Here is a 41181-nt window from a genome sequence, read left to right on the forward strand (position 1 = left end):
ATAAAATAACCCTTGGAACAAGGGAGTTAGCTCGGCTGTCTTAGGACGAATTCGTTAGCTACCAAAAGTAACGACTAACCGAGAAGCCCCCACTTCAAACAGTCCGTTAGGGCGTTAAGTGGCGGGTAGTTCACCTGCTAAATCGTAAAAAAGGAGTTCTAATAGATATGGAGATGAGAAACTTACAAAAACTAATTGAAGACAAGAAAGTAGAATTAATTAAACTTGTAGATAAATATGGATTTAGACATCAGCAGGTGCTAAGTTTAAGTCAAGATATAGATAAGTTGATAAATCATATTATTTATATAAGTCACAAATATAAGTAGAACCCTACATTTATAATTGCCGTTTAATGAGAATTACTTTGGAATATTTTAACATTGAAATGGCTACAAAATAGTAGAGATAGGGTTCAGAAAGCGTACAAGAAGTATGTTAGTTTATTGAAAAAATCCCTACAGGGGGCGTAGGGAAAGTCTAAGGGTATTGAAGAATTGTCGATTCTAAAAGTAAAGGACTTCTTGAAATATAATAAGTTCAACATGAAATTCGTTGAAACTGTATATAATAATTTAAAATTATCGCTTCTAAAGCACCGACATTTAAAGCTAGAAAAGAATTAAAAGAATCTGTGAAATAATTATACATAGCAAAAAAGGGTCTGATATTCATATCAGATCCTTTTTTCATTATTAGTTTAGTATAATTGCTCATCGTAGCTACTTAACAAGGGTTTAGAAACTAAACATTTTTCAGGTACTACAATCTTAACCTTATAATTTTCTTAGTTTTTGGTATTCACTTTCCCAGCTTAACGGACATGGGGCACTATATCATCAAAAGAAAATTAGATGTTTTTAGTATTAAATAAAATTAGTAGCAATACTATCTAGGTTCTTTAAGAAAACCAAATGAGAGAGCAACATTTCAAAGGGTATCTTGTGATATAACTAAGTAGAATTTTAAGCAAGGGGATGATGAGATGAATAAATTAAAGGGGAAAATTGCATTAGTAACAGGGGCTAGTAGAGGAATAGGCCGAAGCATTGCCTTAAATTTGGCACAGGCTGGTGCGTTAGTCGTTGTTCACTATAGTAAAAGAAAAGAAGAAGCAGAAAGTGTAGTGGATAAAATTAAACAAGATGGAGGTTCCGCATTTGCGATTAGTGCAGACTTAAGTACTTTTAACGGTATTAATAATTTGTATTCAATGATGGATCAATCTCTTCAAAAATATATAGGCGATACTACATTTGATATCCTTGTAAATAACGCTGGAATTGGGCAGATTTTAACGTTAGAGGAATCTACAGAGGAGTCTTTTGATGAGGTTATGAATATTAATGTGAAAGCTCCATTTTTCATTATTCAAAAGGCTTTACCACGTTTAAAAGATGGAGGCCGGATTATCAATATTTCGTCTTTTGTCACACGGGTAGCCTCCCCAAGTGTTTTTGCCTACAGTATATCTAAGGGGGCAATTAATACACTCACTCATACTTTAGCACAACAACTTGGTGCCCGTGGTATTACAGTAAATGCAATTCTCCCGGGTATAATTAATACAGAAATGAACGCTGAGACATTGGGGAATAGAGATGGACAAAAATATGCCGCAGGTTTATCGACATTTAATAGGTGGGGAGAACCTAATGATATAGCTGATATTGTAGGTTTTCTTTCTTCATCAGACAGTCGTTGGATAACTGGTGAGTTAATCGATGCAAGTGGTGGATCTTATTTATAATGCTAGAGGAAAAGCCGAATTAAATAGAGTTGGATTTGCACCTCTATTCTTTATTTGTTAAAACACCGAACTACACACCATTTATTAGCTCTTACAAAAAACAGCTTGAAATAAGGAAAAATGTATTAGGTCAATCAAAATAGAGAAGCAATTATGCTGTAGTAGGATTAGTAGTAAGTGTAAATAGTAAAAGTGCAATGAATATGCACAATTTCATATGTAAATAGGTACTGTTTGTTAACTCTTTCATAGAGAAGGGAAGGTATGAATTTAGTATGATAGAATCAATTTGTATTAAATATAAAGGGATGAGTATATGCTAAAAAGAATGATTTTAGGAGTTTCATCATTAGTAGTGGGAGCAACAGTTGGCTTAGCGACTGATGTATCCGCAGCACCTGCACCACCATTAACATCATTAAATGTGGTAAAAGTTGAATCTCAATTAGGCGGGGTTGAATTTATCATTTTAGCCAAGAAGACTCCTTCCTCAAGGAACGCGAAGTGAGTAGGTGGGAGATGAATTAGCTTTGAACAAGGGATCGCAAGGAGCCATCTTAATTGTTCGACATACAGAAAGTGTTACTTCACTATCTATCGAATGTACGTTTGGTATATAATAGTCATATACCGTAATGGAGGTGAATCAAATGATAATTAATAAAGCCTATAAGTTTCGTATCTATCCAAATCAAGCACAAGCAATTCTAATTAACAAAACGATAGGTTGTTCTCGCTTTGTATTCAATCATTTCCTATCCCTATGGGATCACGCATACAAAGAAACTGGGAAAGGTTTAACATATGGTACATGCTCTGCCAAACTTCCTACCATGAAGAAAGAGTTTGTTTGGCTCAAAGAAGTGGATAGTATTGCGATTCAGTCGTCTGTTCGCAACCTTGCGGATGCGTATACACGCTTTTTCAAAAAACAAAACAGCGCACCTCGCTTTAAATCTAAGAAGAACAACGTACAATCTTATACCACAAAACAAACAAATGAAAACATTGCCGTTGTAGGGAACAAAATAAAATTACCAAAACTAGGCCTTGTTCGATTTGCCAAAAGTCGCGAAGTAGAGGGGCGTATTGTAAATGCTACAGTTAGACGGAACCCTTCTGGTAGATATTTTGTGTCATTATTAGTTGAAACAGAAGTACAAGAACTTCCGAAAACAAGTTCTTACATTGGAATAGATGTGGGACTAAAAGATTTCGCTATTTTGTCAGATGGAACACACTATGAAAATCCGAAGTTTTTTCGATCATTAGAAGAGAAGTTGGCGAAAGCACAGCGTGTGCTTTCTAGAAGAATGAAAGGATCCTCTCGCTGGAATAAACAACGAGTAAAGGTAGCTAGAATTCATGAATACATATCAAATACTAGAAAAGATTACTTGGACAAAATTTCAACTGAAATCATCAAAAACCACGATGTTATTGGTATAGAGGATTTGCAAGTATCGAATATGTTAAAGAATCATAAGTTAGCAAAAGCAATTAGTGAGGTATCTTGGTCGCAATTTCGATCCATGTTAGAATACAAAGCAAACTGGTATGGCAAACAAGTTATTGTCGTATCGAAAACATTTGCTTCCAGCCAATTATGTTCTTGTTGTGGATATCAAAATAAAGACGTTAAAAATCTAAACCTACGTAAATGGGACTGTCCTTCTTGTCGTACACACCATGATAGGGATATTAACGCAAGTATCAATCTAAAGAATGAAGCGATAAGGCTTCTAACCGCAAGGACTGCGGGGTTAGCCTAATCAATTAGAGTTCGATAGAACTCTTTACTTAGGAATCCCTCACTTCTAAACGAAGTGAAAGTGGGGGTAGTTCAAACAAATGAAATGGGATATGGTAGAAATCCAATTGCTCAAATGAGTGGTCAAAAACTAAAAAAAGTAGATTCTAAGATGATTGATATAAATGGGGATAGAACAGTGGAGGGATGGGAATATAAATGGGATGCTTCAGGACAGCAAAATGGGCAATTTAAATATCAAAATATATCTACAAATGCACCTTGGAATACATTATCTACGTCATTAAATATTAAATAAACTAACAGAAGAATGCGATGTTATTTTTTTATGTTTGTTATATATGTAATGTTTAGATACCTAAAGGAGTCTACGTTTTTAAGTAGGCTCTTTCTAAATAATGATAAGATATCAGCGAATTGATAAACTATTTTGTCTAATTGGCAAACCAAAGTTTACATAACATTTTTCTAGTAAACAATTCTGGGTTTAATAGTGTAATCAATAACGAAAAGAAATCTTTTATAAAATCAATTAAGTTATTTAGTGGGTCTTTCATCATAAATATCTAAAACTACATATTTATGAAATTTTATAAAATTTTCACTTTATATTTAGTCCTAAATCATACGATTTTAATACAAAATACTATAATTTGATTAATAATAGCAGTGTAAAAAACATTAAATATATTTAGATTTTAGAGCTAATGTTACTTTATTACATAATTTGTTTAAAGGGATATATAGGGTTATTATTCAATGTAACTAAAATAATTTAAAAGGAGATAGGAAGTTATGTTTAAAGTAAAAACAAGGGGAAAAATAAAAAGAATTGTTATGGTTTCAACGGCTTGTACCATGTTGTCAATGTATGGAGCACCAATTTCTAGTACAGAGGCAGCAACCCGATCGCATGCCCCATCAGTTTATGTAACACCACAAAATACTGCTGCTTCAGATATTATTAGCATAGACTGGTCACCAGTCCAAACAGCACCTTATACGTATTGGGCTGTGCATAACTGGAATCAGGGAGGGGAGGGTGGTGGTTATGCGGGCTTCCAACAACAAAGTGGTTTTGATCAATTCGGTAAACGTACCCTTCACTTTGCACTTTGGGATCCAATAGCATCAAACCAAGCAATAAAAGCTGAATATTTATCGCCGACTTCAGAAGCCAGTAGATTTGGTGGAGAAGGAACAGGTCTAAAGGTACAAACAACTTATAATTGGAAAGATAGTGAATGGTATCGAATGACTCTACGTTCTTGGCAAGAAGATGGCCATACAAAGTTTGGCCAGTGGATAAAAGATAATACATTAAATCAATGGAAGTTAGTTGCTATTATGGATCATCCAGTTGCGAATGTTGCATTTAACTATGGTTTATCGATGTTTCAAGAGGACTGGGCTGGTAATGGACAAGATGTAAGAGAAGCACGTCTTAAAAATGGATACAGCAGAAAAGTTTCAGATAAACAATGGAATTCTTGGAATAATCAGCGTATCTCTGGGCAACATGATACGTCCTATCAATACGATGGAGGAGCAACTTCAGAATATCTATGGGTTAGGGCAGGAGGAAATACTCAATCAACTATTGGTACTGGAAAAACTTTTAATATAAATCAGCCTAGTCAACCAGAAATGGGAAATTTAGATTTTGATATCCAAAATACTCGCTTTGAAGCTGGAAAATTAAATGTTTCATGGAAATTGAAAGAACAAAGTACTCCACAGTTTAAAGGGAAAATTGAAATCTATGACAATGAAAAGTTAATGGGACAACCTTTAAAAGTAATTGATAATATTAAGTCCTACCAAACTGAGGTAAGTCAAACTATGCAATTGCCTCAAACAGCTTTTGCTAAAATTACATTAACAGATATATTTGATCGAACTGTAGAGAAAAAAGTAGGAATTACAAATGGAAATTCTGATATTTTAGTAGGGAATCGATTTGCATGGTCCCTAAAAGGAATTAGTGATTTTGAGTTTGCAAAAATCAATTTCAATAAGTCGACAGAAGAAATGCAAATTGACTTAAAAGCAGGCGTACCGCATCATTATTTTAATGAAACGTATGCGAGTATTAAAGTACAAAATGCATCAGGAAAGGTAGTATATAATAATGACTTTTATGGAAACAAACAACAAAATGCTGAATCGCAAAAAGTTCCAGTCAAAGTAGGAGATTATATTGAATTAACACATCTTGAAGGTGTACATAGAGCGAATTTCACAAATTTAGACAACAGTAAACAAGAAAGCTTTGGAAAAAAAGCAATGTATGAAGTCACACAAGAAGGCTTGAAGAAAGTAGAAAAAATGCCAGAAGCAACAATTTTAGACGGAAATCAATTTACATGGTCCCTAAAAGGATATAGTGATCGAGAAATTGCAAAGATGGATTATAATAAAGCGGCAGAAGAGCTGAAAATCAAATTAGAAGCTGGTGTACCGCATTCTTACTTCAATAGCACATATGCAAGTATTAAAGTCCAGAACTCGTCTGGTAGCGTTATGTACAATAAGGAAATCATAGGAAATAGACAACAAAATGCTGAAACCCAAACAGTACCCGTAAAAGTGGGAGATTACATTGAATTAACTCATATAGAAGGAGACGCTGTAAAGGAAAAAACACGCGCAACATTAATGAATCTTGAAAATAATAAAAATGAAACTATTGGAAAGACAGCAAGATACCAGGTTACAAAAGAGGGCTTAAAGAAAGTAGAAAAAATGCCAGAGACAACAATTCTAGATGGAAAACAATTTGCATGGTCATTAAAAGGATATAGTGATCGAGAAATTGCAAAAGTAGATTATAATCAAACAGCAGAAGAGCTGAAAATCAAATTAGAAGCTGGCGTACCGCATTCTTATTTCAATAGTACATATGCAAGTATTAAAGTCCAGAACTCGTCTGGTAGCGTTATGTACAATAAAGAAATAATGGGAAATAGACAACAAAATGCTGAAACCCAAACAGTACCTATAAAAGTGGGAGATTATATAGAATTTACTCATATAGAAGGGGATGAAGCTAAGGAAAAAACAAGAGCGACTTTAACTAACCTTGAGAATGGAAAACAGGAATATATAGGAAAGAAAAGAACATATCAGGTTACATCTACAGGATTAATAAGACAATAAATGTATAAAAAAGTTGGGGGAATCCTCAACTTTTTTGTCATTTTAGCCAAGAAGACTCCTTCCAAAAGGAACGCGAATTGAGTAGGTGAAGATGAATTGGTTTCGAGCAAGAGATGAAAGGAAGCTATCTTAATTGTTTGACATACATAAACAGTTACTCCATTGCCTTTCAAGTATATGTTTATTGTATAACAGACCCATGCCGAAATGGAGCTGAAATGAAGGATAATTAATAAAATTATAGAAGAACAGATACCAATGGGCAGAAAAGGTGTACGAACAAAAGAAGACAGGTGCACCCATTGGGAATAAAAATATGTGGGTAATTTGGATAATAAGAACCAAAATGAGGAAACAAGAATGTCGCGGGTCGTGACGCTCCCACAGAATAGAATGATTAAATTGAATAATTTAAGAAGCGTAGAAAGGTTTAATTTCTACGCTTCTTCTAAATTTGTTATATAAGATTTTACAGCTTGCAATAAGAATTCTTCCTGCCCCATACCAGCACCGGCTGCCATCTGAACTACTTTTTGCTTGAATTGATGATCTACATGAAAAGTTAATGGCTCTACATTACTTTTAAAGTAAATACCTTCTACATGTGGAAGGATCGTGCCAGATTTCATATGAGAATGTAAGTACTTAATCTCCTCTTGAAACTGCAATGGATCTACTTGTAATACGAAAGGCTTAATTTCTAATCTAATAGTATCTGATGAAATACTCAATCGCATATTTGTGACACCTAGCTCCTTATAAAATAAGTTTATTAAATTATAAGTAATGGAATTAAATAATTGAGGTTTTTTAAATGAAAAAGATAAATACCCTCGTTTAGTAATTACCGCTTTTTTATTGAAAGGTTCAAAGGAGTAATCATGTTCCTTATAAGTGGATAGAGGGAAAATTTCTTCGTCCTCTGTAAGAATCTTGCCGTCTCCTCCATTAATCTCTATTACCCTAGCGGTTTTTCCAGTGTGTAGATGTTTTAATAATTGATATAAATATATATCTTCATCTTGAATCTTAGTAATAAATGTTTTTCGCTCTTTCGTTTTAGTTTTTTCATAATCAAGCATAAAAATCTCTAGCTCTTCCTCATCGATAATATATACTTGTTTTCCTCGTTTTTCTACCATTGTTGCGGGTAATTTTCCAGATTTGATGTATGTAAAGATAGTAGATGGTGCTACATTAAGAATTTCAGCTACTTCTTTCGTGCTAAGGCCTTTAACCTCATTTTTATTTTTTAAACGTTCAATATCCTCTAAATAGAAAATCTTACTACCGAATTGCTTCCAGTTATCTTTATATACACATTCTATTAATCCATCTTTTTCTTTTTTTAAAATTGTTTGTACCGTTACTCCTAATAAGTCGGCTGCTTCTTTTGTCGTTACAGTAGGTTTTGTAATGAACAATAAATCTTGTGTCATGAAAGGACACCTCCATAACTATCGTTTGTTAATATTTTAGGTATGTATATATCATATCAGAATCTGATTTATATTTAAAATAAGAAATAGATTTTGTTAAATATCATATTCATTGATATGGTTTGAAAACCTTTTTCATTAAATTTATATGTAAATGAATTTTCATAGTTATTTTTATTATAAAATCACTATTAATTTTAAGTAGTTAACTATTAAATAGTATCTATTTGCTAATAAATTATAAAAAAATATAATTATAAGTAAATGAAGAAGAATGTAGCGTTCTTACAGAAATAAAATGAATTATCATTTGTATAATTAATAGAAGTAAAATAAAATAATAATTATAGGTAATAAAGAGAATTATATTCATAATCTTCTATAGGAGAGGTGAATTCGAAATATGAATAAAAAAAATGTAAAAGAAAATTTATTAATTATAAACAATCAAAGTGAGTATATGGATACATATATAGAGAATATAAAAGATATCATTCCATATCTATATAACAACAGTTATGTAGATATGGTGGAAGATAAGATGGAGGTTGCAGAAAAAGAAGGAAAGGGTAAATATACGTATTTAAGTGACATAGAAGTCATTTATCATTTCGTACATTTACAAAAAGATATGGATGAGAAGAAGAATAGAAAAGAGGATACGAAAAAGAGCTATATCTCAGAAATCTTATCATTTTGTCAGTGCATGGTGCAGCATGCAGAAGAATTTGAATTGGATGGGGAAGAGGTAAAGCAAAAGGACTCTTTATTGAAAACATTGCAACCTTGGCATATTCGTAAATACAATTCGTGGTTGAAACGGGTAGAGAACGGTAGGAATGGTGACACGTATGCAGTCGCGACACTTGCAAAGAAAACAGTGCTCATACGTTCTTTTCTAAAACATCTACATGTATTTTCTTATATTGAAAAGCCTCTTCATGAAGAACTACAGCGCGCAAATGTGAATGAGCAGGATCGGCCAAATCGGGACCTATCCTATGATGAGGTTATGAAAATTTTAGGATTTTATAAAGAAAGAGGACATTTAGTAAACTATACAATTTTACTGGCTCTAGCAAGTACTGGTGCAAGAATTCAAGAATTGTGCACCGCGAGAGTGAAAGATTTACATTATGACGGAAAGTACTGGTTAAAAGTCACTGGAAAAGGGGATAAAGTGCGTGAACTTTTTATTTCGGAACATTTATATCAATGTATTTGTGAAATGAGGCTAAGAAGAGGATGCCAAACAGTATTGGATAAAGGGGATGAGAGTCCGGTATTTATAAATCAAAGAGGAAATACTTATAACTCTAAAACATTATCGAATCAAGTAACAGATATGATAAAAAAGACAAACTTAGAGTTTCTACTGTATCGTGAAAATCCAGTAACGGCGCATACATTCCGTCATGCTTTTGCAATTATGGCAGTAGAGCAAGGTAATGCAGATCTATATCATTTAATGCAAACACTTGGCCATGAAAATATTCAAACAACTAAAATTTATTTAGAAAAGCATATGAAGCGTAAAAACAACGTTGGATCTACTTTCGCTGATATGCTGGCTTAAATTTTATGTAGTATATAGAGGTGTTTAATTATGTATTTTTTACATAATTAAACAATGTATATGTTTGTTTATTTATTGTGAAGAAATATATAATTAGGGGAATAAATAAAAATAACGAAATTCATTTTATACAGAAAAAACCAGGATGATTTTAAAAAGTTATCCTGATTTTTCTTAAATACACATAATTATTCATATTTCATAAAGTTAATTTGAGCTAATTATAAGTTAGCAGAATTTATATCTATTCCAATCTTGATAGTGTTAATAACATTATATAGTTTGTAGAATTAGTTTATAGAGATTATGAAACTATTTTTCATTAGGTGTATCTAATTGATGATTGATTACAGTGCTGGACTTTTTATTCATAAGTATATAGATCCCACCTATGAATGATAAGATTACTGGATAGAAAATCGCCCAACCACTAAATGAGTATACAAAAATACATATAACTAACGATAGGAAGGCCATCCACCAACCTATATCTTGAACTTTTAATAACTTAAGAGCAGCTAGCATTGTAAAAATATACGAGGTAATAAAAATTACACTAGGGCCTTTTAGAAGCATCTCTAAATTGGGTCGTGCTATACCATAAAAAATTAAAATACAACTAAAAATTCCGCCTAAAACTAGTAAAACCCTTGTTGGAGTTTGGAATTTAGAATGTAATTTAGCAAAGAAGGAAGGGAAATGTCCTTCTCTAGCCTGAGCGTAAATCATTCTTGAAAAACCTGCAATGTTAGCATGTACAGCACTAAACGAAATGAAAATTGCTAAAATAGTGGTTATATATGTACCTATTGGTCCAAATCCTTTTGATATTAGAATGCTAAGGGAAGCTATCTGGTTCTTATAACCATATGAGTGAGTCCCTATTGTTACAAAAGATATTGCAATGTACATAATTGAGATGCAAATTGCCCCTAAAAATAGACTAATGGAAATATCTTTAGCAGGTCTTTTAAACTCTTCAGCTAATGGGGTTATCATCTCCCATCCTACAAATGAGAAAAAGATAATTACAGAAGAAGCTCCAACAGAAGACCATCCGTTTGGTACAAAAGGTGTAAAAGAACTTAATTTTACATAGGGGATAGAAACGACAACAGCCACAATTATTAGAAGTGAAATTACACAAATGACAAACACACTCACTTTTGATGATAACTCAATTCCTTTAATATGTAAGAGTAAAGAAGTAATCAAAATTACTGCCGCGATGCCTATAACTCCTGCATTACTTATTGGAAAAACATAGTCAATATATTGGGCACCTGTTAAAGCGATAATAGGTACTCCAATAGGAATAGATCCTAACATAATCCACCCTAGGATGGCACTCGTATTTACATTAAATGCCATTTGAACATAAGCTGTAATTCCTCCTGCGCTAGGAATCATTTTAGCAAGACGCGCCAGAGTTGCGACAATGGGAAAAGCTAATATAGACATGATAACCCAAGATAAAAGCGAAGCTGGTCCAGCGCTATTTGCAGTAATTGAGGGTAATATAAGAATTCCACAACCCAACACAGCTCCTATGGTTAATGCAATCCCTTGTACCCAAGTAATTGAACGTTTCAATGATTGTTGTGTCAAGATATTCAGCCTCTCTTTCGTTAATTGATATCAATTATATAAAGTTTTAAAAAAAGATAACATGCTATAATTTATGTATTAATTATAATTTTCTTAAAAAATTTAAGAATTATTAATTGTATTCTTAATTAATCAAGGGGAGATACATTAATGGATCAAACAGATTTAAAGATTCTTTCACATCTTCAGGAAAATGCACGTTTAAGTATGGTTGAAATAGGAAAGCTGGTAGGTTTGAGTTCCCCTTCTGTTACAGAGCGGGTCAGAAGACTAGAGGAACAGGGTGTCATTATAAGTTATCGTACGATTGTTAATCCGAAAGAATTAAAAAAACATATTACCGCGTTTGTTTTAATGGAACCAAGAGATTGCAACAAATATAAAAAATTTGCAATGGAACATCCAGATGTAGTCGAATGCCATCGTATTGCCGGTTTATATAGTTATTTAACAAAGGTAGTGACAGAATCAGTACATACACTCGAAGACTATATTAATTTGTGCTTAGAGTATGGAAAGCCTACAACCTTAATAGTGCTTTCTTCTCCAGTAGAACATAAATCACTTTTTACAGAGAGTGAAAAATCTTAATTACATATGAAAGATTATTCTAAATAAAAAGCGTAAATAAGTATTTACTCTAAAATGCACTAGTAGATAAAAATAAATAGCCGTGAAGTATTCATGAAAGGCATTAATATTAGTTGCTATTATGAGGGATATACTGAATATGATATAGAGGATTTATAAATAAAAATGGGCTGAAATAGCCCTTTTTATTTTCGTTTTGAAGAGGATTTTTCATATAAAAACAGCATAAAAAGGAGCCTACTAGGAATCCCCTTTTTATTTGGAACGTATCCTTTATGTTATAAGGTTCATACAAAAAGTTCCTTTTTTCTGATAATTAATATTTATACTGATTATGTGATTAATATACGTGAGAGTTTTATATTTCATTAATGTATTCCTTTTCATCTGCATGAATTATTTATTGCAACAGGTTTCCCGTTCAAAATAAGATATCCTAACTAAGGACAATGTAAGTATCTTTATAATGATTTTCCAATATAATCAATGTGTTTATGAAAGGAACTCTGTGTTATTTTTGCTTTTTTACTAACTAATACAGCTTCAAACAAAGGACACAATTGCTATATACTAAGTGTAATTTATTACCCATTCAAAATTCTGTCTATTCAATCTTTCTAAAAATAAAAAAAGATTAAACTTATAAATATACAAGTTATAATGAGGGCGTCGAGACATAATTCAATACCTCTAGAGAAAATAACAAACCTCGTTTGGGTTTGAAAATTCTAAAGAACTTGCTAGAAATTTTTAAAGATTTGATATATTGATATGATTACTATACGGAGTGTAGTGAATCAGAAGGGAAGTTTATTAAACCCAATAAAGAAAGCGCTATCAAACAAATTTTATTTTAAATTGGTCATTCCAATAAATTAGATTCAACTGTAATTAAAAATAATAAATTATGGGGGTGTTTATATGAACATGAATGTAGCATCTATTAAAGAAAAAAAGATTGTTAAATATAAAAGTTGTTTTGATGTGATTGGGCCCATAATGATAGGTCCTTCAAGTTCACATACTGCAGGTGCTTTGGCTATCGGAACAGTTGCTAATAGATTATTTCAAGGTCTTCCCAAAAAAGTTGTGGTAAAGTATTATGAATCATTTGCTGAAACCCATAAAGGTCATGGAACTGATTTTGCAATTATTGCTGGTATATTAGGCTTTGCTGCCGATGACAGCAAAGTGCCAGATGCTATTAAGATAGCAGAGTCTAAGGGAATTGACATTACCTTTATTGAAAAATCGGGTAATAGTCCTGCCGGTCATCCAAATACGGCAGATGTATATGTAGAGGATGAAAGTCGAAGTATTAGAACGATGGGTATTTCGGTCGGTGGTGGGTTGATTGAAGTCAAACATGTTGAAATTGATGGTTTTAGCTTAGATTTGCAGGGGCCATTGCCAGTTGTTATTGCGATTTCGGAAAGAGCTGACTTTGAATTTGTTTTACGCAGGATCTTTAAACAATATGATGTGGAAATTAACAGCTTTCATAGTTTGGAAGATAAAACAAGATATTTATATGCATTCGATTTGGATTCGATATTACCTGGTACTGTTCAGAAGGCATTAGGAGATTTAAGCAATATAGCTAACCTTATTATTCTTTAGTTACATTAAGGAGTGAAAAATATGTATATGTCCATAAAAGAGATTGTGGATGCAGCTAATAAAAGCCAAAAGCCAATTTATGAATTAGCAATCGAACAGGAAATCAAACAAACTAAAACTTCTTATGAAGAAGTTTGGAGTAAAATGGAACGAAATTTAACGACTATGCAACATGCAATAAATAAAAGTATTGAAGGCGACGGTGTATTTTCTCCAACTGGGTTAACCGGAGGGGATGCTGTAAAACTTAAAAACTATCGAGAAAATAGGAAAACTCTTTCTGGAGATTTGATGGTGTTAGGGATTCAAAGTGCTATCGGTGTTAATGAAGTAAATGCTGCATTAGGAGCTATTTGTGCAACTCCAACAGCAGGTGCGAGTGGGACGATTCCGGGAGTCCTATTTAGTATTAAAGATACGTTGCAGTTAAATCATGAAGATATGATTCATTTTCTATTCACTTCAGCGTTATTTGGAACGATAGTCGCAAACAACGCTTGCATTTCAGGAGCGTATGGAGGATGTCAAGCTGAAGTAGGAAGTGCCTCAGCGATGGCGGCTGCAGCTGCGGTAGAAGCTGCGGGTGGAACCCCACAGCAATCTTCTGAAGCTTTTTCAATTGCATTACAAAATTTACTCGGTTTAGTTTGTGATCCGGTCGCTGGTTTGGTAGAAATTCCTTGTGTAAAGAGAAACGCCATTGGAACGGCAAATGCTTTAGCAGCAGCAGACATCGCATTAGCCGGCGTAAACAATATCATCAATGCTGACGAAGTTATTGAAGCAATGTATAGGGTTGGAAGACAGATGCCTCGTGAGTTAAGAGAGACAGGTTTAGGCGGAATTGCGGCTACACCTACAGGGATTGCCATTAAAAATAAAATCTTTGGGGAGAAACAATCAAATCAATAAACAACTATCGATAGCATTGTGAAATATTTAACAATATGTACTCTATTGTTTGCCTAAGGATGTCTGTATGTTGGGGGAATTATCAATAAAATATACTACTATATAATTAAAATATTTTGTAAGTGGTAACAAACGCTTAGGGTTGCAGCTTCGCTATTGATTAATTTAGAAGAGGGATATTCGTTGTGATGCACTATATAAGCAATTCATTTTTCAAGAACAGTCTATATTTCTATACCTTAAATAGAGAATTAAGAATAGCACATGAGGAGGAATTATTACATGAATGGGAATACTGCAAAAAACATAGAATTTCAAGCTGATAATACTGCAGTAAAAGATGAGAAATATCTAGACCCTAAAAAGTGGCATAAACAGGATACTACCTGGGCATTGAGCCTTTTTGGAACAGCAATTGGAGCAGGGGTACTCTTTTTACCGATTAATGCAGGTTCAGGTGGTTTATTATCATTGCTGTTAATTACCATACTTGCCTATCCTGTTATGTATTATTCACATAGGGCGCTTGCTAAAATGATTTACGCTTCGAACTCTGCCGATGAGGGGATTACAGGTACTATAAGAGAGTATTTTGGAAATAAGGCAAGTATCATTTTTAACATTGTATATTTCGTCTCCATTTATACGATCGTGCTGATGTACTCGGTCGCACTTACAAATACCGCTAGTAGTTTTATCGTGCATCAATTGCACATGCCGGAGCCTCCAAGGGCCATTTTATCACTTGTCTTAGTACTCGGTCTTATCGCTATACTAAATTTTGGTCAAGATATAACTGTAAAGATCATGAGCATGCTAGTGTATCCTTTTATAGCTTCTCTACTTTTTATTGCAATATCTTTGATTCCACAGTGGAATACGTCAATGCTTAGTTTTTCAAGTGTTTCTACTGCCTCAACAGGAACAGGATATTTAGGAACGATATGGATGATACTTCCAATCATCGTATTCTCGTTTAATCATTCACCTATGATTTCATCATTTGTTGTGAAGCAGAGAGCTAGTTATGGAATAGACGCTACTGATGCCAAGTGTGCTCAAATACAAAAAGTTTGTTATATCATGACATTCGCTGTTGTTATGTTCTTTGTTTGGAGCAGTACTTTAAGTTTGACTCCAGATGATCTTAAGGTGGCAAAAGAACAGAACTTGTCAATCCTATCATATCTTGCTAATGAGCTTAATTCGCCAGTAATCACTATTGCAGCTCCTATGATTGCATTTGTGGCTATTACAAAGTCTTTCCTTGGCCATTATATAGGAGCGTATGAGGTAATGCGTGACATGATTATCAAGTCCGGTAAAAAACGTGGGAAAGATATAGGAGAAAAAACAGTTAAGACAATGATTCTTACTTTTGTTGTATTAACATGTTGGTATGTTGCTTATACAAATCCAAGTATTCTTGGAATCATTGATGCCCTTAGCGGTCCGTTAGTCGCTGCTATCTTATGTATATTACCAATGTATGCGATCCATAAAGTACCAGTACTTGCTAAATACAAAGGGAAAGCGAGCAATGTTTTTGTCATTATTATAGGTATCCTTACTGTCTTAGCAAGTATTCAGTCATTATTCTAATCCACTGTTGTTAGTACTGATGCAAAAAACATGGGATATGAAAAAAATAAAAATTCTTATCGGAACTGAACTCTATATTGTTGAACTAAAGAGATCATGGTTTTGGACAAACTCCTCATCTTGGAGAGTTTGTCTTTTTAATTATATGCATAACTTTTATACTAGCTTAAACAGACTAGATTAATAGTAAATGAAAACTTCATACAAACCACACATTAACTCCACTACTAGCACAAACTACAGTTGTATACTTTAAGTATCATTTTTCAACAATAAACATTCGAACATACTAATATTATGTAATACGGAAGTTACACTACATTAGAAGAAAACAAATAAGGGAGAGCGTATACTATGACAAGATTTGCGAATCAGCATGTAGAGAACACGATTTTAGAAGAGGATGTAGAGCTTTTAAAACTTATGGCACACCCAATGCGTTTAAAACTGATCAATGAGCTTTCTAAACATAAAACACTAAATGTAACCCAAATGACCGAAATTTTAAACATTCCACAATCAACAGTTTCCCAACACTTATCTAAAATGAGAGGGAAGGTTCTAAGAGGGAATCGTCAGGGGTTAGAAATTTACTATAGCATCGAAAACCAAAAAGCTGAAGAAATTATGGGATTATTAGGACCAATACAATAAAATATTAAGTTTACCATTTAAAGATTTACTTATATAGAATACTAAGCCCTCCTTGTTGTGGAGGGTTTTTATTTATAAATTTTTTAAGTAATTATTACTTTAATCCAATGACATCAATATCTTAAATATGTCACGATTTAAAAGAAGAGGGAATATCAGCCGTTTTTCATACCTTATCAAATTGCGAAGTTCCTAAGGGTGGAGTAATCACGGAAGAAGGTATATTAGTCAATATCATCTATACAAGCACTATGTGCATGGAATCTGGTGCATATTATTATCATACCTACGATTGTAGACAAATTAAAACCATTCATTTATTTGATGCAAACTAATTAGAATAGGTAAACTGTATAAAATACAAATTCAGGGTTCTTATGTAGTTTTAATCTATTTTCAAATGAAAAATCAATAACTCATAAATATTACAACCTGCCAAAAATCAAAAAGGAAGCGTGATTAGCTTGTAGATTAAGCCTGTTTTAAAACTGATGTATACGGGGACAATCCCATAAACATCAGTTTTAAAAAATTAGATACTTTATTTATCAAGTTAATGCGAGTTACATCAGTATAGGAAACAGTGGAAATCTAAATCTTTGTTTATATGTTAATTACTTCAAACGTATCCCTTCGAATGCGTTTATAACCAAGTCATGTACATAGGATTCATCCAACTTTTCACCGGTTACTAGCAAGCGATAAAAAATTGGTCCGTAAATGAGATCGATGCTTAATTCAACATCGAGGTTTTCTTTTAATTCGCCTCTGTTAATTCCCTTCTCCAGAAGTTGCTTTGCTTGCAGTCGACGTGGCTGGAAATATCGAGCACGATATTCCTCTGCTAGTTTCGAATCAAATTGCCCTTCGCCAACTAACTCATTGATAATAGTTCCTTCTCGACTTATCAAAAAACTGGCTAAACTTGTAGCATGAATTAAAATATCATTCAACGCTGAACCTGTGTCAGGTACAGGCAATCTGGCAGCAGCAGCAGAAAGAAAACCATCCATTACCACAGCAGCCTTATTTGGCCACCATTTATAAATCGTAGCTTTGCTGACTTTAGCTCGGTCTGCAATTTTATCGACTGTGACTGCTTTAAAGCCACTTTCCAATAATAACTCATAGGACGCAGAAAGGATGGCCTTTTGGGTTTCGATATTACGTGGTCGACCTCTTTTACCTTGCACATTAATCATTCCTTTCAAAAACATAAACTATACGTTTAGTATACTTAATATGAATAAAAAACAAAATAGCCTATTTACAAAACTGAACGTTTAGTATATATTTTTAGTTAATTAATAAACTGAACGTACAGTTTATTAATTAACTAACTAATATCTTGTAATGGTATGGCTACATTTAGGTTCCAAAATTCAAAAATTAAATTGCTAAAAAACATTTAGAAAAGGGGGATAAACAAGAGGTGAAATTGGATCTTTTAAAAGCAGAATGTAGTTCAAACTTAATTTATTAGAATAAAAAATGGTATCGCAGTAGTTCTTGCCAAGGCGATTTAGTAATTTTGAAATAAAAGTATGGGAGGAAGTAGTTATGTCTAATTTTAAAAATAAAGCAATTGATAAGGATATTTCATCAGGTTTAATCATTCTATTAGCAACTGCATGTGGTATTATTGTGGCTAATCTTTATTATGCACAGCCTTTAATTGGGCTAATTAGTAATGAAATTGGGCTTTCTAATAGTAGCGCTGGATTAATTGTAACGCTAACTCAAATTGGATATGTTGTTGGCTTATTATTTCTTGTGCCTTTGGGGGATATTGTTGAGAATAAAAAATTGATACTTATATTGTTATTTTTAAGTGCATTTGCACTCATTTCCATGGTTTTTGTAAAAAGCGCAACTTTGTTGTTAATTGCTTCATTCTTTATCGGACTGGGGTCGGTCGCAGCGCAAGTGCTCGTACCTCTTGTATCATATCTTTCATCGGAAAATGCACGCGGTCGCGTAGTTGGCAATGTCATGAGTGGTCTGTTACTAGGTATTATGCTTGCGCGACCGATATCTAGTCTAGTAGCCGATATTTGGGGATGGAGTGCAATATTTGCTTTATCTGCTACTGTAATTATTGTCCTGGCGTTTGTTTTATCGAAAGTACTCCCTACAAGAAAACCAACAGCAAAAACAAATTATATCGTCTTACTTAATTCAATGTGGCAACTGCTACGAACTACTCCCATTTTACGTCGTCGCGCCATTTATCATGCTTGTGTATTTGGGGCTTTCAGCTTATTCTGGACCACTGTTCCATTATTATTATCTAGTCCGGCTTTTCATTTTTCTCAAACTGCCATAGCATTGTATGCACTTGTGGGAATTACAGGCGCGATAGCTGCTCCAATAGGTGGTCGACTAGCCGATCTTGGCTGGACACGATCCGCCACTGGGATAGCTCTCACCGTAGTTATTATTTCTTTATTACTTCCACTTTTTATTCAAAGTAGCTCGCCCTTTGGAATAGCTGTTTTAGTAATTGCTGCAATTCTGTTGGACATGGGAGTATCTGCAAACCTTGTGCTTAGCCAACGTTTAATTTTCTCGTTGAGTCCAGAAATCCGTAGTCGATTAAACGGGCTATTTATGGCTATTTTCTTTTTGGGAGGTGCTGTGGGATCCTTTATTGGAGGATGGGCATATGCCTTAGGTGGATGGAATCTAACATTATGGATAGGAATCGCTTTTCCGACTATAGCTCTACTTTATTTTGCTACAGAGAAATAGTTCTATAATTTAGTTTTACCAGTCAGGATAGGGAATACCTATTTATTGTTATATCTGAGTTTCAAAGGTTATTTGTGAATTGTATGGAGTTTTTGTATTAGAAGCAAATTTTTATTTTCTATTGCTGTAAGTGGAAAAGACTCACCTTGTTGAATATATCTGAAATGCAATAAAAAAGAGCTTGTGTAAAAACACAAACTCTCTTTAAAAAGAAATAACGCAATTGAGATATCTATATATTAACAATTTGTTTCTTATAATTCTATGCTTCCTATGTTGAGAAATAATATATTGTTAGTTTGTTAAAACTTAAATGCATTATTGACTTAATATTTCGTCTTTCATGCAAATAATCTTGAATTTGGGATATTTTTTAAAATATTGGTAATGATGAGGTTTTATCGTGAAAATCGTTTAAATCTTATGTTTAACCGATTGAATTGAGAACAAGGTCTTCCTATATACAGCACGAAATACACGGTTCTTTACAGAAAAAGAAACACAAGGTAACATCAAAAAGAGACAATATGCACATTTATCCATACTTTCTGCTATTAACCTCCTAGTCTTGGAGGTAAAAAACAAGCATATCGAGTCTGCATTGATAGTAGTAAGTGGAAAGTTTGTCTATGGGACAGATAAAATTCAAAAATTATCACCTTCAGCTCCTAAATCTAGAACAGGTAGGCTACCAATAATTACTTTTGGGGGTATGATAATAAATCGAAAATTAAGCATCAATTAAGTTATATTATGAAGATTATGGTATAGGGAAGCCAGTTCTATTAATTCATGTTTGGCCGTGAAGTAAGTAAATCAAAATATGGTCAAGGATCATTAGCTGCAAACGAAGCAACAAAAGATGCAGTAAAGAAAAGCCATGAATCCGATCCTTATTAATTGAATTGAGCACAATAGGATCACCTGAAATTTCCATAAAAATGGTTGTGTTTAAAATTATGGGAGATACTAAATATATATATTTGATATGGCTATAGACTAGGGCTTCGGCCCTAGTTTGTTTTTTGTTTGAAACATATTACTAAATAATATATATAATGTGCTTATAGGATCTAAAGCGAGTGAATAGAATGGCATTCAGCAAGGCGCAAAACGAAGCTACAAAAAAACTATAAAAAATACAATCAAGAACACGCAAAATAACTCAATTCTAAAACTATGGCTAGAAGCTTCAGTAAGAATCTAGCTACAAAAGAAGATTTGAATATGCTTAAAGAATTAATTGTAGAAAAAGAGGAGAATGGTTGTGTTAGAAAATAAATTAGGTATCAAAAATCAGTTGGAATTGAATCGAGTGGAAGAACGACTATCAAAAATGAAAGTCAAAAATTTATATGATTCTGGAGAGATACACCACATAGAAGTTGGTACATTCAAGGGGCTTTCTGACATGCATAAATACCTATTGGAGGATATTTATTTCTTTGCTGGAGAGATTCGAAAGGTCAACATAGCGAAGGGGAATTTTCGCTTTGCCCCTGTTATGTACCTATGCCATTCATTAGAGCATATTAGCACTATGCCACAAACAACCTTTGATGAAATTGTTGAAAAGTATGTTGAAATGAATATTGCCCACCCCTTTAGAGAAGGAAACGGTAGAGCGACTAGAATATGGCTAGATTTAATCTTTAAAAATGAACTTTATCAGGTGGTCGACTGGAATAAAATTGATAAAGAAGATTATTTACTGGCAATGGAACGCAGCCCAATTAAAGATATTGAAATTAAGCATTTACTCCAAAATGCACTAGTAGATGAAATAAATAGTCGTGAAATATTCATGAAAGGTATTAATATTAGTTACTATTATGAGGGATATACCGAATATGATATAGAAGATTTATAAAACAAAAAGGGCTGAGATAGCCCTTTTTGTTTTACACTTTGACGAGCATTTTTTATAAAAAATACGTTATTCTTTTTGTAAAATTATAAGAAAGGATAACGTCTTTTTTGCTTTACGGGTAGTGTAAGACCTTAGCTTGATAGCGATGTATTGGTACTCCTTATAGACAAAATAAAAAAGAGAAGCTTGTGTTGTAATCAATCATCGTCATCATTATCACGATCGAAACACTGAGTGAACGAATCATCTGGACATTCCCCAGGGATCGGTTCACACGGGTTAAAGTTTTGATTATCGAGAACTTCGTATGGTCTCATCATATCATGGTCTTCGTGTTCAAGGATGTGGCAGTGCCATGGGTAGATTCCTATAAATGGCCCAAAACGCGCAATGATACGGGTGACCTCCCCAGGATTGGCACGAACGGTATCTTTCCAACCCATCTCGCTTGGATCGGGTGGTTGTGGCGGTCCAACTATAAGGTCAGGACCATTTGGATCACCAGTAAACGTAGCACGATTCAAAATTTGAAAAGTAACAAGGTGCAAATGAATAGGGTGAGTGTCCGGTGTAGTATTGTAAAGCTCCCAAATCTCTATCGTCCCATTATATGGGGTTTCTGTAAGGGGCATTTGATCCCAATCTAGGTTATTTAATAAAAGTTTTAAACGCCCGAATTCATCGGTAGTTTCAACTAAGAGGTTTTTTCGTACGATTACAGCATCATTAGGATCCAAGTGTTCTAAGCAACTTAACTTTTTTGGAATTTTACTGTTGTCAGGTTTGTGCAATTTTTGTTTGACACAAAATTCCATAATTTGTGTCAGGTCTGAAGAAGGTGGGGCACCGTTAGGGAATGGAGCTGGTGCGTCATTTGTTAAGATAATACTTTGACCTTTATGGTTTGAAAAATTGATAATAACATCGACACGTTCAGCTGGTGCAAGGATGATTTCGGATACGATGATTGGTTTTTCCAAAAGTCCTCCTTCTGTGCCAATTTGGACAAAATTTTGTCCAGAACTCAACTTTATACGATAAAAACGAGCGTTAGAGCCATTAAGGATGCGGAACCGGTATTTCCGTGGCTCGACTACAAGATAAGGCCATACTTTTCCATTGACTAGGATGGTATTTCCAAAAAATTCTGGTACAACTGATGGATTTGGTAATGTTGGATCTATTGGTGGAGGTGGTTGTGGCGCTGGAGGTGGCTCATGTCCTGGTTGAGTTGGATAGAACAGTTCACCATTAGGATAAAATGAACGATCTTGTATGACTAGTGGAATTTCAAACTTTCCATTTGGTAAGTTCAATTCTTCCTCTTTCTTATCTCGAAGGAGATAGAACCCTGCAAGTCCTGCATAAACGTTCAAACGAGTGATTCCAAGGGCATGGTCATGATACCATAGAGTCGCAGGTCGTTGACAGTTTGGATAATAGTAAACTTCATGCACGAATTTCGGGCCAACATTTTCAAAGCTTCGCGTAAACCATGCCTCTGGATATCCGTCATTTTCGGGTCTAACCCGACCTTCATGTAAATGTACAACCGTCCTAACAGAAGGTTTGTCTGGTTCTGCTCCATGAATAGTTCGATCTACGGGTAGCAGATGTTCGAAAGGTAATTCATTTTTCCATTTGACTAAAATAGGGTGATTTCTTCGTACTTCAAATGTAGGACCAGGGTACATACCGTTGTAACCCCAAACGGTAGTTGGTGGCAAATCGCGATGTAACTTCTGTTCGACTTGCTTCATAGTTACCTCATAGAACGGAATGTTATCACGCTTATCTTTTGCTTTTAAGACAGGTGGAATAGGTAATGCATCTACAAACTTTTCTAAAGACATTTATCTGCCTCCTTTTTAAATAATCAGAATATCGCTTCACCTTATATTTTTATACCTAATCATCTTATGTGAAAAGAAACTTGAACAGAACTTACACTAAGAAAATGTAATGCATCGTTCTTTATATAATGAAAAAATGAATTTATTTCTCTATAGTTAGTAATTTGGAGAAATCGGTTCATTTTTTGTTTTTGAGATGTTTACTTTTCTTAAGTTGATAGGCATGGGATCACCATATCAAAAAAGAAAATTGCACGTTAAGACATATTTTTGAAACATGTTAATTAGCTCACAATTCACTATGCATCTTGTTTTGTTAAATATATTAAACCACCTCCCGATATTCGAGAGGTGGTTCATATTTATTTATTCACAATTCTATTATATGAATTTATAGTTAAAACGTAGTAAACAAGGTAGATCACACCATACGTTGTCATAGCATAAATAAATGAAATGATATCTTGCTGTATGTCCATGCTATATTGTAAGGATACTGACATTGTTAACATGGCTGCATTTAGTATCCCAATAATTAGCGGAAGGAGAAATATAAATAGTGTTTGTTTTGCTATCGTAGTCCGTACTTCTTTTTTATTTACACCAATTTTCCGTAAAATTTCATAACGATTTTTATCTGAATGTGCTTCTGTTAGCTGTTTGAAGTATATAATACTTCCTGTTGCAACTAGTAAAACTAATGCTAAAGAGCTAACTACAAAGATTTTCATTCCTGTAAGTGCCTTTATTGTTTTATACTCTTTATAGAACGTACGCATATGAGTATCTTCTCCTGCTAGCGTCATTACTATTTCAGATGTTTCCTTTGTTGTTTTTTCATCCGCTACTTTATACGCTTTATATGTGATTGGACTGATTTGTTTTGCAACACTGTCAAACCTTGCATTATCAATTACAATGTATAAAAGCTCAGAACCAGAGGTTAGTCGTATCGCTTTTTTTTCTAACTTGTTGAGCTTAAAAGTATAATTTCCCGCAGGTAACTGAATGTTGACTGTATGATCAATAAAATCAGTGGCTGGTTGATTAACGTATTGTTTAAATGCTATAGCATGCTCACCAGAAAGATTTGGTATATCTCCTAATTTTAGGATTTTGTTCATTTTATGAAATCCACTTTCTGAAATCAAATTAACAGATAGATCATTTTTATCTTGGAATGGTGCTGAAGTATTCCCTTTTACTTGAATAACCGGAATATCTAGTTGCGCTGTAATCGGATGATCTTTGTCTTTTGAAATAACCCGTTTGATTTGATTGTCAGATGTTTCATTTTTTGAAAGATGAATATAGCTAAAAGGAGCTGTTTCATGAGCATCTTTCTCAGTGATAGAATATTCCGAGAAACTCGCTTGAAGATATGGCAGTGCTACAGAAATGAGTAATGCGATAATTGTAAGCATAAGGGCATTTCCTTTTATACGATACAACAAGTGAGATGTTCCAATGATGTTAATCCCTTTATAGTAGTTCGGTTTATTTTTTTGTGCACGCTTTAGTAAATACACAGTTAAAGAACGAAATAATAAATATGTTCCAATAGCGACAAGAGGCATAGAAAGCATTGTTGCCCCGTTAAACATAAACCAATAACTACTTACGAGTAAAATAATCGAAACTACGGCAGAAACGATAGATGCTTTTGGTACTTTCTCCCCTTTTTTCTCTGCTTGGAATAATTCAATTAATTTAAAGCGATAAATTAAAAGATACGATTGAAGGGATGTAAAAATTGTAATGGCCGTAAATGTAATAGTGGTATTCATAATTGCTTCCATAGGAATACTAAAACTCACATCGACTGGAGCACCTACGAGTTTAAGGAGTAACATGATAAACAATCTGGATAATATTATCCCTAATACGAGCCCGCATATTAAAGTGATAGCCCCGATAATTACATTTTCAAAAAATAGCATTCTTGCAATGGTTTTTTTTCTAACGCCAAGTAGGGAGTACAGACCTACTTCTTTTTTACGTTTTTTCGTGAAGAATGCATTAGAATATCCAATGAAAACTGCTACGAATCCTATTAAAACGAAAGAGGTTTGTGACATTGTACCTTCCATATTATTAACGGCATTTTTAATTTCTGGTGTATACAATAATGAGTTGAAAGTATAGCAAATCACGACACTAATCACCATAGAGAAAATGTAGAGAAGGTAGTTGTTTAAATTCCCTTTAATATTTTTTTTCGCTAAACTAAATAACGTCACTTGTACCACCTCCAAGAATGGACAAAACATCTAATATCTTTTTGAAAAAATCTTTGCCGGAAGAATTCCCCTTTACGAGTTCGGTAAACAGCGTACCATCTTTAATAAATAAAACGCGTTCACAATAGCTAGCTGCAAAAGCATCATGTGTTACCATGAGGATGGTTGCTTTATCTTCTTGGCTTAAATTTTGTAAGCTCTCCAATAAGTCTGCTGCCGATTTTGAATCGAGTGCACCAGTCGGCTCGTCAGCTAATATTAAGCTGGGTTTAGATACCATTGCACGTGAAGCAGCTGTGCGCTGTTTCTGTCCCCCTGAGATTTGATACGGGTATTTTTCTAAAATAGAACGAATACCAAAGCGCTCTGAAATCTCATTAACTCTGTTTTCTATTTCTTGTACATCCATTTTTGCCAGTGCAAGTGGCAACAAAATATTATCTTTCACTGTTAACGTATCTAATAAATTATAATCTTGAAAAATGAAACCGAGTTTATCCCGCCTGAATGCAGATAATTGTTCTTCTTTCATATTTAGTATGCTCGTCCCATCAATCAAAATCTCACCGGACGTCGGTTGATCTATGGTCGCCAAAATATTTAAAAGTGTGGACTTTCCGGCACCTGAAGGTCCCATAATTCCAACAAACTCACCTTCGCGAACAGTTAAATCAATATCATGTAATGCAGTAAATGTATTTCCTTTTGTTCCATACATTTTTTTGATTTGTTTTGCGTCTACTATTGATTTCATATATATAATTCCTCCATTAAAGACGTTATTTTTTCTTACAGGTTTTATTCTATATGATGAAACCCTTCAATAACCTTACAGTTTTTCAGGTTAACCTTACAATTTTGTCACCTTACAATAAACATTCCTTTTTTTCTTTATTTTTTCCACTATAATGTGATATAGACGATTATGCAATTGCACTTTAATGCAGCAGTATGGGAAAGTAAATATACAACAAAAATTATCTTTAATATAAGATTTTGGAGGAATAACCGTGAAAATTATGATTGTAGAAGACGAAAAAACGATTAGAGATATGTTGGGAGAGACAATAGAAAAATGGGGATTTACTACAGTAAAGGTAGAAGATTTTGACCAAGTATTATCAATATTTTTAAACAATAGTCCTCATCTTGTACTAATGGATATTAATTTACCATCATTTGATGGATTTTACTGGTGTAATAAAATGAGAGAAACTTCAAAAGCACCGATTATTTTTCTTTCATCTCGTAATACACCAATGGATATGGTAATGGCGATGAATATGGGCGGAGATGATTTTATTAATAAACCGTTTCATACTGATGTTTTAATGGCAAAGATTAATGCGCTCCTGCGCAGGACGTATACGTATATAGAAGACATAGAGTTAAATGTTATTGAGCATGATGGGATTGTGCTCAACCTTAAAACCCACAATGTGTCTTATTTGGATGAAGCCATTACGCTAACTAAAAATGAATTTATTATTTTAAAACTTCTCATGCACAATAAAGGAACAGTTGTAAGCCGAACAAAGATAATGCGCAGTCTTTGGGCTGATGAAAGATTCGTGGACGAAAACACCTTAACCGTTAACATTACACGGATACGCAAGAAAATTACTGACCTCGGTAAGGAAGGCTTCATTACTACTAAGAAAGGATACGGGTATATCATCTTATGAGTTTTTTTCAATATATAAAAGATAAACGCTTCTTTTTCATACTGTACTTCATATTAATGTTGTTTGTTTCATTAATTATGGTTGTAAATGATAGTCGGAATCTCGTGATTAAAAATCTGTTCTATACTCACGTTATTTGTTTCCTTTCCGTAAGTCTGTATATTACTATTGGATATTATTATCGGAGATATTTTTACCTTGAGCTAAATAATCTAATAGAGAATCAAAAGGAAGATTTTCCTATAGAATTGATTGAACCCCAAAATTATGAACAAGCTTTATATGTCAAAATGATAAAAATAGTACGGGACAATCATTCTAAGCAACTTCAAAAGTTGATTCACGATAAAGTGGATCACCAAGATTTTATTATGTCTTGGGTTCACGAGGTAAAGCTTCCAATTGCCGCAAGTAATTTACTTATTGAGAACAGTACGGGGAAAACAGTAGATTTTCTTGTAGATAAATTTGAAGATGAGCTGAACAAAATTGATAATTATGTGGAACAGGCCCTTTACTATTCACGGATTGACTCGTTTTCTAAAGACTATTTCATTACAGATGTACAGTTGAATCAAATCATTAAACAAAGTGTAAAAAAATATGCCAAAATCTTTATCACGAAACGAATTCACTTTCATATGGAGGAAGTGCAGAAATTCGTTCAAAGTGATAGTAAATGGCTTGCATTTATCATAGACCAAATTATTGCAAATTCTTTAAAGTATGTAAATGAAGGTGGAGAAATCTTTTTTCATTTTGAGGAGGATAATGAAGAAAAACGATTACTTATTCAAGATTCAGGCATTGGGATAAAGCAAGAAGATATACATCGTGTATTCGAAAGGGGATTCACAGGTTCTAATGGAAGAACCCATACAAAATCTACTGGGATGGGACTGTATCTCGTAAAACAAATGGTTTTGAAATTGGGACATACTGTTTCTATTCAATCACAAGAAGGAAAATATACAAGAGTTACCATCCATTTCCCAAAAATAAGAAATTACTATCATTTCCTGTGAAGAGTAGGCGAGGAATACCTTTAGAATACTTTTAAAAATTATTAAAGTATTTCTATCCAGATGGAGAAAAATACTATTTAAATTAAGTTTCAAAACTCATTACCAAAACAAAAGCTCCTAACATATTAGTCATGTACAATATGTTAGGAGCATGATATTTTAAGTGTTTTTTCGATTTAGGTCTTGATAATATCTAAGACTCCTTTTAATAGTTATTAAATATTATTTAATAACTTGTCTACAACATCCATAATTAGAGTAATCATAATAATGTGGACATCTCAAAAGTTCTTTACAGTTAGAACAAATAGCTTCTTGACGTGGATTAACACGAAGAACAGAGGAGAATGCCAATGAGTTGTCCATATAAATGGCATTCTAGGCGTTCTCTTTTAATATTTTTACATTCATCAATTTCAAAAAATGACTTCCACGTTTTAAACAAAATTTCAATCTGCCAACGAAGTGAATACAATGAGTGCACGTTATTCGTTGGTACTCCTTCTAGAGACGTGCTCGTGATATATACATTCTTATTCTTAATTACATTTCAGATGAATCTCTAAGAAGAAAAATATAAAGAGGATTGAATAAAGGAGAAGCCATGAATGGACTGGCAAGAGCTATTTTCTTTGGAAACAAGGAGAGCTTAGGGAACGAACCATACAGCATCAATTGCAAAGAGCCAGTGCTTTAAACAAAATTATCAATTCCATCAGTAGTTGGAATACCTTACATCTAACATAAGCAGTTGAATATCAAAAATGGGGGATCGACTTGAAAATGGTCTTAGCGTTGTAAATCCGCATTTTCCTGACGGTACCCCATATATGTTTCATTGACTCTATAGGGGGCATTTAGTTGTTTTAAATCATGTCGGATTTTTTTGTCCAAGACTGATGAATCCAACGCATAATTGTTATAGAAGTAATGGATAAGTTCCGTTACTCTAACGTTTTCAACAAGTTATGGAAACTTAATATTGATGTAGCGGTAGTACATAATAGTTATTTGGAAAATTATCACTTATGACTATGTATATATAATAGTTAACTTCCCTTTATACGGATATGCAATTTTACATATCCGTATAAAGGAAGAAATAAGTGAAGAGTACTGAAAAATTATACTAAAATAATTTTTTGGGGATGAAAATTCACCTAGTTAAATTAAATAAGGTACCTTTTTATCGGTATTATTAAATTATAATTATTTTAATTATAGTAGTGAAGTTGCATAGCAATTTTAGAAGTATAGTATTTTAATTTGTAAACATATTAAATAATTAAGATAAAAAAATAAAAAAGGACAAAATTATACAAAAACCTACAAAATTTTACTATATACGCACTGAAAATTTGATGTTTTAATAAGGGCACAAGATGTTAGTTACATTTTAAGACATATAAAATCAGGATTATTTTCGTATATGTTTTTTATGTAATGACTTAGGGATTAAGTTTATAGTAGGGCATTATGTACAAATGTTTACAATCTATATTTATATTCCTAAAAAAACATCTTTAAAATAATCTATATAGATTAATAGTTATAATGTTAGATTTCAAGTTAATCAAAATTTAGTCCAACTATTTTATCAAAAGACACCAATAAATGGGAGGGATCACCATGAAAAAAGCGTTAGTCGCAGGGTTATTAGTTACAGCAGTATCTACAAGTTGCTTCTCACCTGTAAATACCTTTGCAGAAAGTAATACAACTTATTTACAACCAAGTAGTATACTTGGACCCGCTATGGATAGGTTATCAAATTCGATTACGAATTTAGGATCACAGACGCCATTAATTCAAGGATATGGGCTAATCATATTACAGCAACCAGATCTTGATGTAAGTACTATATATGGAATAACTACTGATCAAGGCACTATAAGAAACCATGTTCGAGACTGCTTGGATATAAATAACCACAAATTATCCGTTGTAAATCAAGACATACAGAGTTTTGGAATAAGATTTACAAATTATTACAATAAATTAGTTGAACTAGCTGGAAAAATGAATGAAGATCCAGAAGCAAAAGCATTATTTGTACGTATTTTTAACTTACTTCAAGGTGACGTGCAAAAAATTCAGTATAATATGAAAATAACTTCAGAAGACTTAAACAATTCTAAAAACGAATTGGCTGAAGATAGTAATAATTTTTCTAGTAAAGTTAGCAGAGCGTTTGAATCTTATAAGGGTTCAGACGGAGACATTGAAAAATTAAGAACGGAAATGGGACAACTTAATGCAGGCATTCAAGAAGATTTTGAAAAACTTCTAGCTCTACCAAAAGAAAATCTAGACGGTTCTTTAAATATTACAAAGTCGGTTATTAATATTATAAAAGACGGAGTTAAGGATAAAACTGTAGACGTGTCTAATTTGGAAGCGATTTATAACCAATATGGACAACTCAAAAATGATAAAGTAACAGAACTGAATAAAGCTATTGCTCAAAAGCAACAGAAACTAATTCAATTGGTACAAAATTTATCGAATATTGAAGTGCAAGCAACTCAAATGACACTTATTGAGCAACAATTAAATAACTTTACAAGAACAGTTAAAAAGCAAACTCAGAGTTTTGACAATCTAGTAAGTAGTTGGGACACCTTTAATAACATAATGATTGAAACAGGGACAAGTCTTAATACTGGTGTGAAAATAGATTCTAATTCATTACAAGCACGATTAAAAGAGCTTAAACAGTTTACGGATGAATTGAAAAAACAAACAACGGAATATCAAGAGAGTGTTACAAAAATAAAAGTAACAGGATGAAATTTGTAGAATTCAGAACAATAATTCTTAAAAATGTAAGGAGAGAAAAATGTGATGAAAAAACCTTATAAAGTAATGGCTTTATCTACATTAATAGCAACAATCGTAGCGGGTGGCATTATGCCATCATATGCCTCGGCAGAGGAACCAGCACCTATTTATGCAAATCAAGACCTTAAATACCCTAGTTATTACCTTGGACCAACAGGGCTTGATAATGCGATGAAGGAAACTAAATCCAATATGTTGGTAATGGACCTGTATGCTTTAACTATTCTTAAACAAGCAGATATTAATTTGGATGGTTTACCTTCAGTTGGCGATAAGTTAAAAGCAGACATTAAAGCCAACCAAAATCTTACTAGAGAAAATGCAACATACTGGTTAAATAAGTTGAAATCAGGGATAGTTACAACGAATCAAAATATTATCAGTTATGATACAAAATTCCAAAATTATTCTCGCTATTTATTAGAATATAAAAATGATCCAGTCAAACTAACAGCTTTGCTTACAAAGTTGAATGGTGAAATTTCACAGAATAAAGATCAAGTGACCAAATTAGTGGAGGATTTAAAAAGCTTTCGCGGCAAATTAGAAAAAGATACACAAAATTTAAAAGGGAATGCTGAAGGCATCGTAAATATTTTAACTGGTCAAGAAGCTGGAATTCCACTGTTTCAGAAACAAATTGAAACAAATAAAGCATTAATCGATGAGAATAACAAAATTTATATTGCATCGTCGGTTGCAACTGCTGCTGGTGCATATTTAATTCTTTCACCTTTTGCGCCCATTGGTGCACCTATATTAGGAGGTGGGATATACGGAGTAGTTTCATCGCAGCAGCAGATAATCAAAGCACAAGAAGAAATTATAACGCTAACACAAAATATTTCAATGGCGCAACTACAGTCAGCTAGGTTAACGATAGTGCAAAGTGATATTAAAAATTTAACAGATACAATTGATAAAGCTATTGTTTCTCTTGAAAATATAAAGACTGCGTGGGATGGAATGGGAACAAAATATGAAGCATTGATTAAGAGTGCTAAAGCTGTTGACCCAGAATTCCTTGCTATGGATATAACAGCAGATCTGGATACAGCGAAGGATAGTTGGGAGCAGATTAGAAAGTATGCTGAAAATATTCAAAGTAGTGAGATTTCATTCTTGAACAAATAATATTACATCAAGAAATTGCCGAAGTAATGAAAAATATAATATACTGAGTTTCTCTTTTGAAGAACACATAATGTGAGTCTCCTGTTCAAGTTTGAGCAGGAGACTTCCTATATAGTTATGAAACTTAATAAAGATTATAGAATAAGAAAGTACGAGAATCTCTATTTTAATATGTTGTTTTATTTACAATAATCGTAATTCATTTGAAGTAAAGAATAGAAGCTTATGAATTTAATAAAATATGTGATGCATGTGAAAGAGTAGGTGAAAAAGATGAATAAGAATTTATATAAGAAAATTATTTTGTCAACAATCATTACGGGAATGGCAGCGAGTAATGTAATTCCACTTCATACTTTGGCAGCAGAACAAACTGTGTCCCAACAGCAAGAAAGTTTGAAGAACTATTCCCTTGGTCCTGGTGAATTTAAAGAAGTAATGGGAAAAATGGTGGCAAATATCCTTACAATGGATTCATATGCCAATACAATCAGTAATCAACAGCTGACAGATTTAAGTAAAATAAGTTCTATAAATGGTGATTTACAAGCAAACATGATTAAGCATCAACGGGATGCAATAGAGAATGCCGACTTTTGGTTCATGTATTTTAAAACTCGTATTATGTACACGCATCAGAATATTGTAAGTTATAATGATACGTTTCAAGCAAGTTATAAGCTTTTACTAACTGCTATAGAGCAAAAAGATACAGAGAAATTAAAATATGAACTAGAAAATTTGTACAATAGCATTTTGTACAATAGTCAAAAATTAGATGTACTGTTAGAAAAATTGAAAAATTTTCAAGGTGAAATAGCAGAAAATACAAGAAATTTCAAAGAAGATTTCAATCAATTGGAGAATATTCTAGAAAGTACGAACGCTGGTATTCCGCTCCTACAACAACGAATTAAGAATTGTAATAATACAATTAAAGAAAACTATGATAAACGTGGTGGCTATATAGCTTTATCTGTATTTATGCCTCCGATTGGTATACCATTGATTGTCACTACTGACAAGAATATCGCATCTGCACAACAAGAAATAGAACAATTAAAGTCCAGAATTTCTGGAGCAGAGGCAGAAGTAGTTATTTTGACTGATGCCAAAAATAAAACGGAACATATGGCTGAAACAGTTGGTACAGCTGTTACTGCTCTTGAAAATATAAAGACTCAGTGGGGGACAGTGGAGAAAAAATATAAATCATTGATTGACAGTGTTGACAACATTAATCTAGATCTGTTTGATGAGATTATAAGAGCAGATCTGAATACAGCAAAGGATAATTGGCAGGACCTTAAGAATTATACGGATAAATTATATGAAGGTGCTAAGATTACACAAAATAAATAGATTGTACAAATAGGAGAACCGCAAATAGGAACGGATTGCAACTGAATACTTGTAAAATAACAAAATTAAAATTAAATAATAAAAGCTTATCGTAAACTACAAGAAGCATAAGATGGACAAAATGGCATTCTTATGCCTTATAGTTTTATTATTTCCACTTATTGGAGAGGTAAACTTTGAGCTTAGAAAACAGCAAATTGTGGCTGTATGTTCAATTTAGACGTAATTTTATTTGAACATTGTTTTTGCTTTTAAATGAAGCTTATTCAAATTGATACTAATAAATGTGATAAATAATGATAGAAAAGAGTGTGTTTTGAAAAAAGTTAATCAAAACACGCTTTTAATATTTTCAGTTGGTTGATTCTTTTATAAAAAAGTTTAATCCTTTTCTACTTATAATGCTCCACTATCAGATTTTTTTCTTTAATAAGTCTACAAGTCATTGTGGAGAATTCAAGTACTTACAAAGAATATTTAGCTAACTGTTCACCCCAAGCTGATAACTCTGTTTCAATAAATCCTGCTTTTTTATATACAAATTTAGCTGTAAGGTTTTCAGGAGCATATCCAATCATTATTATAGAAATGTTTGCGTTATTATTTCTTCTTATCTCATCAATTACCAGATGTATAGCTTGTTTACCTATACCTTGCCCTTGAAACTTTTCATCAATCATAAGTCTATAAATCCAATAATTATTATCATCAGGATCTATCCCAAACATAGTAAATCCTATCATTTTTTCATCAAAATAAATACCGTTTGCATAGAAATTATCTAGAAATTGAACTTCTGCGATAGAATAAAGGTTGGATGCAATAAATGTTTGTTGTTCTTCTGTAACAGACAGTGTAATTGCTTCTTCCCAATTACTTTTGTCAATAGCCTTTAAATAAATTTTCTTCAATCTTATACTCTCCTTCCAATATTGAGGAGGAACCGCGTAGTTTATGGGCTAGTGATACGTTATCCTCTTGTTTTTTTGCTCAATGAAATAGAAATATTTTCTCATTGACAACGCCTCCTTAAAGGTACAAATTAAAACACATTATTATAATCGATATAATTATATTCTTTCCGCTATAAATTATTTTCCTGTTGAAAATATCCTATTTTTCTATCTAATTTATCCAAGGTATATGATACCAAATATCGGGAGAATCTCTTTGCAAACAATTTTATTTCACCTTGAATAAAGAATGACGTTTTTTGTTTTGGAGAAGAATATGATTTTTAACTTGATAGCAGTGTAGCGGTACACTATTGTCATCAACCTATTATTCTATGATTTTTTTCTATTTACTTATATTTTCATTGTTACTGAACTCTACTTCATTAAAAGTTTGTTTATATCCCAGATTGCCTCGTGTGAAAATAAGAATAAGTAAAGCGACAAATCCCAATCCTATCACTACAAATATATCTGTATTCTTTAAAACCGGGTTGGTGGAATGAGTTTGTGCCAAACTAAACGTATTTACACTCGCATGAATTAGCATGACAATAAATAAGTTACCGTGATTGCAGTTATAGACCCAAGTAAGAATGATTGAGATCGGTAAACATAGTAAAATAAAAATTGGCAAGTGAATATATAGGAGAGAAAGGTCAGAACCTGGGCCACCCCTTTGTGCAGCCGTTAAGAAATGTGGAAGGTGCCAAAAAGTCCACAAAACACTAAGTAGTAATGTAGCTTTTAACGGTCCAAATTTCGATTGTAATCGGGGCAGAGCGAAACCACGCCATCCGATTTCCTCGGGTAGAGGCCCACCGAGAAAGAAAATTGCTACAAAAGAGAAGAGATAGGTTATAAAAAATTCAAAATTAAGGTCACGGAAAGTAGGTATCTCTCCATTTACTATAATCATCCCCAGAAACATTGCAGCTGGGATAATGATGAGAGTAAACAAGTACCAATTCAAACCTACTTTAGTAGTTAGAATGCTTTTTCTAACTTTTTTCCACGACTCTTTGCCTTCAAGAGTTCGAAACATGATACACGCTGCTAACATAGGGCCTGCAAATGCATTGGCAAAAAAGAAGATATCAAATGCCTTTGTTTTAGGGAAAATACCCCATTGGGATAAGATAAATGGAATTAATACAATCCATGAGAATAAATATGCCATTACAAAAAATGAAGTTAACGGATAGGATTCCAAATACCCTCTCAGACCTGTAGATGAGTTTTTTAATTTTGTTAAATAATTCAATATAATCACCTCTTCATTTATATAAACCTGCATATGTGCTAATTCTACATGTTTTGATAAAGAACCTTTTTGATGTAATAATGTTCAGTTTTTTGTAAAAAAGGAACAATGCGTTACCAAAGAAATGTAGAAATTTTTTAAAAGAAAATCACCTAACAATGAGTTAACTAGCTTTTGAAATTAATCGAATTTTTAATATATCTTCAATCGAATAATGTTCACTAAAATTTATTTGGTTTGCCAGTTCCAAATAAGAGAAAAAACCTTGCAGAATCTTTCTGTAAGGTTTTTTCTTTAAAAATATGAGCTATCCGTACTAAAAACCTACAGAACCACATCTAATCTTATTTCATTAGTTAATTCAATAGTATTAGTAACATCAGTTGGAGAATCATTTTTAGTTTGGCTTGATTCCTTCTCCTTATCAGCACGGAACTTGTTTAGCATCTCCATAATAATTCATAAGGGGACACCTTTATCTTTTAACATTTTCCATAAATCCATTTCAGTAAATTTGACACTAGATTGTTTTCTTTCTTTTTCTGATGGCCGAATGTCAAATTTGATAGCGAAATCATTAGTAGCTTCTTTTCCCTGAGTAGAAGGGAAGTCTTGAGTATTTTTTCTGTATTCAAAGTTGAATATATTGTAGATTGATTTACCCTATGTGCATGTAACCCAATTAGGCTTTTTGTATTTAGTGATGAAACCCATTATCACATTTCGTATCATGTGGCATAGGCCCATCCAGGGAATCAAGAAAGGCAACAGTCTGTTTGAGGTTTCTCAAAAATAAATGCGCAAGATCCATGGAAAATCCATTTCGAACCACAACTCGCATAATTGTCACCGCTTCCATATCTGGAGGCAATGGATAGGCGGGTACTTGCCAACCGAATACACGCAATTGTCGAGATAAATCATAAAGGTTCCAGTTTGATGTGTAGCCATCTTTCAATCGCCAAGCGAAAACCGGAATATCCGACCCATCGGACAAAAGTTCGAACGGTTCCATCTTTTGAATGGCCTTGCTAAGAAAAAGAGCAACTTTTTGGGAAGTCTTTTGGACATCATAGTACCCACTTTTCCCTAAACGTAAGTAATTATAATATTGCAGGAGCACTTGTGCACCGGGACGAGAGAAATTCAGGGCAAAGGTCGGCATATTCCCGCCCAAATAGGAAACGCGAAAGATTAGATCCTCAGGGAGGTCTTCAGCTTCCCGCCAAATTATCCAACCCAATCCAGGATAGACTAATCCATATTTATGTCCGGATACATTGATGGACTTCACCCTTGGTAATTGAAAATCCCAGACTAAATCTGGTTGGAGAAATGGTGCTATAAATCCTCCCGAAGCTGCATCCACATGCATGGGAATGTCAAGACCAGTCTTCGCCTGTAAATCATCCAATGCTTTCGCAATTGCTGCAACCGGTTCATAAAGACCGGTATAAGTCTCACCGAGAATCGGTACAACACCAATCGTATTGTCATCCACGGCTGCGAGGACCCCCTGAGGATCCAATTGAGGATGTTCAGGGCTAATCTTCACATAGCGTGGTTCAACCTCCCAATAATTCGCGAATTTTTCCCAAACGACCTGAACAGCAGAACTAAACACAATATTGGGACGATCTACCGGCTTCCCTTCGCTTTTACGTGCATTTTGCCAGCGTCGCTTTAAGGCAAGCCCACCGAGCATACATGCTTCTGACGATCCAGTTGTTGAAACGCCCATAGTCGTAAGGGGGCTGGGCGAATGCCAGAGGTTGGCTAAGATACGGACACACCGCTCCTCAATTTCAGCTGTCTGTGGATATTCGTCCTTGTCAATCATGTTCTTGTCGAATGATTTTGCATATAATTGCTCTGCGGTAGGCTCCATCCATGTACTAACAAAAGTTGCAAGATTCAGGCGGGCGTTGCCATCAAGAGCAATTTCATCATGGACGATTTGATATGCTGTTTCTGGTAACATGCCTTCATCAGACATATGAAAGCGTGGAACGACGGATTCTCCTTCGCGGGCAAACAAAGGATTTACAGAAAATTCGTGAGGCAGCTCTTTTTGCATGTGAAGTGGTAGAGATTGTGAATTATCTGGCATAATAACTTTTCTTTCATATGTATCGTTTTGAACTTCTGCTTTTCGATCCTGTGGCATAAAAGCCCCCCTTAATTAAGTTTTTAACAAACATATTATTTACAAAAAATCATTTGTTAAACCAAGGGGACATAAAGCTTCAAGCACTTTTCTATCAATCTTTATTTCAAAGCTACACGGAACCCTATGGTTATAATTTAAAGGAGTGAATAGTCGATTCATTCCTTACTGAAACTTACCAAGCACTTTCTGGTCAATGAGGACATGTAACGTTCCTTGATTCAGATTGCAGCGATTCTGGTCTGGAGGGAAGGACTGTCGTACTGTGGTTCGTCAGCTTAAACGCGGATTTCGGGATGATTCCGATGCCGAGGCTGGCTTTCTGACAAATCTCGGGGATCAGTTGGTCGAATCAGCAGTAAATGACCAGGGGTTGCTCGCGCAGCTCTTCGAATTATTGTTTTATGCCTTATTCAAGTTGTGAAATTCATTTTTTAATGTTAATAAATCGGAATATTCTTTCTGCTATTTCTACAGTTGTAATCTATTTACATATAAGGTTATAAGGATTATATTGGCAATGTAAGTGAAAACAATAGATGGAAGGGGATGTTTTTTATGTTTAAAAAAGCAGTACTAGGGATTTCATCGTTAGCAATCACAGCGTTTGTAGGATTAGGAATGGCAACAGAGGCTTCTGCCGGACCAGCGGCACCACTTACTTCATTAAACGTCGTACAAGTAGAATCTGAACTGGGCGGAGTAGAAACGATTAACCAGAACAGCTTTAGCACATCACGTAATCACGGAGGAAAATACTTATATATTACCACGAAAGAAATGGGATATGGCCAAAACCCATTTGCTAAAATGAATGGATCTAATGTAAAAAGTATTGGATCCACTATAATTGGTGGAAGACCGATCGTTGGCTGGTATTATAAATGGGATGCTTCTGGACACCAACAAGGAACATTTGAGTACCAAAAGACATCTATAAATGCACCATTTAATACAATGCGTACATCAATTTATATCCAATAGTTTTGAAAGCGTTCGCACATTTAAATAGTCAAAGAAAAGGCACTCCTAGGAGTGCCTTTTCTTTGACTTGAACCATGTTCATATATATATTCCCCATCCCATAAAAACACTTCCCATAAAACAGGATCCTAGACACCAATAGACTTTATTTGAAAAATAGTTTACATATGTATGGGTGATAACAGTAACGCTACATCATGAATATAAGATGCGTTACGCCTTCTGGTCTAAGAACCTACTTTATAGAAAGTGCCTTTCTCAATTATTTTACCACATGTAACATTGATTTTATTAAGTATTTAGTTAATATGCACAATTACATAGTAAATACCGTTTAAATAGGAGACTAAGAAAAATGCAAAATAAGTGATTCTAAACATATTCCAGATAACTTCTAATTTTTTATTAATTATTTGTTTAGCGCTCGATAATAGAAGGAAGTACTGCTTGTATTCCGTTTAACAAATCTAACACATTCACATCACACATTTATTTCTATTCACTAGGAGGTTGAATTAATTAGAAAGAAGCATCTGCAATAAATAATTCTGTTTTATATAACATCCAACCACTTAAAAATCCAGTAATAAAAAAGGAGGGAGAAGGTATCTTTTATTGAAGTTTGTTTATAATAGCTTTTTAACTTGTTAGGGGGAATCATAAAGGAGATTAGTAATCTCTTTGATCATTTTTATTTTCCTTATAGTAATAGATTTATTGTACTAGAAAATTCAAATTTTGAAAGGAGTATCAATAAATATGAGTAAGAAAAAAGATTCGTGTCTATCAACTTAAGGATAGAAATTAAATGGGTTTTTGTTTAAATAAACTAAACAAAGGGGTGTTCTTTATGTGTACTAGTTTGACATTACAGACAAAAAACGGTCAACATCTTTTTGCAAGAACGATGGATTTTACATTAGATTTCAATCAAGAAGTAATAATAGTTCCTCGAAGTTATCGATGGAACAATATAACTGGTGAAATCATCGAAACGAAACAAGCAGTTATCGGGATGGGGATTAACTATCAAGAAAGGGTCATTCTGGCAGATGGAGTAAATGAAGCAGGTATGACTTGTGCAACGCTCTATTTCCCAGGCTTCGCGACTTATAATGAAAGTATAGATGACAATAAAACGAATCTGGCTCCATTTGATTTTGTGGCTTGGAGTCTCACGCAGTTCAATTCTATTAAAGAGTTAAGAAAGTCTGTTGATAGTATTTCTTTTTTGGATGTACCATTACCTATTTTAGGACTTACTCCGCCGCTACATTGGATTATAGCGGATAAATGGGGAGAATGTATTGTACTAGAGCCGACAACTGAGGGGCTAAAAGTGTATGACAATCCGTTAGGGGTAATGACCAATAGTCCAGAGTTTAACTGGCATCTACAAAATTTAAGACAATATATTGGTCTTAGATCGCAGCCCTATGAGTCTACACAATGGGGGGATTTATCATTAAGTGCTTTTGGACAAGGTTCAGGTTCAATAGGGCTTCCGGGTGATTTTACCCCACCATCAAGATTTGTTCGGGCAGCATATGGCAAACAAAATATCCAAGATATAGATAACGAAGAGGAAGGGGTATCGGCCATTTTTCATATCTTATCGAATTGTGAGCTTCCAAAAGGTGGAGTGATAACGGAAGAAGGTACATTAGATAATACCATTTATACAAGCGCAATGTGTATGGAGTCGGGTATATATTATTATCATACCTATGATTGTAGACAAATTATAGCCATACATCTATTTCATGAAAATTTAGATACAGATGAAATTAAAACTTATCCATTTCAGCGTAAACAACAGATTTTTTATGAAAACTAATCGGAACCCTGTAAACAGTGTACAGATGTTAGACTATATCATTTCTGTTGTCTAGTTTACTAAAGTATTACTAAAAAGGAAGGATGATACCACATGTTAGGAATAGAGCGTAAAAAAAGGGGATTTTAAGGCATTATTTAAAGTGAAATAGATAATTTAAAGGAGGAATTTAAATGGATGCAAGGAAAGAAGGCATAAAATAAGAGAAGATGCCAAAGAACTATAACCGTATTTATTTCGTTTCTCCTATTAATTTTATCATTTTAGCCAAGAAGACTCCTTCCTCAAGGAGCGTGAAGGGGCACAGCTCAGTGAGTAGGTGGGAGATGAATTGGCTTCGAACAAGGGATGGCAGGAAGCCATCTTAATTGTTCGACATACAGAAAGTGTTACTCACTACCTATCGAATGTACGTTCGGTGCATAATAGTCATATACCGAAATGGAGGTGAATCAAATAATGATGAATAAAGCCTATAAGTTTCGTATCTATCCAAATCAGGTACAAGCAATTCTAATCAACAAAACGATTGG

29 protein-coding genes and 8 pseudogenes are annotated in these 41181 nt (G+C 33.6%); 26 read left to right on the forward strand and 11 right to left on the reverse strand.

Annotated features, from left to right (window positions below; translation table 11 throughout):
- Positions 1-167: 167 nt before the first annotated feature.
- The 6 genes and pseudogenes from ACUN13_RS30310 to ACUN13_RS30335 all read left to right on the forward strand — a co-directional run bounded on the left by ACUN13_RS30310 (position 168) and on the right by ACUN13_RS30335 (position 6680).
- Entirely contained in the window at positions 168-329 is a 162-nt protein-coding gene (locus ACUN13_RS30310) for an aspartyl-phosphate phosphatase Spo0E family protein (protein ID WP_000425964.1), read from the forward strand.
- Positions 330-985: 656 nt separating this feature from the next.
- Positions 986-1750, forward strand: a complete 765-nt coding sequence (locus ACUN13_RS30315; protein WP_409532404.1) for an SDR family oxidoreductase — start codon at positions 986-988, stop codon at positions 1748-1750.
- Positions 1751-2025: 275 nt separating this feature from the next.
- Positions 2026-2216: pseudogene (locus ACUN13_RS30320) on the forward strand (DUF4879 domain-containing protein); the annotation flags it as partial.
- 184 nt (positions 2217-2400) lie between these two features.
- On the forward strand, positions 2401-3522 hold the full coding sequence (tnpB, locus tag ACUN13_RS30325; protein ID WP_409532403.1) for an IS200/IS605 family element RNA-guided endonuclease TnpB: 1122 nt from the start codon (positions 2401-2403) through the stop codon (positions 3520-3522).
- Between the two features lie 69 nt (positions 3523-3591).
- Positions 3592-3819, forward strand: a pseudogene (locus tag ACUN13_RS30330) (DUF4879 domain-containing protein); the annotation flags it as partial.
- A 497-nt stretch (positions 3820-4316) separates the two neighbouring features.
- Complete coding sequence (locus ACUN13_RS30335; protein WP_326265637.1) at positions 4317-6680, forward strand: putative mucin/carbohydrate-binding domain-containing protein; 2364 nt, start codon at positions 4317-4319, stop codon at positions 6678-6680.
- A gap of 437 nt (positions 6681-7117) precedes the next feature.
- Here ACUN13_RS30335 and ACUN13_RS30340 read toward each other — a convergent pair whose 3' ends face one another.
- Positions 7118-8119, reverse strand: coding sequence for a helix-turn-helix domain-containing protein (locus ACUN13_RS30340; protein WP_025690249.1), 1002 nt, complete (start codon positions 8117-8119; stop codon positions 7118-7120).
- Between the two features lie 403 nt (positions 8120-8522).
- Between ACUN13_RS30340 and ACUN13_RS30345 the strand changes: the two genes are divergently transcribed.
- Positions 8523-9695: a tyrosine-type recombinase/integrase gene (locus ACUN13_RS30345; RefSeq protein ID WP_242278764.1), complete on the forward strand. Its 1173-nt coding sequence runs from the start codon at positions 8523-8525 to the stop codon at positions 9693-9695.
- 312 nt (positions 9696-10007) lie between these two features.
- Here the strand turns inward: ACUN13_RS30345 and ACUN13_RS30350 are convergent, their stop codons facing one another.
- Positions 10008-11303, reverse strand: coding sequence for an APC family permease (locus ACUN13_RS30350; RefSeq protein ID WP_445424165.1), 1296 nt, complete (start codon positions 11301-11303; stop codon positions 10008-10010).
- A gap of 150 nt (positions 11304-11453) precedes the next feature.
- On the opposite strand from ACUN13_RS30350, the gene ACUN13_RS30355 reads away from it, so the two are divergent.
- From ACUN13_RS30355 to ACUN13_RS30385, 7 genes and pseudogenes are all read left to right on the forward strand, one after another.
- Complete coding sequence (locus ACUN13_RS30355; protein ID WP_000372880.1) at positions 11454-11894, forward strand: Lrp/AsnC family transcriptional regulator; 441 nt, start codon at positions 11454-11456, stop codon at positions 11892-11894.
- 53 nt (positions 11895-11947) lie between these two features.
- Positions 11948-12053, forward strand: a pseudogene (locus ACUN13_RS30360) (protein adenylyltransferase Fic); the annotation flags it as partial.
- A gap of 762 nt (positions 12054-12815) precedes the next feature.
- The gene (sdaAB, locus tag ACUN13_RS30365; RefSeq protein ID WP_409532402.1) at positions 12816-13514 is read left to right on the forward strand and encodes an L-serine ammonia-lyase, iron-sulfur-dependent subunit beta; all 699 of its coding nucleotides are present in this window, start codon (positions 12816-12818) and stop codon (positions 13512-13514) included.
- A 21-nt stretch (positions 13515-13535) separates the two neighbouring features.
- Positions 13536-14426: an L-serine ammonia-lyase, iron-sulfur-dependent, subunit alpha gene (gene sdaAA, locus ACUN13_RS30370; RefSeq protein ID WP_242278768.1), complete on the forward strand. Its 891-nt coding sequence runs from the start codon at positions 13536-13538 to the stop codon at positions 14424-14426.
- A 282-nt stretch (positions 14427-14708) separates the two neighbouring features.
- Complete coding sequence (locus tag ACUN13_RS30375; protein ID WP_001014196.1) at positions 14709-16028, forward strand: aromatic amino acid transport family protein; 1320 nt, start codon at positions 14709-14711, stop codon at positions 16026-16028.
- Between the two features lie 354 nt (positions 16029-16382).
- A complete protein-coding gene (locus tag ACUN13_RS30380; protein WP_000196515.1) occupies positions 16383-16682 on the forward strand; it encodes an ArsR/SmtB family transcription factor in 300 nt (99 codons plus the stop codon).
- Between the two features lie 134 nt (positions 16683-16816).
- Positions 16817-17014: pseudogene (locus ACUN13_RS30385) on the forward strand (linear amide C-N hydrolase); the annotation flags it as partial.
- A 282-nt stretch (positions 17015-17296) separates the two neighbouring features.
- On the opposite strand, the gene ACUN13_RS30390 reads toward ACUN13_RS30385, so the two are convergent.
- Positions 17297-17884: a TetR/AcrR family transcriptional regulator gene (locus ACUN13_RS30390; protein WP_100249670.1), complete on the reverse strand. Its 588-nt coding sequence runs from the start codon at positions 17882-17884 to the stop codon at positions 17297-17299.
- 358 nt (positions 17885-18242) lie between these two features.
- On the opposite strand from ACUN13_RS30390, the gene ACUN13_RS30395 reads away from it, so the two are divergent.
- The 3 genes and pseudogenes from ACUN13_RS30395 (at position 18243) to fic (ending at position 21303) form a co-directional block, all read left to right on the forward strand.
- Positions 18243-19433: an MFS transporter gene (locus ACUN13_RS30395; protein ID WP_025690043.1), complete on the forward strand. Its 1191-nt coding sequence runs from the start codon at positions 18243-18245 to the stop codon at positions 19431-19433.
- 792 nt (positions 19434-20225) lie between these two features.
- Positions 20226-20333 (forward strand): annotated as a pseudogene (locus ACUN13_RS30400) (catalase); the annotation flags it as partial.
- Positions 20334-20694: 361 nt separating this feature from the next.
- On the forward strand, positions 20695-21303 hold the full coding sequence (gene fic / locus ACUN13_RS30405; protein ID WP_409532401.1) for a protein adenylyltransferase Fic: 609 nt from the start codon (positions 20695-20697) through the stop codon (positions 21301-21303).
- A 197-nt stretch (positions 21304-21500) separates the two neighbouring features.
- Here fic and ACUN13_RS30410 read toward each other — a convergent pair whose 3' ends face one another.
- The 3 genes from ACUN13_RS30410 to ACUN13_RS30420 form a co-directional block, all read right to left on the reverse strand.
- Positions 21501-23156 (reverse strand): multicopper oxidase family protein, encoded by a 1656-nt coding sequence (locus tag ACUN13_RS30410; protein WP_409532400.1) that lies wholly within the window; start codon positions 23154-23156, stop codon positions 21501-21503.
- A gap of 362 nt (positions 23157-23518) precedes the next feature.
- On the reverse strand, positions 23519-25396 hold the full coding sequence (locus ACUN13_RS30415; protein WP_438906424.1) for an FtsX-like permease family protein: 1878 nt from the start codon (positions 25394-25396) through the stop codon (positions 23519-23521).
- Positions 25383-26150 (reverse strand): ABC transporter ATP-binding protein, encoded by a 768-nt coding sequence (locus tag ACUN13_RS30420; RefSeq protein ID WP_409532398.1) that lies wholly within the window; start codon positions 26148-26150, stop codon positions 25383-25385. The genes ACUN13_RS30415 and ACUN13_RS30420 overlap by 14 nt, the downstream gene beginning before the upstream one ends.
- A 256-nt stretch (positions 26151-26406) precedes the next feature.
- Between ACUN13_RS30420 and ACUN13_RS30425 the strand changes: the two genes are divergently transcribed.
- Both ACUN13_RS30425 and ACUN13_RS30430 read left to right on the forward strand, forming a co-directional pair.
- A complete protein-coding gene (locus ACUN13_RS30425) occupies positions 26407-27081 on the forward strand; it encodes a response regulator transcription factor (protein ID WP_409532397.1) in 675 nt (224 codons plus the stop codon).
- Positions 27078-28106 (forward strand): sensor histidine kinase, encoded by a 1029-nt coding sequence (locus ACUN13_RS30430; RefSeq protein ID WP_409532396.1) that lies wholly within the window; start codon positions 27078-27080, stop codon positions 28104-28106. The genes ACUN13_RS30425 and ACUN13_RS30430 overlap by 4 nt, the downstream gene beginning before the upstream one ends.
- Positions 28107-28437: 331 nt before the next feature.
- Here the strand turns inward: ACUN13_RS30430 and ACUN13_RS30435 are convergent.
- Positions 28438-28638 (reverse strand): annotated as a pseudogene (locus ACUN13_RS30435) (transposase); the annotation flags it as partial.
- Here ACUN13_RS30435 and ACUN13_RS30440 point away from each other — a divergent pair.
- The 4 genes and pseudogenes from ACUN13_RS30440 to nheC form a co-directional block, all read left to right on the forward strand.
- Positions 28636-28850: pseudogene (locus ACUN13_RS30440) on the forward strand (Tn3 family transposase); the annotation flags it as partial. The pseudogenes ACUN13_RS30435 and ACUN13_RS30440 overlap by 3 nt on opposite strands.
- 885 nt (positions 28851-29735) lie before the next feature.
- Positions 29736-30896 (forward strand): non-hemolytic enterotoxin subunit A, encoded by a 1161-nt coding sequence (gene nheA, locus ACUN13_RS30445; protein WP_098712018.1) that lies wholly within the window; start codon positions 29736-29738, stop codon positions 30894-30896.
- A 54-nt stretch (positions 30897-30950) separates the two neighbouring features.
- Positions 30951-32081 (forward strand): non-hemolytic enterotoxin subunit B, encoded by a 1131-nt coding sequence (gene nheB, locus ACUN13_RS30450; protein WP_409532438.1) that lies wholly within the window; start codon positions 30951-30953, stop codon positions 32079-32081.
- Between the two features lie 273 nt (positions 32082-32354).
- Complete coding sequence (nheC, locus tag ACUN13_RS30455; RefSeq protein ID WP_409532395.1) at positions 32355-33443, forward strand: non-hemolytic enterotoxin subunit C; 1089 nt, start codon at positions 32355-32357, stop codon at positions 33441-33443.
- Between the two features lie 464 nt (positions 33444-33907).
- Here nheC and ACUN13_RS30460 read toward each other — a convergent pair whose 3' ends face one another.
- The 4 genes and pseudogenes from ACUN13_RS30460 to ACUN13_RS30475 form a co-directional block, all read right to left on the reverse strand.
- Entirely contained in the window at positions 33908-34354 is a 447-nt protein-coding gene (locus tag ACUN13_RS30460) for a GNAT family N-acetyltransferase (protein ID WP_409532394.1), read from the reverse strand.
- 388 nt (positions 34355-34742) lie between these two features.
- Positions 34743-35693: a CPBP family intramembrane glutamic endopeptidase gene (locus tag ACUN13_RS30465; protein ID WP_409532393.1), complete on the reverse strand. Its 951-nt coding sequence runs from the start codon at positions 35691-35693 to the stop codon at positions 34743-34745.
- A 291-nt stretch (positions 35694-35984) separates the two neighbouring features.
- A pseudogene (locus ACUN13_RS30470) lies at positions 35985-36343 on the reverse strand (DUF3914 domain-containing protein).
- Positions 36344-36357: 14 nt separating this feature from the next.
- On the reverse strand, positions 36358-37827 hold the full coding sequence (locus ACUN13_RS30475) for a glutamate decarboxylase (RefSeq protein WP_409532392.1): 1470 nt from the start codon (positions 37825-37827) through the stop codon (positions 36358-36360).
- A 558-nt stretch (positions 37828-38385) separates the two neighbouring features.
- Here ACUN13_RS30475 and ACUN13_RS30480 point away from each other — a divergent pair.
- From ACUN13_RS30480 to ACUN13_RS30490, 3 genes are all read left to right on the forward strand, one after another.
- Positions 38386-38811, forward strand: coding sequence for a DUF4879 domain-containing protein (locus ACUN13_RS30480; protein ID WP_409532391.1), 426 nt, complete (start codon positions 38386-38388; stop codon positions 38809-38811).
- Between the two features lie 850 nt (positions 38812-39661).
- Complete coding sequence (bsh, locus tag ACUN13_RS30485; RefSeq protein WP_000337602.1) at positions 39662-40648, forward strand: choloylglycine hydrolase; 987 nt, start codon at positions 39662-39664, stop codon at positions 40646-40648.
- Between the two features lie 459 nt (positions 40649-41107).
- The coding region (locus ACUN13_RS30490; RefSeq protein ID WP_445424166.1) for a helix-turn-helix domain-containing protein at positions 41108-41181 on the forward strand (74 nt) is incomplete at its 3' end.

It is taken from the genome of Bacillus cereus group sp. Bce041, assembly GCF_052646455.1.

Excerpts from the sequence above, each read along its gene's own strand:
- ACUN13_RS30475 (WP_409532392.1), bottom strand. The coding sequence starts at position 37,827 with ATGCCACAGGATCGAAAAGCAGAAGTTCAAAACGATACATATGAAAGA.
- ACUN13_RS30410 (WP_409532400.1), bottom strand. The coding sequence starts at position 23,156 with ATGTCTTTAGAAAAGTTTGTAGATGCATTACCTATTCCACCTGTCTTA.
- ACUN13_RS30465 (WP_409532393.1), bottom strand. The coding sequence starts at position 35,693 with ATGCAGGTTTATATAAATGAAGAGGTGATTATATTGAATTATTTAACA.
- sdaAB (WP_409532402.1), top strand. The coding sequence starts at position 12,816 with ATGAACATGAATGTAGCATCTATTAAAGAAAAAAAGATTGTTAAATAT.
- tnpB (WP_409532403.1), top strand. The coding sequence starts at position 2,401 with ATGATAATTAATAAAGCCTATAAGTTTCGTATCTATCCAAATCAAGCA.
- ACUN13_RS30395 (WP_025690043.1), top strand. The coding sequence starts at position 18,243 with ATGTCTAATTTTAAAAATAAAGCAATTGATAAGGATATTTCATCAGGT.
- ACUN13_RS30355 (WP_000372880.1), top strand. The coding sequence starts at position 11,454 with ATGGATCAAACAGATTTAAAGATTCTTTCACATCTTCAGGAAAATGCA.
- ACUN13_RS30380 (WP_000196515.1), top strand. The coding sequence starts at position 16,383 with ATGACAAGATTTGCGAATCAGCATGTAGAGAACACGATTTTAGAAGAG.
- ACUN13_RS30430 (WP_409532396.1), top strand. The coding sequence starts at position 27,078 with ATGAGTTTTTTTCAATATATAAAAGATAAACGCTTCTTTTTCATACTG.
- ACUN13_RS30315 (WP_409532404.1), top strand. The coding sequence starts at position 986 with ATGAATAAATTAAAGGGGAAAATTGCATTAGTAACAGGGGCTAGTAGA.
- nheC (WP_409532395.1), top strand. The coding sequence starts at position 32,355 with ATGAATAAGAATTTATATAAGAAAATTATTTTGTCAACAATCATTACG.
- nheA (WP_098712018.1), top strand. The coding sequence starts at position 29,736 with ATGAAAAAAGCGTTAGTCGCAGGGTTATTAGTTACAGCAGTATCTACA.
- ACUN13_RS30390 (WP_100249670.1), bottom strand. The coding sequence starts at position 17,884 with ATGATTAATGTGCAAGGTAAAAGAGGTCGACCACGTAATATCGAAACC.
- ACUN13_RS30340 (WP_025690249.1), bottom strand. The coding sequence starts at position 8,119 with ATGACACAAGATTTATTGTTCATTACAAAACCTACTGTAACGACAAAA.
- fic (WP_409532401.1), top strand. The coding sequence starts at position 20,695 with ATGGTTGTGTTAGAAAATAAATTAGGTATCAAAAATCAGTTGGAATTG.
- sdaAA (WP_242278768.1), top strand. The coding sequence starts at position 13,536 with ATGTATATGTCCATAAAAGAGATTGTGGATGCAGCTAATAAAAGCCAA.
- ACUN13_RS30480 (WP_409532391.1), top strand. The coding sequence starts at position 38,386 with ATGTTTAAAAAAGCAGTACTAGGGATTTCATCGTTAGCAATCACAGCG.
- ACUN13_RS30420 (WP_409532398.1), bottom strand. The coding sequence starts at position 26,150 with ATGAAATCAATAGTAGACGCAAAACAAATCAAAAAAATGTATGGAACA.
- bsh (WP_000337602.1), top strand. The coding sequence starts at position 39,662 with ATGTGTACTAGTTTGACATTACAGACAAAAAACGGTCAACATCTTTTT.
- ACUN13_RS30310 (WP_000425964.1), top strand. The coding sequence starts at position 168 with ATGGAGATGAGAAACTTACAAAAACTAATTGAAGACAAGAAAGTAGAA.
- nheB (WP_409532438.1), top strand. The coding sequence starts at position 30,951 with ATGAAAAAACCTTATAAAGTAATGGCTTTATCTACATTAATAGCAACA.
- ACUN13_RS30345 (WP_242278764.1), top strand. The coding sequence starts at position 8,523 with ATGAATAAAAAAAATGTAAAAGAAAATTTATTAATTATAAACAATCAA.
- ACUN13_RS30375 (WP_001014196.1), top strand. The coding sequence starts at position 14,709 with ATGAATGGGAATACTGCAAAAAACATAGAATTTCAAGCTGATAATACT.
- ACUN13_RS30335 (WP_326265637.1), top strand. The coding sequence starts at position 4,317 with ATGTTTAAAGTAAAAACAAGGGGAAAAATAAAAAGAATTGTTATGGTT.